We start from the raw sequence: 55,780 nt of genomic DNA on the forward strand, positions 1-55,780 counted from the left end.
GCGGCGTATTTCATTAAAATCGGGGTCCCCTCAGGGGGTTGATCGATCGCCGCGGGCCGTCATTCCTCGTGATGCTTCGGAATTGCGGTTTGATGCAGCGCAAAAATCAATCCTGGCCGGGCTTGTGACACAATTCACCAGCTCGACCGCAACTGATGCGGCGCGAAGTTTATTCGTTTTTTCAGTTGCTTAGCAAAGTTTCCCTGTGTGCAATTTGCAACAGGAAGTAGGTCTGCAGGCGGACGCTTGATTTGTAAGGAAAAAGGGAGTTGAGGGAAAATAATTTGCGTCAATACGATCGAAGCCGTATTTCTCTGGCCGCCGCGAGCGCTGTGCTTCTCGCGGCAGTGCTCGGTGTGCGGTACGGATTGCTCGAAGCGGGTGCGTTCCCGCTCGACTGCGGCGGGTCGCTCGCCGAAGGGCTCGGCGCGTGGTGCGCGGCAAAGTGGCTGCTGGTGCAGTCCTTCGTTCATCAGCGCCTGGGCTGGCTGAGCCTTGCGTGCGGCGTTGCGGCCTTCGTGCTGCGCCATCGCCCGCTCGCGTGGGGGGGGTGGCTCAGCGGCCTGGCGGGGCTGGTGCTGTACAGCTTCGACCCGTCCGCGGTCGGCGCGCTGCTGTCGCTACTGGTCCTCGCACGCGGCCCGCAGCGTCGGCGCGGCGAGGAGGAGGCCGGTGACGAGCCAGGCGACGGCCTGCGGGTTCAGCGGCTCGGATAGCCAGCGGCCGACGACGGACACCACGATCACCGCTGCGCACAGCCGCTCTTCGGTCGCGTGGCGGCTGTTCGTGAACCACCCGACGACGCCGAGAGTCAGCGCCGGCACGATGAACAGCAGCGACGGGAAGTCCCGGTAGCGCGGATCGACGAACAGCAGCAATGCGCCGACCGCCGCGGCGAACAGCAGCACGATGCGCAGCAGTCCGAGGCGCGTCGACGCATCGAGCAACGCAAGGCGAGCTCGCTGCCACGCCGTCCATGCTGACGCGCCCGAACGTATCCCGCCATCCGGAGACCAGCGGGCGAGGGTCAGAGGCACCAGCATGCCGACGGCGAAGACGAGGCCGAGCAGCATCCATTCGAGTCCGTCCCGATACGCGAGCCGCGCGTGTTCCCAGTGCAGAACGGCGACTGCGCCTGCCACCGCCCCCATCGCGGCGACGGCGGCGAGTTGCAGCGGCGTGCGCCTCTTCGAGCGCCCCCCCGCGGCGAGAGCGAGGCACAGCAGCACGCCGAGTCCGGCGCCGAGCGCCGGCGTGACGAAGGTGTCGCGTTCGGCTACCGGTCCGGCGAGCGGAAACTTCGGTGCCAGGTTGACATCGAGCACACCCCAGTAGCCGCCGACGGTGCCTTCGAGGCGGCGCTTCCACGGCTGGTCGATGGCCTCGATGAGGTTGTAGTCCCAGCCCTCGTCATGCGCGCGGTGGATGAATTCGCGGATGTAGCGGGCCTGATTGACCGGTGACGGCAGCGACGCTTCGCGCTGGCGCCCGGCGCTCGGCCAGCCGGTTTCGCCGATCATCACCGGCTTGTCGAAGTGTCCGCGGACCTCTTCGAAAACCGTGCCGACATGCGCGACGGCATGCTCGATCGCCACCGGGTCGTCTTCCCAGAATGGCAGGATGTGCACCGTCACGCGGTCGACGGCGCCGGCGAGGCTCGGATGCCTGAGCCAGAATTCCCACACGTCCGCATACGTCACCGGCACTTCGGTGCGGGCGGCGGCGTACGCGATCAGCTCCCGCAGCTCGTCCTCGGTGCGCTCGCGGCGCAGCAGCACCTCGTTGCCGACGATCAGCATGCGCACGACGTCGGCATTGTCATTGGCGATGCGGATCGCGCGGTCGAGCTCGATCGCGCTGCGCTTGCGGTCGGCGCTGATCCACGCGCCGAGCAGCACCCCGAGGCCGAGTTCGCGCGCGACGTCCGGCACCTGCTCCAGCCCCTGGGCGACCGAATAGAGGCGCACGCATTCGGTCAGGCGCGACAGCGCGGTGAGATCGGCGACGATCTGCACGCGCGAAATCATCAGCGTCTCGTCGTACGGCGTCTGGCCGGGAAGGTGGTAAGGCGCATAGGACACGCACTTCAGCCGTTCGCCGTCTGCCAGTTGCAGGTCATGCATCGGGACGGGCTGCATCTGGCGCGCGATCAGCACGCCGAGGCCCGCCAGCGCCGCGATGTGAACGAGCAGCAGGGCGAGCCAGGGAACGGTGGACCAGCGTGGTGGGCGAAAGTCGGGCATGGCTATGGTGAAACGTCGGGTCGATGCACGCAAAAAAGCCACGCCTGGATTGGCGTGGCTTCCCGGCGAAGCGGGGCGATTCTAGCTCGCGTAGTCCTCTACCGGCACGCAGGCGCAGAAAAGATTGCGGTCGCCATAGACATCGTCGATGCGGTTGACGCTCGGCCAGAACTTGTTTTCGGCGACCCACGGCAGCGGGAAAACAGCCTGTTCGCGGCTGTACGGGCGGCTCCATTGCGCGCCGTCGGCTGCGATGAAATCCGCCTGCGTGTGCGGCGCGTTCTTCAGCGGGTTGTCGTCCGCCGGCCACGCGCCGTTCTCGACTTCGCGGATCTCGTTGCGGATCGCGATCATCGCCGCGATGAAGCGATCGAGCTCGCCGAGATCCTCGGATTCGGTCGGTTCGATCATGATCGTGCCGGCCACCGGGAACGACATTGTCGGCGCGTGGAAGCCGTAATCCATCAGCCGCTTGGCGATGTCGACCTCGCTGATGCCGGTATTCGCCTTGATCGGGCGGATGTCGAGGATGCACTCGTGCGCGACGCGGCCCTGCGAACCGGTGTAGAGCACCGGGTAATGCTCGGCGAGGCGGTTCGCGACGTAGTTCGCGTTGAGGATCGCGACCTCGGTGGCGCGCTTGAGTCCGGTGCCGCCCATCATCGCGATGTACATCCACGAGATCGGCAGGATGCTCGCCGAGCCGAATGGCGCCGCGCTCACCGCACCCTGGCCCGGGTTCGGGCGCGTCTCGTCGCCGGTCGCCGCGACGACGTGGTCGGCCATGAACGGGGCAAGGTGCGCGGCGAGCCCGATCGGCCCCATGCCCGGTCCGCCGCCGCCGTGCGGGATGCAGAAGGTCTTGTGCAGGTTCATGTGGCTGACGTCGGCGCCGATCGTCGCGGGCGAAGTCAGGCCCACCTGCGCGTTGAGGTTCGCGCCGTCCATGTACACCTGGCCGCCGTGGCGATGCACTGTGGCACAAATCTCGCGGATCGATTCCTCGAACGCGCCGTGGGTCGACGGGTACGTGATCATCAGCGCGGCGAGCCGGTCGGCATGCTGGGCGACCTTCGCTTCGAGATCGGCGAGGTCCACGTTGCCGCGTTCGTCGCACGCGACGACGACCACTTCCATGCCACACATCTGCGCAGTCGCCGGGTTCGTGCCGTGCGCCGACTTCGGGATCAGGCACACGCGGCGATGCGCGTCGCCGCGGCTGTCGTGGTAGCGGCGGATCGCGACGAGGCCGGCATATTCGCCCTGCGCACCGGAGTTCGGCTGCATCGAGATCGCGGTGAAACCGGTGATCGCTTTCAGGTAGCCGGCGAGGCCGTCGATCATCTCGAGATAGCCGCGGGCCTGTTCGCGCGGTGCGAACGGATGCAGGTTCGCGAACTCCGGCCACGTGACCGGGATCATTTCGCTCGTTGCGTTGAGCTTCATCGTGCACGAGCCGAGCGAGATCATCGAATGGTCGAGCGCGAGATCGCGGTTCTGCAGCTTCTTGAGATAGCGCAGCATCTCGTGCTCGGTGTGATGCGTGTTGAACACCGCGTGCGTGAGGATTGCGTCGTCGCGCAGCAGCACCGCGGGAATGGCGCCGCCCGCGGCACTAACTTTCGCATCGAGGGCGCCAAGCTCGGCCGTCGTACCGAAGAGGCGCAGCAGCGTCGCAACGTCGTCGCCCGTCGTCGTCTCATCGACCGACAGCCCCAGCACCATGTCCGACACCGGCCGCAGGTTGAAACCGGCAGCGTCGCAGGCGGCGAGGAGGGCGGCCGTGCGTGCGCCGGTCTCGACCTGCAGCGTGTCGAAGAACGCGCCGGCCGGCACGTTGAAGCCGGCTTCGCGCAGCCCTTGCGCAAGAATCGCGGCGAGCCGGTGGATGCGTGCCGCGATCGTGCGCAAGCCCCGCGGGCCGTGATAGACGGCGTAGAAGCCCGACATGTTCGCGAGCAGCACCTGCGACGTGCAGATGTTGGAATTCGCCTTCTCGCGGCGGATGTGCTGTTCGCGCGTCTGCAGCGCCATGCGCAGCGCCGTCTTGCCGCGCGTGTCCTTCGACACGCCGATGATGCGCCCCGGCATCGCGCGCACGTTCGCTTCGCGCGTCGCGAAGAACGCCGCGTGCGGACCACCGAAGCCCATCGGCACGCCGAAGCGCTGCGCCGAACCGAGCGCGATGTCGGCGCCCATCGCGCCGGGCGACTTCAGCAGCACCAGCGCCATCAGGTCGGAGGCGACCGCGACGACAGCGCCCTTCGCCTTCAGTGCAGCGATCGTGCCGCTGAGGTCGACGACCTCGCCGCGCTCGTTCGGATACTGCAGCAGCGCGCCGAAGGCGTCCGCGTTCGCGGCGTCCTGCGCCGGGCCGAACTTCAGCTCGAAGCCGAAGAACCCGGCTCGCGTGCGCACCACGTCGATCGTCTGCGGGAAGCAGCCTTCATCGACGTAGAAGACGTTCGACTTCGACTTGGCTACGCGCCGCGCCATCGTCATCGCCTCGGCCGCCGCCGTCGCCTCGTCGAGCAGCGACGCATTCGCGAGCTCCAGACCGGTCAGGTCGATGACCATCTGCTGGTAGTTCAGCAGCGCTTCGAGCCGGCCCTGCGCGATCTCGGCCTGGTACGGTGTGTAGGCGGTGTACCAGCCTGGGTTTTCCATGACGTTGCGCAGGATCACCGCCGGCGTATGGGTGCCGTAGTAGCCCATGCCGATCAGCGATTTCCTCGCGACGTTCTTCGCCGCGATCGCGCGCAGGTCCGCGAGGGCCTCGTGCTCGGGCTTCGGCCCCTCGAGTGGCAGCGGCGCGGCGAGCCGGATCGCCGGCGGCACGGTCTGGTCGATCAGCGTATCGAGGTCGGGCGCCCCCACGGCGGCAAGCATCGTGGCGATTTCGGTCGCGTTGGGACCGATGTGGCGGCCGATGAACGCGTCGCGTTGCTCGAGCTGGGCGAGCGGCGCGTTCAGGGGCGAAGCAGGGGAAGCATTCGGCATGGCAGTGACTCGGCAGGATTTCCGGGCCGGCGAACCGGTCCGGGGAAGATGTGGCGGGTGGGGTCAGGCGTTCGCGATCTCGGCCTGGTAGCCCTGGGTGTCGAGCAGCGCCGCGACGTCGCCGGCGTTGGCCGGCTTGAGCTTGAACAGCCACGCCGCGTAGGCGTCCGCATTGACCGACTCCGGCGCGTCGACGGCGTCCTGGTTCGATGCGATGACTTCGCCATCGACCGGCGCGTAGATGTCGGAAGCCGCCTTGACCGATTCGATGACGGCGCAGGCCTCGCCGGCTGCCACTTGCCGACCGGCTTCCGGCAGTTCGAGGAAAACCACGTCGCCGAGCGCTTCCTGCGCGTGGTCGGTGACGCCGATCGTCAGTGAGCCGTCGGCTTCGACGCGGATCCATTCGTGGGACTTGGTGTATTTCAGCTCGGCGGGAACGTTGCTCATGGTGGGCTCCGGAGGAAAAACGTGACAACCGGACGATGCCGTCCGGTTTCGGGTTTGGGAGGTGGCGAAAGTGCCGTTACGAAAAAAGTCAGTTGGACGACGCGTCGGTCGATCGGCGCAATCAGACCAGCGCCTTGCCGTTGCGCACGAACGGCAGCTTGACCGTGCGGGCCTTCAGGCGACGACCGCGGATGTCGACTTCGACCACCCCGCCCGGCTCGACGCCGAGCGGCAGGCGGGCGAAGGCGATCGATTTTTCGAGCGACGGCGAGAAACTGCCGCTGGTGGTCTCGCCTTCGCCGGCGGCGGTGAATACCGTCATGTGCGCGCGCAACACGCCCTTGTCCTCGAGGATCAGGCCGAGCACCTTGCGGCGGGCAGGGTTCGCGACGAGCGCGGCGCGACCGACGAAATCGCGCGATTCATCTTTCAGGTCGACGGTCCAGGCGAGGCCGGCGTCGAGCGGCGAGACCGTCTCGTCCATGTCCTGCCCGTACAGGTTCATGCCGGCTTCGAGGCGCAACGTGTCGCGTGCGCCGAGCCCGCAGGGCTTGACGCCCGCCGCGGCAAGCGCGTTCCAGACTGCTTCGGCGCGCGCGGCCGGCAGCGTGATTTCGAAACCGTCCTCGCCGGTATAGCCGGTGCGCGCGATCAGCACGTCGCCGATGCGGGCGGCCGAAAACGGCTTCAGGCCTTCGCTTGCGGCGCGCATGTCGGGCAGCGCCGCCCAGGTCTTGTCGCGCGCGTTCGGCCCCTGCACTGCGATCATCGCCAGGTCGCGGCGGCTCTCGAGCGTGACGTTCGCGCCGCTTGCCGCGATGCGCTGGCGCATCCAGGCGACGTCCTTGTCGGCAGTGCCGGCATTGACGACGATGCGGTATGAAGTCGGGGAGAAGTAATAGACGATCAGGTCGTCGATGACGCCGCCGTCGGGATTGAGCATGCAGCTGTACAGCGCCTTGCCCGGCTCGTGCAGCTTGGTCACGTCGTTCGCGAGCAGGCCGCGCAGCCACGTCGTCGCGTCCGGGCCGTCGAGGTCGAGGCCGAGCATGTGCGAGACATCGAACATTCCCGCGTCGCGGCGCACGACATGGTGTTCCTCGATCTGCGAGCCGTAGTTCACCGGCATGTCCCAGGCGGCGAAATCGACCATGCGGGCGCCGGCGGCGACATGAACGGCGTGAAGAGGGGTGTGTTTTGCCACGGGAGGCTCCTTGGGTGACACCGGTTCGGTTACGAAGGTCGAAATGCAAAACGGGGCGAGGCCCGTCCAGGCGAGCGTCGCCCCATCTGTCCTTTGTACCTGAGAGATTCCGGCCGACGCCGGGTGCCCCTTCGGTGGATGCGCCGGTCGGGAACGTTTCGACGTTTCCCGGGCCCGCATCGCTCTCCAGAGTTGTGTTCTGTCGGCGGTCCTTTTGCCTGAGCGATTCCTGGGGGGTTACGCCTTCGGCGACTCTCGGGGAGAGTGCTCTCCCGCGCGACCGGCGGACGATAGCATTCAGGGACCGGAACTGGCAACGGGCAGCAGGGCCTGTTTGCTATCATCGCGGATCCTCGCGGACTTGCCGCTGTCCGATGACCAGAACCTGCCCGAGAAGGATAGCGATGAACGCCGATCTGCACTGCCACTCCACGATGTCCGACGGCTGGCTCACGCCCGCGGAGGTCGTGCGGCGCGCGTCGGCCAATGGGGTGACGCTGTTGGCGCTGACCGATCACGACGAGGTCGGCGGTCTCGACGAGGCCATCGCGACCGCGGCCGAAGTCGGGATAAGGCTGGTGCCGGGTGTCGAGATATCAGTTTCCTTCAGCGGCGAGACGGTGCACGTGGTCGGCCTGGGGGTTGATCATCGTCATCCCCGACTGCTTGCCGGACTCGCCGAAGTGCGGGCCGGCCGGGACGGGCGGGCGGTGCGCATCGGCGCGGCGCTGGAAGCGGCAGGGATCCACGGGGCGCTCGGAGGCGCGCGAAAATTCGCCCGTAACCCGGCGCTCGTGAGCCGCGCGCATTTCGCGCGCCACCTCGTCGCGAGCGGCCTGATGCCCGACGTCAGCACGGTGTTCCGCCACTATCTCGCGCGCGGTAAGCCGGGGTACGTCGAGCACGAATGGGCAACGCTCGAAGACGCGGTGGACTGGATCCACGCCGCGGGCGGCATCGCGGTCATCGCCCACCCGGCGCGCTACCGCTTTGCCGAGGCCGAACTCGAGGCCCTGTTCGACCGCTTCGCGGCATGCGGTGGCGAAGCGGTCGAAGTGGTGTCCGGAGCGCATAGCGACGCGGAAGTGCTCAGGTTCGCGAGTGTTGCCCGTCGCCGCAAGCTGCTCGCGTCGCGCGCTTCCGATTTCCACGGCGAAAAGGAAAGCCCGGTCGATCTCGGGCGCTGTTCGCCGCTGCCGCCGGATCTCGTGCCGGTATGGTCGCGACTGGAATGAAGGTGGGGATGAAATCCGGCCGGGTCAGTCCCGCGCGCTCCCCGGCAATCAAAATCGAAAAAATCAAGATCAAGAAAAAACAGAATGGCTCAATATTTCGTACTTCATCCCGAGCAGCCTCAACCCCGGCTGATTCGCCAGGCGGCCGAAATCATGCGATCCGGCGGCCTGGTGGCGTTTCCGACCGATTCCGCATATGCGCTGGGTGGCCTGACCGGTGACGCGAGCGTGCTGCTGCGCATCCGCAAGATCCGCGGGGTGGATGAACGGCACCATTTCACGCTGATGTGCCGCGACCTCTCGGAAATCGCCACTTATGCGCGGGTCGATAACATGCAGTACCGCTTGCTGAAGGCAACGACTCCCGGCCCCTACACGTTCATCCTCGAGGGCACGAAGGAGCTGCCGCGGCGGGTTCTGCACCCGAAGCGCAAGACGATCGGTCTGAGAGTCCCCGACCATCCGGTGGTCGCCGCGCTGCTCGCCGAACTGGACGAGCCGATCCTGACTTCGACGCTGCTGCTGCCGGGCGAGGATCTGCCGTTGACCGACGCGGAGGAAATCCGCGACCGCATGGAAAAACAGGTGGAACTCGTCATCGAAGCCGGCTTCTGCGGGCCGGAGGTAACGACCATCATCGACCTGACCTCAGGCGTTCCGGTGCTCGTCCGGGCGGGGAAGGGCGATCCGTCACCGTTCGGTCTCGAAGCATAGTGCCCGATCACGCCCACCCACCCCTTTACCCGCCACACCCTCCGGAATCCCGGACTTCGCCTGTCGTCGGGCACGGCGATGAAGGGGGCGCGGTCGCGCTCTGCTAGAATGCGCCGTTTTACACCGTGACGTCATGGATTCGCTGATCTCCACCATTGCCATCTGGGCGCTGCCGGTGCTGCTTGCGATCACCCTCCACGAGGCGGCGCACGGATACGTGGCGAGGCATTTCGGCGATCCGACCGCGGATCTGGCCGGTCGCATCACGCTGAACCCGTTCAAGCATATCGATCCGATCGGCACGATCCTCGTCCCCGGGGCGATCCTGACGCTCAGCAGCCTGTTCGGCGGCGGAGGCGTGCTGTTCGGCTGGGCCAAGCCGGTGCCGGTGGATTTCAGCCGCCTGCGCCAGCCCAAGGCGGACATGCTGTGGGTCGCGGCGGCGGGACCGTTCGTGAATTTCATGATGGCGATCGGTTGGGCAGTGCTGTTCAAGGTCGCCCTGAGCATGCCGCACAGTGTCTACACGATACCGATGATGAAGATGGCCGACGCGGGCATGCAGATCAACGCGGTGCTGATGCTGCTGAACCTGCTGCCCATTCCGCCGCTGGACGGGGGCCGGATCGCGGTGAGCCTGCTGCCGCACCGGCTGGCGTGGAAATATTCGCGGATCGAGCCGTACGGCTTTCCGATCCTTCTCGTGCTGCTGTTCACCGGGGTGCTCGGACAGTTGCTGTGGCCGATGATGGCCGCCTTCCGGCTCCTTCTTGCGACGCTTTTTGGATTTTAATTACCGATCATGTACGCAGAACGTGTTCTTTCAGGCATGCGCCCGACCGGGCGACTCCATCTCGGCCATTACCACGGCGTGCTCAAGAACTGGGTCAAGCTGCAGGCGGAATACCCGTGCCTGTTCTTCGTCGCCGACTGGCATGCGCTGACGACCGCCTATGACAGCCCGCAGATTATCGCGGACAGCGTCTGGGACATGCTGGTCGACTGGCTCGCGGCCGGTGTCGATCCGCAGAAGGCGACGTTCTTCATCCAGTCCAAAGTGCCCGCGCACGCGGAACTCCACCTGCTGATGTCGATGTTCTGCCCGCTCGGCTGGCTCGAGCGCGTGCCGACATACAAGGATCAGCAGGAAAAACTCGAGCACAAGGACTTGTCGACTTACGGCTTCCTCGGCTATCCGCTGCTGATGTCGGCTGACATCCTGCTCTACCGCGCCGACAAGGTGCCGGTCGGCGAAGACCAGCTGCCGCACGTCGAGTTCACGCGCGAGATCGCGCGGCGCTTCAATCATCTGTATGGGCGCGAGCCGGGGTTCGAGGACAACGCGAAGGAGGCGATGAAGAAGCTCGGTGCGAAGGGCGCGCGGCTGTTCGACGAGTTGCGCACGCGCTTCCAGCAGGACGGGGACGCGGCCGCGCGCGATCAGGGCAGGCTGCTGATCGAGGACGCGAAGAGCCTCGGCCACGTCGATCGCGAACGGCTGCACGGTTATCTCGAGGGGACCGGCAAGATGGTGCTCGTCGAACCCGGCGCACTGCTGACCGAAGCCGCACGCATGCCCGGCCTTGACGGCCAGAAAATGTCGAAGAGCTACGGCAACACGATTTTCCTGCGCGAGGAGGCCGACTCGATCTCGAAGAAGATCCGCACGATGCAGACCGATCCGGCGCGTGTGCGCCGAACCGACCCGGGCGACCCTGACAAGTGCCCGGTGTGGCAGTTCCACCTGATCTATTCGGACGACGGCGTGCGGGCGTGGGTGCAGGACGGCTGTCGCAGCGCGGGCATCGGCTGCCTCGAGTGCAAGCAGCCGGTCATCGACGCGATCCTGAAGGAGCAGGCCGAGATGCGCGAGCGCGCCCAGCCCTACGTCGAGGATCCGGCCCTGCTGCGCCGGATCATGGCCGAGGGCTGCGAGCGTGCGAGCGAGCTTGCCGAGGAGACGATGCGCGACGTCCGCGCGGCAATGGGGCTTTCGTACTCCTGAGTCGCCCCGCCAGCGGCGCGGCCCTGCTGCCGCCGCGCGACGGTCAACCGCCCCGGCTTCGGACGTCTTCCGCAATGAATCTTCCTCTCGAGCTTGTTCCCGCGGAGACGGTCGCTCAGGTCGAGGCCGTCGCGCGCCTTTACGGCGAGCCGCTGCTCGAACTGCCGAAGGACCTGTACATTCCTCCGGACGCGCTGGAGGTGATCCTCGAGGCGTTCGAGGGCCCGCTCGATCTATTGCTGTACCTGATCCGCAAATCGAATCTGAACGTCCTCGACATCCCGATGGCAGCGCTGACCGCGCAATATCTCGTTTACGTCGAGGCGATGCGCAGACACAATCTCGAACTCGCCGCGGACTACCTGTTGATGGCCGCGACGCTGCTCGAGATCAAGTCGCGCATGCTGTTGCCGCGCCCGCAGCGCGAAGGCGCCGAGGACGACAGCGACCCGCGGGCGGAACTCGTCCGCCGGCTGCTCGATTACGAACAGATGAAGTTGGCGGGGGCACGGCTGGAGCTGCTGCCGCGCGCCGAGCGCGACTACGAGAGGGTGAGCATATTCGTCGCCGAGAAGGTCGTCGAGCGCCTGCCCGAAGTGAGCCTGCACGACCTTCAGCTCGCGTGGCTGAAGATCATGAAGAAGGCGCGCCTGATGCAGCATCACCAGGTGAGACGGGACGAGCTGTCGGTGCGCGAGCATATGAGCGCGATCCTGCGCAAGCTCGGCGGTGGTGCTTTCGTCGTATTCGACACGCTGTTCGAACCCGCGCGCGGGCCCGCGGGACTCGTGGTGAGTTTTCTCGCGGTGCTCGAACTCGTCAAGGAAAGGCTGGTGCAGGTGGCGCAGAACGAACCCTTCGCGCCGATATACGTGAAGCTCGCCGATGCAGCCGACGACGCCTGAAGACTACAAACGGGTCGTCGAGGCGGCCCTGCTCGCGGCATCGGCACCTCTTCCGGTCGCCGATCTGCGGCAGTTGTTCGACGCAGACCCGGGGGCGGACTTCGTCCGGCGCGTGCTCGAGGACCTGCGCGCCGACTGGTCGGATCGCGGCGCGGAACTGGTGCAGGTGGCCTCCGGCTGGCGATTCCAGACGCGGCCGGAATACCAGGTCTTCCTCGACCGGCTGAAGCAGGAAAAGCCGCCGCGATATTCGCGTGCAGTGCTGGAGACGCTGGCGATCATCGCCTACCGTCAACCGGTGACGCGTGGCGACATCGAGGACATCCGCGGCGTCGCCGTTTCGCCGAACGTGCTCAAGACGCTGGAATCGCGCGGCTGGATCGACATCGTCGGTCACCGCGACACCCCCGGCCGGCCCGCGCTGTTCGCGACCACCCGGCGCTTTCTCGACGACCTCGGGCTGCGCAGCCTGAGCGAATTGCCCGCGCTAACCGAAATTGAAAGGATCATGGACCTTGTCGACACCAAAGAAATCGAAGCGGCCGCTGCGGCCCCCCACGAAGAAGAACGCTGAGACGGCGGGGGCGGGCAGGCATCCGCCGGGGCCTCCGCCGCGTGCCGGCGGGCGCCCGTCGACGCCCGGCGCGGGGGAAGGTGCGCGGCTCGCACGTCCGCCGCGCGCCGCCGCGCCCGGGGGCGGGGGGCGCGGCGAACAGGAAAACACGGCATTTGCCGAACCCGAGCGGCTGCAGAAAGTGCTGGCGCAGATCGGCATCGGCTCGCGTCGCGAAATCGAGGAATGGGTGGTTGCCGGGAGAATCTCGGTCAATGGCCTGCCGGCCGAACTCGGCCAGAAAATCGGCCCGGGTGATCGCGTCAAATACAACGGCAAGCTGATTCCGTTGCGTTTCACGGTGCGCACGCCGCGCGTGCTGATCTATCACAAGCCCGAAGGCGAAATCGTCTCGCGCGAGGACCCGGAGGGTCGCCCGACGGTGTTCGAGCGGCTGCCGATCCTGCGCAAGGGGCGCTGGATCGCGGTCGGGCGGCTCGACTTCAATACCTCGGGCCTGCTCCTGTTCACGAACGACGGCACGCTGGCCAACCGCCTGATGCATCCGCGCTACGAACTCGAGCGTGAATACGCGGTGCGCCTGCTCGGGCAGCTCAACGACGAACAGATCGAATCGCTGAAGACCGGCATCCAGCTCGAGGACGGTCTCGCGCGATTCACGTCGATCTCCGACGAGGGCGGCGAGGGAGCCAACCACTGGTACCGGGTGACCCTTTCCGAAGGCCGGAACCGGGAAGTCCGGCGCATGTTCGAGGCGGTAGGTCTCACCGTCAGCCGGCTGATGCGGGTGCGCTACGGTCCGGTGGCGTTATCGTCGCGGCTCAAGCGCGGCATGTGGATGGAGATGCCGGAAGCCGAGGTGTGCGTGCTGGCCGGCTTGCCGAAGCCGCAGGGCCAGGCCGCGCGCCCCGGCGAGCAGGTGCGCAAGACGCGCCTGCACCGCACCACTCCGAGATGATGCTGAACGGATAGCCGGCGTGGCAGATCAATGACGCGCTGGCGGATGGCTGGCGAGGGCTGGCGGAGGGCTGGCGGAGGGCTTTTCCACCTCCGGCCTTGGCTGCGGACCGGCGGGGAGCGGGCGGGAGGTCCGGCAGGTGTTGCCTTTCCGCCGCGCTTTGGTGCTAGACTCCGAAAACTTTGTTTCGGCGATAAGAGTTTGCGCAAATGCAAAACGCCGGGACTCGTTTTTCAGCCCGTCCGCGACGCGGTGCGAACAGCGCCCGCGACCGGACAGAACAGGAGGACAAGGATGGCTTTTGTCATTCTTTCCGCCGGGACGCTGACACAATCGCGAATGCATACGATCAGCGCCCGGGTTTTTGCCGGCGTCATCATCGCGATCGTGCTCGCGGCGCTTGCCGGCGGTTTCGCGCTTGGTTACATGGTTGACGGCAAGGTCCGGAATCCTCCCCAAGCCGCGCCGGTGCTGCCTGTTGAGTCGCAAAGCGACCTGCTGATCGGCCGTTTCGGCGAGCTGGCCGGGCGCATGGTCCAGTTGCAGGCCGAGGCGGCCGCGCTGACGGAGCGGATCGGCGCAATCAAGGATTTCGAAGCGCGGATCAACGAAAACGTCGCCGCCGCCGCGCCACCGGGCCGTATCGCAAAAACGCCGCTCGGTTCCCCGGCCGGCGGGCCGCTGTTGCGGCCGGTTCCCGCGCGCCCGCCAGAGCTGCCGCAGGTCGGCCTGATGCCGCCACAGTTGCCGCCTGCTGTGGCACTCGACGGCAAGCCGGAAGGACTGCTGGCCGGAGAGCTCGCAGAAATGGAGCGCGACATCGAGCGCCTCGCGCAGACGCTCGCCGGACTGGATCGGCTCGCCACCGGCTACAGCCTCGCTCACATGTCTTTCCCCGGCCGCTCCCCGGTCGCCGGCTTCGGGATCTCGTCCGGGTTCGGCAACCGCAGCGATCCGTTCCGGCGTCGTCTCGCCTTCCACAGTGGGGTCGATTTTCCGGCGCCGGCGGGCACGCAGATTTCCGCCAGCGCAGGCGGGCGCGTGATCTTCGCCGGGCGCCGCCCGGACTACGGCCTGACCGTCGAGATCGACCACGGCGCCGGTCTCGCGACGCGCTACGCGCACGCGTCGAAGCTCCACGTGAAAGTCGGCCAGGTCGTGCTGCCGGGGGACAGGATCGCATCGATCGGTTCCACCGGGCGATCGACAGGCGCACACCTGCATTTCGAAGTCATGAAGGACGGTCTGATCGTCGATCCGGCGTCGTACCTCGCGCAGTTCTGAGCGGTCCGGGCGATGCCGTCGCGCCGTCGTTACAGCAATCGCAACCTGACGCAGGACTCGTACGTCCTGACGTCGGATCCGACCTACGGGCTCAAGCGCATCATGTTCCTGGGCGGGCTCGTCATCGTCGTCCTGGTGATGCTCGGGCTCGGTGCCCGGTATTTCGAGGACCAGCTGGTATCGGAGTCGTCGGTGTCCGCGATGCGGCAGCAGAACCGCGAGCTGCAGGAAGCGCTGAGCAAGGCACGCTTCGATCTCGAGGTGGAACTGGCGACGCGGGGCGAACTCGAACGCCAGGTGGTCAGTCTGAACGACGAGCTCAAGCAGATCAGGGAAGAGCTGGCATTCATCAAGTCGGCGACGCCGGGCGCGCCACCTGCCCGTTGAGCTCCTGTGCGCCCGGTGCGGACGCCATTCGAGGGACGAAAGCGATGTTCGGACGCAAGCGCAACAAGGCAATCCAGGTCACCAAGCTGTCCAGCCTGGTCGCCGACAATCTCGAAATCGTCGGCGACGTGGTGTTTTCCGGGGGCTTGCGGGTCGACGGAAAGATCGAAGGCAACGTCCTCGGCAAGGAGGGTGAACGCAGTCTCCTCGTTGTCAGCAACAGGGGGTCGATCACCGGGCGGGTTCGCGTTCATGACGCGGTCGTCAATGGCCGGATTGATGGCGACCTGGAAGTCGAACATTTTCTCGAACTGCAGGCGGGTGCCCGCATTTCGGGAAACATCATCTACCGGCAGTTGCAGATGGACTGTGGCGCCGTTGTCGACGGGCAACTCGAGAAGGCGGAGGAGACCACCGCAGACAAGAAGGTCGTCGACATCTCGGTCGCAGCCTCGCACCCGGCACGCGCGACCGAACAATAACCGGCGCCGCGATCGCTGGTCGGTCTCCGGAATGTCAGCGGCCGGCGTGGTGCGAAAAACGGATTACCGGGCCGGCAGTGTCGTCCCGGGCACCGCACCTGGTTGCCGGGCCGGGCGCGGGAACGCGCAGCGGGCGAACCCGCGGGCGTCGGGTATAATTTCGCCCTTCCGACTGGCGAACCCTGTTCGCGTCCCCTTTCCCCTTCGCAACGATAGAAATGGCCGAAATCCTCAAGCTGCGCGGCGCTGCGGCGCTTTCTTCCTCCCGCCTCGCGCGCCTTTCCCGTTCCGCAGCCGAAGCGCTGCCGAAGCTCAAGGAGCTGGCCGCGGAGTACTGGTATTTCGTCGAACTCGCCGCGCCGCTGGCGACGGACGAGCGCGACCGCCTCGTCGACCTGCTCGCGGCCGTCCCCGCGTCGCCACAGGTGCCCCCGGGCACGCAGTTGCTCGTCGTACCGCGGCTCGGGACGATCTCGCCGTGGTCGTCGAAGGCGACGGACATCGCGCGCCAGTGCGGCTTCGCCAAGGTGATCCGCATCGAACGCGGCGTGTCGTACTCGCTCGACATGCGCAACGGGCTCGACGACCGCCAATACGCGGCGGTGCTGCCGCTGCTGCACGACCGCATGACCGAGTCGGTGCTGGCGAACCTCGACGCGGCCGAAGCGCTGTTCCATCACTACGAGCCGAAGCCGCTGATGTCGGTGGATGTGCTCGCCGGCGGGCGTGACGCGCTCGTCGCGGCGAACGCCGAACTCGGCCTCGCGCTGTCCGACGACGAGATCGACTATCTCGTCGACAACTTCACGCGCATCGGGCGCAATCCGACCGACGTCGAGCTGATGATGTTCGCGCAGGCCAACTCCGAACATTGCCGCCACAAGATCTTCAACGCCGACTGGGTCATCGACGCGCGGCCGATGGAGAAAACGCTGTTCGGCATGATTCGCGACACGCACAAGGCGCACCCTGAAGGCACCGTCGTCGCGTATTCGGACAACGCGTCGGTGATCGAGGGCGCGACCATCGACCGCTTCTACGCGGACGCCGACGGCCAGTGGCGCTTCCGCGCCGAAGCGACGCACATCCTGGCGAAAGTGGAAACGCACAACCACCCGACCGCGATCTCACCGTTCCCCGGCGCCGCGACCGGGGCCGGCGGCGAGATTCGCGACGAAGGGGCGACCGGCCGCGGTTCCAAGCCGAAAGCCGGCCTGACCGGTTTCTCGGTGTCGAATCTGAACATTCCGGAATTCGGGCAGCCGTGGGAAAAGCCCTATGGCAAGCCGGACCGCATCGCCTCGGCGCTCGACATCATGATCGAAGGCCCGATCGGCGGCGCCGCGTTCAACAACGAATTCGGCCGGCCGAACCTCACCGGTTACTTCCGCACCTTCGAGCAGGAAGTGCAGGGCGAGGTGCGCGGCTATCACAAGCCGATCATGATCGCGGGCGGCCTCGGCAGCATCCAGGCGCAGCAGTCGCACAAGGTGAAGTTCGCGCCCGGCACGCTGCTGATCCAGCTCGGCGGCCCGGGCATGCTGATCGGGCTGGGCGGCGGCGCGGCTTCGAGCATGACGACCGGGACGAACACGGCCGACCTTGACTTTGCGTCGGTGCAGCGCGGCAACCCCGAGATCGAACGCCGCTGCCAGGAAGTCATCGACTGCTGCTGGCAGCGCGGCGACGCGAACCCGATCCTCGCGATCCACGACGTCGGCGCCGGCGGGCTGTCGAATGCGATGCCGGAACTGGCGGAATCGGCCGGGCTGGGCGCGCATTTCGAGCTGCGCGAAGTGCATATCGAGGAGCCGGGCATGAGCCCGCGCGAGATCTGGAGCAACGAGTCGCAGGAGCGCTATGTGCTCGCGATTGCGCCCGAGAGCCTCGCCGAGTTTCGCGCCATCTGCGAGCGCGAGCGCTGCCCGTTCGCGGTGCTGGGTGAAGCGACCGCGGACGGCCACCTGACCGTGGCCGACCGTCGCTTCGGCAACAAGCCCGTCGACATGGAAATGCAGGTGCTGCTCGGCAAGCCGCCGAAGATGACGCGCAACGTGTCGCGCCGCGCGGTGCATGTGCCGCCGTTCGACGTCACCGACATCGACCTGAAGGACGCCTGCCTGCGCGTGCTGCGCCTGCCGGCGGTCGCGAGCAAGAACTTCCTCATCACGATCGGCGACCGCTCGGTCGGCGGCCTGACAGCGCGCGACCAGATGGTCGGTCCCTGGCAGGTGCCGGTCGCCGACGTCGCGGTCACCGCGATGAGCTTCCATGGTTACCAGGGCGAAGCGTTCGCGATGGGCGAACGCACCACGGTCGCCTGCCTCGACGCACCGGCTTCCGGGCGCATGGCGATCGGCGAGGCGGTGACGAACATCGCCGCCGCGGACATCGCCGATATCGGCCAGGTCAAGCTGTCGGCGAACTGGATGGCCGCGGCCGGGCATCGCGGCGAGGACGCGAAGCTGTTCGACACGGTCAGCGCGGTGTCGCAGTTCTGCCAGCAGGCTGGCCTCGCGATCCCGGTCGGCAAGGATTCGCTGTCGATGAAGACCACGTGGCAGGACGACGGCGAGAGCCGCCAGGTCGTCTCGCCGCTGTCGCTCGTCGTCACGGCGTTCGCGCCGGTCGCGGATATCCGCCGCACGCTCACTCCACAGTTGCAGTTCCCCGAAGGTGTCGACACCGAGCTGCTGCTGATCGACCTCGGCAACGACCGCAATCGCCTCGGCGGCTCGGCGCTCGCCCAAGTCTTCGGCTCGGTCGCGGAACACGCTCCCGACATCGATGCCGCGCAGCTTGCAAGGTTCTTCGGCCTGATCCAGCAGTTCCGCCGCGACGGTCTGCTGCTCGCGTATCACGACCGTGGTGACGGCGGCCTGTTCGCAACGCTGTGCGAGATGGCGTTCGCGTCGAAATGCGGCCTGTCGGTCGTGCTCGACACCGTCTGCTACGACCAGTACATGAACGACGTCGACGGCCTCGACAAGAAGCCGGACACGATCAAGGGCCGCCTCAACGACCGCCTGTTCGCCGGCCTGTTCGCTGAAGAGCTGGGCGCGGTGGTGCAGATCCGGCGCGACGACCGCGCCCGCGTCACCGCGCCGCTGCGCGAAGCCGGCCTCACCTACCACTTCCTCGGCGAGCCGAACGGCAAGGACGAGCTCCGCTTCTGGCGCAACGCGAAACTCGTGTTCAACGCGCCGCGCGCCGAACTGCTGCAGGCGTGGTCCGAGACCGGTTACCGCATCGCGCGCCTGCGCGACGATGCCGATTGCGCGCGCGAGGAATTCGACGCGCTCGCCGACGCGACGAACCCGGGCCTGAGCGTGTCGCTGACCTTCGATCCGGCCGACGATGTCGCCGCGCCGCTGATCGCCACGGCCGCGCGGCCGAAGATCGCGATCCTGCGCGAGCAGGGCGTCAATTCGCAGGCCGAGATGGCGGCGGCGTTCGAGCGCGCCGGTTTCGCGCCGTACGACGTGCATATGTCGGATCTGCAGGCCGGACGCCACCAGCTGAGTGATTTCCACGGCTTCGCGGCATGCGGCGGTTTCTCGTACGGCGACGTGCTCGGCGCCGGCCAGGGGTGGGCGAAGTCGATCCTGTTCAACCCGGCGCTGCGCGCACAATTCGAAGCGTTCTTCGCCCGTCCCGACACGTTCGCGCTCGGCGTGTGCAACGGCTGCCAGATGATGGCGCACCTCGCGTCGATCATCCCGGGCGCCGAGCACTGGCCGACTTTCCACCGCAATCGCAGCGAGCAGTTCGAGGCGCGCTTCGTGATGGCCGAAGTACTCGACAGCCCGTCGATCCTGTTTGCCGGCATGGCCGGCAGCCGCATGCCGATCGTCGTCAGCCACGGCGAAGGGCGCGCAGTGTTCCGCGACGCCGCCGACCCCGAACGCGTCCTGACGGCGCTGCGCCATGTCGACAACCACGGTGCGCCGGCCACGATCTATCCGTTCAACCCGAACGGTTCGCCGCAAGGATCGACCGGTTTCACGACCGCGGACGGCCGCTTCACGATCATGATGCCGCACCCGGAACGCACCGCCCGCAGCGTGCAGATGAGCTGGTACCCGGCCGGACTCGGCGAGGATTCGCCGTGGCAGCGGATGTTCCGCAACGCGCGGCGCTGGCTGGGGTGAACACGCCCGGCGGCCGGTCGCGGCCGGCCGCCGGGCTTGACTGCAGTCAATGGCGCGTGCGGTTCAGCTGTTAGAATCGCCGCACCGTTTTGGTCAACCTGGGTCGCTCCGGTTTTTGCCGATGTATTTCAAGCGTACGGCTCGCAGTTTCACCGCCTGGATCGCGCTGTTCGCGGTCCTGCTGGGTGCGCTTGCGCCGGCGTTGAGCCACGCGCTGTCGCGCGCCGACGGCGAGAAGCGCCTGATCCAGGTGTGCACGGTCGCCGGCATGAAGATGGTCGCGGTCGATGATTCGCGCGACAAGGGCGACGCTCACGTGTTTCCCGCCGAACGTTGTGCTTTCTGCGCGACACACTGCGACGTGCCGGCGCTTCCCGCGATGCCGTCCGCACCTTTTGCGCTGAAAGCCCGTTCCGACCACCTCCCCCCGCTTTACCTCCACTCGCCGCGCCCGCTCTTCGCATGGGCAGCGGCGCAGCCGCGCGCTCCACCGCTCCCGCGCGCCTGAGTGCCGTCCCGACCGGCCCCGTCTCCTCGCTTGCAGGAGACGGGGCACGGCCGGATGACGCATTCCTGCAGGAACCCTTCCGCGGCATCCGGTATCAAGGCATTCGCTCGCCCCGATCGCGTCGTCTCGCGTCGGTCGCGGGAGCCTCGGCATGCCGGCTCGCGGGCCGATTTGCGAATCGATGGAGTGAACACCATGAAGAAGACCCTTGTAGTCAGCCTGTTTTCTGCCGTGCTGTCGGGCCCCGTGCTCGCCCAGGTGCAGGTCGACGACCCCTGGGTGCGGGCGACGGTCGCGCAGCAGAAAGTCACTGGCGCGTTCATGCGCCTCACCGCGGCACAGGACGCGCGGCTCGTCTCGGCGGACTCGCCCGTCGCGGGAAAAGTCGAGATACACGAGATGGTGATGGAGAAGGACGTCATGAAGATGCGCGCCGTCGCTGCGGTCGAGCTGCCGGCCGGCAAGGCCGTCGAGCTCAAGCCCGGCGGCCACCACGTGATGCTGTTCGACCTGAAGCAACCCGCCCGCGTGGGCGACACGGTGCCGCTGACGCTGGTCGTCGAGAGCCGGGACGGCAAGCGCGAGTCGATCGAGGTGGCGGCACCCGTGCGGCCGTTGAACCAGGCGGGCCGGGGGGATCATGGGCATTGATACTTGGCGCAATGTGCTGGTGCTGGTGCTGTCGTGCCTCGGCGCGGCGAGTGGCGCCGCCGTGTCCGGTGACGCCGCCACCGTTCTCGAACAGGTGACGGTCACCGCGACGCGCGAAGAGGCGCGGCTCGTCGAAACCCCGGCTTCGGTCGGCGTCGTCAAGGGGGAGGACATCGCGCTGGACAAGCCCGCCCACCCGGCGCAAGTGATGAGCCAGACGCCGGGTGTCGCGGTCGGGGTGACGAACGGCGAAGGCCACACGACGGCGATCCGTCAGCCGTTCACGACGAGCCCGGTCTATCTGTTCCTCGAGGACGGCATTCCGTCGCGCTCGACCGGCTTCTTCAACCACAACGGCCTGTACGAAATCAACATCCCGCAGGCCGGTGGCATCGAAGTCAATCGCGGCCCGTCGTCGGCGCTGTACGGGTCGGACGCGATCGGCGGCGTCGTCAACGTGCTGACGCGCACGCCGCCGACGAAGGCGGAAGCGAACGGCTCGATCGAGGCGGGGGAGCATGGCTGGCGGCGGGCGCTTGTCGGCGGCGGCAGCGGCTATGCCGACGGCGGCTGGCGGGCCGACCTGAACCTGACCCGGACGGAGGGCTGGCGCGACGACACGGGCTACGACCGCAACAGCGGCACGCTGCGCTGGGATCACTTCATCGGCGACAGCACGTCGCTGAAGACCGTGCTTGGTTTTTCGGAGATCGACCAGGAAACCGGCGCGAACTCGCCGCTCGTGCGTGACGACTACCGGCACGATCCGACGAAGAACTATCTGCCGATCGCATTCCGCAAGGTCAGCGCGCTGCGCCTGTCGACGAACTACGAACACGAGACGGCCGACTCGCTGCTGTCGGTCACGCCGTACGTGCGCGACAACAACATGGATCTGCTCGCGAGCTTCGCGCTGCGCTTCGACCCGACGATCGCCGAAACCGGCAACCGTTCATACGGGCTGATGGCGAAGTGGCGCCGGGACTTTGCACCGCTGCGCGCGCGCATGATCGTCGGCGTCGATTTCGACTTGAGTCCGGGCGAGCGGCGCGAGAACCGCATCGACGCGACGACGCGCGGCAGCGGCGCGAGCCGCGAGTTCATCGCCTACACCGTCGGGCCGCGCATCTATGATTACGACGTCGAATATCGCGGCATTTCGCCGTACGTCCATGGCGAAATCTCGCCGACCGACAAGCTGCGGCTGACCGCCGGCCTGCGCTACGACGACATGCGCTACGAGTTCGACAACAAGCTCGGCGCCGGCGAGGTCGTGCAGGTCGGGAGCAACTTCTACGGCCAAGCGGCGAACACCCGGGTCAGCTATCGCCGCGCGACGCCGAAACTCGGCGCGACGTACGCGCTCGGCGAGAACACGCATCTTTTCGCCTCGTACAACCAGGCTTTCCGCGCCCCGTCCGAATCGCAGATCTTCCGCCCGTCGCGTGCCGGCAGTCTCGACGCCGCCCGTGCATTGACGCAGTCGGCGCTCGAGCTCGACGCGATCAAGGCCGAGCAGTACGAGCTCGGCGTGCGCGGCGTCGTGGCGGGCCTGTCGTACGACCTCGTCGCGTACGAGCTGACCAAGCGCGACGACATCGTCAGCCAGCGCGACCCGGTCACGACGCAGACGATCACGACGAACGCCGGCGAGACCCGCCACCGCGGCATCGAGCTCGGGCTCGGTGCGCCGCTCGCGAGGCAGCTGCGGCTGGATCTCGCGTTGTCGTACGCGCGGCACGAGTTCGTCGACTGGGTGACCGCGCAGGGGGATTTCGGCGGCAAGGAACAGCAAAGCGCGCCGCGGCTGATGTCGAACGCGCGGCTGACCTGGACGCCGACCGACGCGTTCCGTGCGCAGCTCGAGTGGACGAGGATCGGCTCGTACTGGCTCGACGACAGCAACACCGTGAAGTACGGCGGACACGATCTCTTCAACCTGCGCGGCAACCTGGCGCTGACGCCGGCCGTTTCGCTGTTCGGCAGCGTGAACAACCTCACCGACCGGCGTTATGCGGACAGCGCGCAGCTGTCGACGGGCAGCACGCCGGCGTACTCGCCGGGCTTGCCGCGTACCGTGATCGCGGGGGTCGAGGCGAAATGGTAATGGTGATGATGATGATGGCAGAGCGTGCCACTGCGGGCGCCGGCAGCGAGGACGGCTCGGCAATGACAATGAAGCGAAAGGGCAGCGCGGGCCGGTTGGCCGCTGCGGTCCTGCTCGCGCTGGGATGCGCAGCGGGTGCTTTCGCGCAGCACGCCGACCACGCGGCCGGGAAAACCGCTGCGGCCCGGCCGGCGAGGCCGGAGCTCGGCACGAGCGCGGCATTCGGCCCCGACGGCGTGCTGTACGCGGTTTCGAAGGACGGGCAGCACGTCGTCCTCCACCGCAGCGCTGACGGCGGGGCGAGCTGGGATGCGCCGGTAACCGTCAACGCCAAACCGGAAGCGATTTCCGCCGACGGCGAGAACCGGCCGAAGATCGCGTTCGCCCCGGACGGCAGCGCTCTGGTTTCGTGGACGCGACCGCTGGCGAAACCTTTCACCGGCGAGATCCGTTTTGCGCGTGCGGACACCGGGCAAGGTTTCGGCGCTCCCATCACCGTTCACCGCGACCGCCAGGAGATCACCCACCGCTTCGAGACGATGACGGTCAGCGGGAGCGGGCAGGTCGTGCTCGCGTGGATCGACAAGCGTGATCTGGAAGCCGCGCAGGGCGCGAAGCGGGATTACCGCGGCGCGGCGATCTATGCGGCGGTGTCCGACGACGGCGGGCGGACGTTCCGGCCCGAAGTGAAGGTCGGCGACCATTCCTGCGAGTGCTGCCGCATCGCGATCGCCAACGATGTCGACGGCTTGCCGCTGATGCTGTGGAGGCACGTGTTCGAGCCGAACGAGCGCGACCATGCGCTGGCGAAGCTCGGCCCCGACGGCACGCCCGGGCCGGTGGCGCGCGCGACGTTCGACCGCTGGCGCGTCGACGCCTGCCCGCACCACGGTCCGTCGCTCGCGGTTTCCGGCGACGGCACGCGTCACGCGGTGTGGTTCAACGAGAAGGACGGCGAGGGGCGGGTATTCTATGGCCGCCTGAATGACGGGCGTGTCGAGGGACAGCGCAGCGTCGGCGGCGAACGCGCCGCCCACGCCGACATTGCCGTCGGCGGGGAGCGCGTCGCGATCGTCTGGAAGGAGTTCGATGGCGAACGGACGCGGCTGCGCGCGGAGCTGTCCGACGACAACGGCAGGCGGTTCCGCAGCCTGTCGCTCGCTGCGACCGAGGGCGCGTCCGACCAGCCGCGGGTGATCCGGCGCGGCACCGAGCTGCTGGCGTTCTGGCGCACCCGGAATGAAGGCATGAAGGGGTACTGGCTGCGATGAAACGACTGAAAAACCTGCTCGCAGCAATCGTCTGGATCAGCGCCGCGACGTGTTCGGCGAACGACTTCGTGCCGCTCGACCAGGCGGCTGCGACTGCGATCGCCGATCCGGCCAGCCATGCCCGGCCGACGATCGTCGCGCTGTGGTCGTCCGAGTGTGTGCACTGCAAGAAAAACCTGAAGCTTTTCGCGGAGATGGCGAAAGCGCATCCGCGCCTCCAACTGATCACGGTCGCGGTAGAGCCGGCCGGCGACGGGCTCGCCGGGCCGCTCGACCGCGCCGGGGTCACGGGGAAGCGTTTTGCCTACGCAGACGAGTCGCCCGAAGCGCTCGCCTATGCGCTTGACGCGAAATGGCGGGGCGAGCTGCCGCGAACGCTTCTGTTCGACGGACGCGGCGGCAAGGTTGCGCTGTCCGGTGTCGTCAGCGAGGCAGCTGTACGTGGCTCGCTCGGGCTCGTCGCTCGTCAGTGAAGGCTTCTTCCCGTCTTTGCCCGGTTGAGATCTCCGGGCCAGGGCAAAGTGAAAAACAACATCAAGACAAAGCGGAAAACAACATGAAACGCATGATTACCGTGAAACCCTGTCTGCGCGAACTCCCGCTGGCAATCGCAATCTCGCTCGCGCTGCCCGCCGTCGCAGCCGAAAGTGAAACCACGCTCCGGACGGTCGTCGTCACCGCGCCGGCCGTCGAAGCGCCGCTCACCGTCACCACCGACCCCAAGGCTCCGCGGCAGCCCTTGCCGGCGCACGATGGGGCTGATCTGCTGAAAAGCATTCCCGGTTTTGCGGTGATTCGCAAGGGCGGCACCGACGGCGACCCGGTTTTCCGCGGCATGTCGGGCTCGCGCCTCGGCATCCTGCTGGACGGCCAGGAGATTCTCGGCGGCTGCGGGGGGCGCATGGACCCGCCGACCGCTTATGTGTACCCCGAATCCTATGACCGCGTGACGGTGCTCAAGGGGCCTCAGAGCGTGCTCTACATGGCGGGCAGCTCGGCCGGCGTCGTGCTGTTCGAGCGTGACATCAGGCGCATGACGGAGGCGGGCGGGCGGGTCAACGGCAGTCTCACCTTCGGCAGTTGGGGGCGCAACGACCAGCTGCTCGACGTGCACGGCGGCAATCCTGCCTTCTATGCCCAGGCTGTTGCCACCCGCTCGGACAGCGACAATTACGAAGACGGCGACGGCAAGGAAGTGCATTCCTTCTACACCCGCTGGAGCACCAGCGCCGCGCTCGGCTGGACGCCGGACGACGACACGCGGCTCGAGCTGAGCCTGGGCCGCAGCGACGGCGAAGCCGCCTATGCCGATCGCACTATGGACGGCACCCGCTTCGAGCGTGAAAACGCCGGCTTGAAGTTCGAGAGGAAGAACCTGTCGCCGCTGCTGCGCAAGGTCGAGGCGCAGGCCTATTACAGCTACATCGACCATGTCATGGACAACTTCAGCCTGCGCAGGCTCGCGCCCGGCAGCATGAAGATGCTGAGCAACCCCGACCGCACCACGCGAGGCGGGCGCTTCAGCGCCACGCTGGCGCCCGCCGATCAACTGCAGTTCATCGTCGGCGTCGATGCGAAGGACGACGAGCACACCGCTCGCGGCACTCCGGCTTATCGCAGCCGGCCGCGCGACGAGGATTTGAGCTTCGAGCGCCGCGGTGCGTTCGCGGAGGGGACTTACCTCTTGAACGACGCGCAACGCGTGATTGCCGGCTTGCGCGTCGATGACCATGAATCGAAGGACCACCGCCGTACCAGTGCGACCCGCGGGAGGACGGCGAGCGACACGCTGACCAGCGGCTTCGCGCGTTACGAGTCGGAATATGCCGACGGTGCGGGGACGTGGTATGCGGGCCTCGGCCATGCCGAACGCTTTCCGGATTTCTGGGAGTTTCTGCGTGCCAATGGCGCTGCCGGGCAAAGTTTCGTGTCGCTCCAGCCGGAGAAGACGACTCAGCTCGATCTCGGCACGCTGTGGTCGTCGGGCGAATGGTCGGCGTCCGTCTCGGGTTTTTACGGCAAGGTTGACGACTTCATCCTGCTGAAATGGACTGCGCCGGCCGGGGTGCGCAACATCGACGCCACGACCTACGGTCTCGAGAGCGATGTCGCGTGGCGCTTCGCGCGGAACTGGATGGTGACCGGATCGCTCGCCTGGGTGCGCGGCAACAACGATACGGATCACAAGGCGCTCGCGCAGCAGCCTCCGCTGGAGGCGCGTCTCGCCGTCGAGTACAACGACAACGTGTTCTCCTACGGCGCCTTGCTCCGTCTGGTCGCCGAGCAGGACCGCTTCGACGTGGGCTCGGGAGGCATCGTCGCGAACGGCATGGACCTCGGCCCGACGTCCGGTTTCGCGCTGTTGTCGCTCAACGCCGGCTGGCGTCCGTCCAAGAGCGTCCTGCTGACGGCGGGGGTCGACAACGTGTTCGACCGTACCTATCGCGAGCACCTGTCGAAGTCCGGCGCGCCGATCGTCGGCTATGAAACGTTGACCGGCGAACGGATCAACGAACCCGGCCGGACCTTCTGGGTGAAGGGACAACTGGCGCTCGACATCTGAAGGAAAAAGCCCTGCCGGAAGGTAGGGCTTTGGTCAGGCAGGGGCCGGCACGCAATGTGTGCCCTTACATCCCCTGGTAGATCGGCCCTTCACCGCCCTGCGGCACGACCCAGTTGATGTTCTGCGTCGGGTCCTTGATGTCGCAGGTCTTGCAGTGCACGCAGTTCTGCGCGTTGATCTGCAGTCGCGGGTGGGTGCCGTCCGGGTCGCGCACGATCTCGTACACGCCGGCCGGGCAATAGCGCTGTTCGGGGGCGTCGTACTTCGCGAGGTTGATCGCGATCGGCACTGACGCATCCTTCAGCTGGAGGTGGCAGGGCTGGTCTTCCTCGTGGTTCGTGTTCGACAGGAACACGGACGACAGCTTGTCGAACGTCAGCACGCCGTCGGGCTTCGGATAGGCGATCTTGTAGCACTCCGACGCGGGCTTGAGCGCAGTGTGGTCGGCCGTGTTGTGCAGCGTCCACGGCGCCTTGCCGCGGAACACCTGCTGGTCGATGCCGAACAGGAGCGACCCCATCCACAGGCCTTTTTTCATGTAGGGCTTGAAGTTGCGCGTCTGGTGCAGCTCATCAAACAGCCAGCTCGCGCGGAACGCTTCGGGGAACGCGGTCAGTTCGTCGCGGCTCCGATTGGCGGCGAGAGCGCCGAAGGCCGCTTCGGCGGCGAGCGAGCCGGACTTTATCGCGGCGTGGCTGCCCTTGATGCGCGCGGCGTTGAGGAAACCCGCGTCGTCGCCGACGAGCGCGCCGCCCGGGAACACCAGCTTCGGCTGGCTCTGCAGGCCGCCCGCTGCGAGCGCCCGCGCGCCGTACGCGAGGCGCTTGCCGCCTTCGAGGAACTTGCGGATCTCGGGGTGCGTCTTGTAGCGCTGGAACTCCTCGAACGGCGCCAGATGCGGGTTCGAGTAGTTGAGCCCCACGATATAGCCGACGGCGACGAGGTTGTCCTCGAGGTGATAGGCGAAGCCGCCGCCGTAAGTGGCGCTGTCCATCGGCCAGCCGGCGGTGTGCACGACCAGGCCGGGCACGTGCCGCTCGGCCGGCACTTCCCACAGTTCTTTCAGGCCGATGCCGTAGGTCTGCGGGTCGATGCCGTCGCGCAGGCGGTACTTTTCCTCGAGCTGCTTGCCGAGATGGCCGCGACAGCCTTCGGCGAACAGCGTGTATTTGGCGTGCAGCTCCATGCCGGGCTGGTAGGCCGGGCCGGGCTGGCCATCGCGCGTGACGCCCATGTCGCCGGTCGCCACGCCCTTGACCGCGCCGCGCTCGTCGTAAAGGATTTCCGCGCCGGCAAAGCCCGGATAGACTTCGACGCCCATCGCCTCGGCCTGTTCACCGAGCCACTTGACGACGTTGCCCAGCCGCACGATGTAATTGCCCTGGTTCAGGAAACAGGCCGGCAGCAGGTTGTTGGGCACCCTGCGCCCGCCGGTCTCGCTCAGGAAGATCACGCGGTCTTCGGATACCTGGGTATTGACCGGCGCGCCCTGCGCTTTCCAGTCGGGAATCAGTTCGGTGAGCGCGCGCGGGTCCATCACTGCGCCCGACAGGATATGGGCGCCGATCTCGGAAGCCTTCTCGATCAGGCATACCGCCAGCTCCGTGCCTTTCTCGCTGGCGAGCTGCTTGAGCCGGATCGCCGCCGCCAGCCCTGCCGGGCCGCCGCCTACGATCAGGACATCGAATTCCATTGATTCGCGTTCCATCCTATTCTCCATTTGTGTCCGCGATTGTTGGTCTGTAGTCGAGCGAACGGCAGTGTAATACACGTGCGGGACACGACGCAGACGCGGGACCGCTTCGCAGCCGTCAAGAACATACGGAACCGTATGTTACATTAGCTGCCGGTTCCAACCAACAGGACGTTCTTTTCATGGAAGATATCCGCAAACTTCAGCTCACGACGAAGATTCCCGTACGCTGGGGCGACCTCGATCGATACGGGCACCTGAACAACACGCTGTATTTCCGCTACTTCGAACAGGCGCGGATCGAATGGATCGAGCAAAAGGACTTTCGAGTCGATCCGGACGAAGCCGAAGGCGCGGTCATCGTTCATGCCGACTGCACGTTCCTGATCCCGGTGAATTATCCGGCGACAGCCATCGTCAAGGTCTTCGCGGGGCAGCCCGGACGCAGCAGCGTGATGAACTGGTACGAACTCTACGTCGAAGGCGACGAACGGCTTTTCGCGACCGGCTCGGCGAAAATCGTGTGGATCGACAACCGTACCGGGAAATCCCTGCCGCTGCCGTCCAAGCTGCGCGAAGGATTGTGAGGCCGGCTGCCGTACGGCATTTCGTGCGCCCGCACCGACCCATTTGAGGAACAACGAATGCTCATCAATCCCGCCACCTCCGCGCTCCTCGTCATCGACGTCCAGGAACGCCTCGCTCCGGCGATTCACGATGGGCAGCACGTCGCGCACAACTGCGCGTGGCTCGCCGGCCTCGCGGCGCGCATCGGCGTGCCGGTCGTGGTGACCGAGCATTTCCCGGCGAAAATCGGTGCCACGCTGCCGGCGATCGCAGCCGCTGCGGCGGGCGCCGAGTTCGTCACCAAGGAATGCTTCTCGGCGCAAGCGGACGGCTGCCTCGACAGGACCGCAGTGGACGCCCGGCGGCAGATCATCGTCTGCGGCACCGAGGCGCACGTGTGCGTGCAGCAGACGGCGCTCGGATTGCGCTGGGCGGGCAAGCAGGTGTTCGTTGTCGCGGATGCGTGCGGTTCGCGTAATCCCGCCGACCACGAGCTCGCTTTTGCACGCATGCGCAGCCACGGCATCGAGATCGTCTCGCGCGAGATGGTCGCGTTCGAGTGGCTGCAGCGCGGGGGCACGGAACTGTTCCGCGAGATCAACCGGGACTTCATCCGCTGACGACAACGCGACGGCGGGACGCTGCGGCGGTGCCGGAGACGGAATGCGCCGGTCAGGTCCGCTTCCGGACCGGCGGCCTCTTCGGTTATCATCGCGCTTTCCCGCAGCAGCGTTCCCATGACCAAATACGTCTTCGTAACCGGCGGTGTCGTGTCCTCACTGGGCAAAGGCATCGCAGCGGCCTCGCTCGGGGCCATTCTCGAATCCCGCAGCATCAAGGTCACCCACCTCAAGCTCGATCCGTACATCAACGTCGATCCGGGCACGATGAGCCCGTTCCAGCACGGCGAAGTTTTCGTCACTGAAGACGGGGCGGAGACCGACCTCGATCTCGGCCACTACGAGCGCTTCACGAGCGCCCGGATGGGCAAGCGCAACAACTTCACGACCGGGCAGATCTACGAGTCGGTGATCAAGAAGGAACGGCGCGGCGAGTATCTCGGCAAGACGGTGCAGGTGATCCCGCACATCACCGACGAGATCAAGCAGTACATCAAGCGCGGCGCGGAAGGCGCCGAGGTCGCGATCGTCGAGATCGGCGGCACGGTCGGCGACATCGAATCGCTGCCCTTCCTCGAAGCGATCCGCCAGATGGGCATCGAGGAAGGCCGCAACAGCACCTGTTTCATCCATCTGACGCTGATCCCCTACATCCCGACCGCCGGCGAGCTGAAGACCAAGCCGACGCAGCACTCGGTGAAGGAACTGCGCGAGATCGGCATCCAGCCCGACATCCTGCTGTGCCGCGCGGACCGCCCGGTGCCCGCCGACGAACGGCGCAAGATCGCACTGTTTTGCAATGTCATGCCCGAAGCGGTCATCGAGTGCCTCGATGCGAACTCGATCTACAAGATCCCGGGCCAGCTACACGACCAGATGCTCGACGAGATCGTCTGCCACAAGCTGAACATCCTCGCGCGCGCGGCCGACCTGTCGGTGTGGGAAAACCTCATCCGTGCGCTCGAAAACCCGAAGCACACGGTCGATATCGCCTTCGTCGGCAAGTACGTCGACCTCACCGAGTCCTACAAGTCGCTGATCGAAGCCGTGTCCCACGCCGGCATGCACACCGAGAGCAAGGTCAACATCCACTACATCGACTCCGAGGACATCGGGCGCGACGGCTGCGCGGTGCTCGAGAAGATGGACGCGATCCTCGTGCCGGGCGGCTTCGGCAAGCGCGGCACCGAAGGCAAGATCGCCGCGATCCGCTTTGCGCGCGAGAACAAGGTGCCGTATCTGGGCATCTGCCTCGGCATGCAGCTCGCAGTGATCGAATTCGCCCGCGACGTCGCCGGCATGGCCGGCGCGCATTCGACCGAATTCGAGCGCGACACGCCGTACCCGGTGATCGGCCTCATCACCGAATGGCAGGATCGCAGCGGCAAGGTCGAAAAGCGCAGCGAAGCGTCCGACCTCGGCGGCACGATGCGCCTCGGCGCGCAGGTCTGCCATCTCGTCGAAGGCTCGCTCGCCCGCGAAGTGTATGGCGCGGCCGATATCGTCGAACGTCATCGCCACCGCTATGAAGTGAATAACACGCTGCTCGCCCGGCTCGAAGAGAAGGGCCTGCGGGTGTCGGGCCGCGCGCCGGGCACCGACCTGTGCGAAATGATCGAGCTGCCGGACCATCCGTGGTTCGTCGGTTGCCAGTTCCATCCGGAATTCACGTCGAACCCGCGCAAGGGGCATCCGCTGTTCACGGCCTACGTGAAGGCGGCGCTCGCGCGCAAGGCGGCCGCGACGTCGGCCTGAAGGAGTGGCAATGAAACTTTGCGGATTCGAGGCCGGCCTCGACAAGCCGTTCTTCCTGATCGCGGGGCCGTGCGTCATAGAATCGCGCGACATGGCCTTCGAGACCGCCGGCGCGCTGAAGGAAATCTGCGCCGAACTCGGCATTCCGTTCATCTACAAGTCGTCGTACGACAAGGCCAACCGCAGCTCGGGCAAGTCGTATCGCGGCATGGGGATGGAAAAAGGCCTGGAGATTCTCGCCGACGTGAAGAAGCAGCTCGGCGTTCCCGTGCTCACCGACGTGCACGCGATCGACGAGATCCCGGCGGTCGCGGCGGCCGTTGACGTGCTGCAGACGCCGGCGTTCCTGTGCCGGCAGACCGATTTCATTCACGCGGTCGCGGCTTCTGGCCGTCCGGTGAACATCAAGAAGGGCCAGTTCCTCGCGCCCGGTGACATGAAGAACGTCGTCGACAAGGCGCGCGAAGCCAACGGCGGCGCCGACACGATCATGGTGTGCGAACGCGGCGCGTCGTTCGGCTACAACAACCTTGTGTCCGACATGCGCAGCCTCGCGATCATGCGCGAGACCGGCTGCCCGGTCGTGTTCGACGCGACGCATTCGGTGCAATTGCCCGGCGGGCAGGGCACGGCTTCCGGCGGCCAGCGCGAATTCGTGCCGGTGCTGGCGCGGGCCGCGGTCGCGGTCGGCATCGCCGGCCTCTTCATGGAAAGCCACCCCGATCCGGCGAAGGCGCTGTCGGACGGCCCGAACGCATGGCCGCTGCCGAAGATGAGGGCGTTGCTCGCGACGCTCAAGGAAATCGACGCACTGGTGAAAGCGCACGGTTTCCTGGAGATGGCAGGCTGAACTTCGCCGCGCACCGCAGAACGCGGTTCCAAAGTTTTCGATTCCCAAGAACGAGAGGAAAAACCATGAGTGCAATTGTCGATATCATTGCCCGCGAAATTCTTGATTCCCGCGGCAACCCCACGGTGGAAGCCGATGTCCTGCTCGAATCGGGCGTCATGGGCCGGGCCGCGGTGCCGTCCGGCGCCTCGACCGGATCGCGCGAGGCGATCGAGCTGCGCGACGGCGATGCCGCACGCTATCTCGGCAAGGGCGTATTGCAGGCGGTCGAGAACGTCAACACCGAGATTTCCGAAACGCTGATCGGCCTCGACGCCGAAGAGCAGGCCTTCATCGACCGCACGCTGATCGAACTCGACGGCACCGAGAACAAGTCGCGGCTCGGCGCGAACGCGACGCTCGCGGTGTCGATGGCTGTCGCGAAGGCCGCCGCCGAAGAAGCCGGCTTGCCGCTGTACCGCTACTTCGGCGGTTCCGGCCCGATGGCGATGCCGGTGCCGATGATGAACGTCATCAACGGCGGTGCGCACGCGAACAACAGCCTCGACATCCAGGAATGCATGATCATGCCGGTGTCGATGACGAGCTTCCGCGAAGCGCTACGTTGCGGTGCCGAGATCTTCCATCACCTGAAGAAGCTCACCGACAAGAAGGGCTACCCGACGACGGTCGGCGATGAGGGCGGTTTCGCGCCGAACGTCGGCGGCACCGAGGAGGCGCTGAACATGATCCAGGACGCGATCGCCGCCGCCGGCTACGAGCCGGGCCGCGACGTACTGCTGGCGCTCGACTGCGCCGCGTCCGAGTTCTACAAGGACGGCAAGTACGTGCTCGCCGGCGAAGGGCTGACGCTGAGCTCCGAAGGCTTTGCCGACTACCTCGCGACGCTTGCCGACCGCTTCCCGATCGTCTCGATCGAGGACGGCATGGCCGAGAACGACTGGGCCGGCTGGAAGACGCTCACAGACAAGCTCGGCCGCCGCCTGCAGTTGGTCGGCGACGATCTCTTCGTGACGAACACCAGGATCCTCGAGCAGGGCATCGACCAGGGCGTCGCGAACTCGATCCTCATCAAGATCAACCAGATCGGCACGCTGTCGGAAACCTTCGCCGCCGTTGAGATGGCCAAGCGCGCCGGCTACACCGCGGTGATCTCGCACCGCTCGGGTGAAACCGAGGATTCGACGATCGCCGACATCGCCGTCGGCCTGAACGCGATGCAGATCAAAACTGGCTCGCTGTCGCGCTCGGATCGCATTTCGAAGTACAACCAGCTGCTGCGCATCGAGGAAGATCTCGGCGATACCGTCAGCTACCCCGGGCGCCGCGCGTTCTACAACTTGCGGGTGCGCTGAGCGCAAGCCCGGGCGGCTGGCGTTTCGGCGGCCGCTGCATCATGACATGACCGGGGCCGGCGCTCATCCGCCGGCCCCGTTTTTTCAACTCCGATGAATAACGCTGCTCTGCCTGCACGGACCCGTGGGCGAGCTTTTCGGCAAGACCTTCGAATATGCGTTGGCCCGTGATCGTTCTCGCCGTGCTGGTGATCGTCCTGCAGTATCCGCTTTGGCTCGGTAAAGGCGGCTGGCTGCGCGTGTGGGACGTGGATCGCCAGTTGCAGGCGCAGCGCGAAACGAACCAGCGCCTCGAGCAGCGCAACGCGGGACTCGAGGCGGAGGTGCACGACCTGAAGTCGGGCAACGAAGCGATCGAGGAGCGCGCGCGCTTCGAGCTCGGCCTGACGAAACCGGACGAGATCTTCGTCCACATCCCGCGCAAGCCGTGATGCCCGCCACACACCCGGAGCGAAGAGCTTAGAGCAGGTCGGTGATCGCGTCGCGCCGCTCAAGCTCGACTTCGAACGCGACCAACTCTTGGCCGAGCGCGTCGCGCGCGGAAACCATGCCGATCGGCCGTCCGTTGTCAACGATCGGGATGTGGCGGAAGCCGCCGTCGTACATCATGTGCAAGGCGTGCCCCAGCGGAATGTCGGGCATGGCCGTTTGCGGACTGGCTGTCATCACCTGGTCGAGCCGCACCGACTCAGCGTCCAGGCCCGCTGCGAGCACGCGAACGAGGGCGTCGCGCTCGGTGAAGATGCCGACCAGCCGTTCCGCGTCGGTGATCATGATGGCGCCGACCCCGGCTTGCGCCATCCGGCGCGTCGCTTCCCGCACCGATATGTCGCGTGGTGCGGTGAGTATGCTCTGGTGTTCGATTACGTCGCGAATCCTGCGTCTCGGCATGGCGTCCTCCGTGTGAATGTGGACCATCACGTTCTTGTGCCGGGCTCGCGGCCCGATCTGTGTAATGCCCGTCCGCCGTCGCGTCCGGGGAGCTCAGTTTGCCGCAAGGAGACTGCGGGCGCCATCGATCCGGCTTTTGAAATAAGGATTCTCCAGCAATTCGATACGGATACGCCCGCGGCTCGACGGGGCATGAACGAATCGGCCGTCGCCAAGATAGATTCCCATGTGGGAATGCCGCTGGTTGCGCGTGTTGAAGAACACGAGATCCCCGGCTTGCAACGCGGGAATGGGGATCGGGCGGGTCAGTTGTGCGATCTGCGCCGCGTTGTGGGGCAGGCGGCGGCCGCTGATCTGCTCGACGATGTAGCTCACCATGCCGCTGCAATCGAGCCCGGCTTCCGGGTTGCGGCCGCCGAAGCGGTAGGCGGTGTCGAGCAGGCCGAGGGCGAAGATCACCATTTCCTGCGAATGGAGGGGATCGTTAAGCGAGAAATAGCTGCCGTCTTCGCGGCCGGATGCAGGACCGGGTGGCGTGGCGGTGGGAAGGCTGCTGCAGGCGGCGAGCAGTGCGGTCGCGATCGCGGCGACGAGTCCGACCGGAGCCGGTAGGCGAGCTGGCATGATGGGAACCCGTGATCGGTCTGGCGAAAGATATTCCAATCGCGGCCTGTTCGCACCGAAAAAAAACGGCCCTGCAGGCCGCCGGTTCCGAAGGTCAGTCGCTTGAGCGCCGCACCGAGGTGGAGCGGCGCTCGCAACGCGCTCCTCAAGAAAACGCCGGGCAGCCCCAAGTTTTCTTGTCCCCCTCGGGGGGCGGAAACGGCAAAGCCGTTTCCTGGGGGCGCTCAGAGGCGCTGATCCTGTGCCCTGCAATCGGCGCTGGTCGCCAGGCCCGGGCGTTCGAGCCGCGCTTCAGATCCCTGCAGGCGAAATACTGTGTGGCCGTCGGAATATTTTTCACCCGACCCCGCCGGCTGAACGGCCAGCGCGAAGATGCCCGCCCCCGTGCGCAGGCGGATGTGGTCGCGCAGGTATTCGACGGAGAAGCGCTCGCCGCCGGGACAGGCGTAGCCGACGACGCGCGAGGCGTCGCGGGTGTAGGCGGTGCTCGCGAGCATGCCGGTAGCACCACTCAATGCGACCAGCAATGCGACGCGGATTTTCAGGTTTGCTGTGCCGGGGCGCGGGTCATTCGTCATGGGGTTCGGCTTACTCGCTCAGTTCTATCGTGCCGCTGACCGTCACGGCAATTTCGCTTTCACCCGCTTCGATCGCAGCGGGTGCTGCCTCCGCGGCGAAGGTGGTGGTTTTCATCATCGGCCGGATCGGCGGCGACTCGCCGCCATAGCCGATCGACAGGTGGCGGATGCGATACGGCTTGCCGAGCGTCGCGGCGACCGCGTCGGCACGTGCCTGGAAAGCCCGGATCGCGTCGCCTGCCGCGAGGTCCGCGACGCTCCTGCGTGTTTCGGGCGCCGGTTGCATCAGGAGACCGGACAGGGCGAGCTTCCCCTGGAGTTTGCCGAGCAGCTCGGACAGCGCCGGCAGGTCGCGGCTCTCGAGCTGGATTTCGGAGCGCATCCTCCAGCCTTCGATCTTCCGGCCCTCCTTGCCATAGACCGGAAAAGTGCTCGTACCGGAACTCCTGGCCTTCACCGCGGGGTAAAGGCGCGCCTGTTCGAGAGCCGAGGCGATCACCGCATTGACCTGCCTTGCCAGCGGTGCGGGATCCGCGCCATCCGCTTCGAAATACAGGCTCGCAATCGCCATGTCGTTCGGCGCCGCCCGGCTGGCGTCGGCCGAGAGGTCAACCGTCGGGACGACTCGTTCGGCATGGGCGGTTGCGGAGGGTGAAGCGGCGAGCATGACGAGCGCGAGCGGCAGGGCGAGGAAGTGTCGGGTTGCGCGATGTGCCATGGGCGTAGCCGCAATCGGATGGAATGGAGGTGGCGTCGATTTCGCGCCAGGGGCGGAAGCGCTCAGGCGCGCAGTGTATAGACCATTTTCTATCCCCGGAGCCCGGACGTGTAATGTCTTGTAAGTATCCGCGCGATACGGGAGGACAGGATGCTTTCCTGCCCAGCCGGAAACCCGGCGGCGCGACGGCGCCCGGACTGGCGGTCCGGCTCGCGTGCGGGTATCGGCGGACCGGCGCACGTGGCGCGTGTTGCAATGAGGACGTTACTTCACCGATTTCAACGGATTGATGTGGCGCGACTCCGCCGCATACATCCGCGCATTCGCAACGTAGTTCGCCGCATTCGTGCGCAGCCCGGCGATGTCCTCGTCCGACAGTTCGCGGATGATGCGTCCCGGCGAGCCGACGACGAGCGAGCGGTCGGGAATCACCTTGCCTTCCGGGATCAGCGCATTCGCGCCGACGATGCAGTTCTTGCCGATCACGGCATGGTTGAGCACGACCGCATTGATGCCGATCAGCGAGCCGTCGCCGACCGTGCAACCGTGCAGCATCGCCATGTGGCCGACGGTTACGTTCGAGCCGATCGTCAGCGGCACGCCGTCGTCGTTGTGCAGAATCGAACCGTCCTGGATGTTCGTGTTGTCGCCGATCACGATCGGGTCGTTGTCGCCGCGGATCACGACGTTGTACCAGATGCTCACATTGCGACCGGCGTGCACCTGGCCGATTACCGTTGCGTTGTCTGCAACCCAGCAGCCTTCTCCAAAATCGGGAACGCGTTCGCCGAGGGCGTATATCGCCATTCTTCATTCTCCATCGGAGCCGGTCGTCCGAGCGCCGGCAGGGCGCAATGATAACAGGTGGTGTTAGCATTCGCCGCTCAGTCAGATAGCGCCGTCTTCATGCTCAGTTACCGCCACGCCTTTCATGCCGGCAATCACGCCGACGTTCTCAAGCACTTCGTGCTGATCGAACTCCTGCGCTACTTCAACCGCAAGGAGAAACCCTGGTGGTACGTCGATACGCACGCGGGCGCCGGCTGCTATGCGCTCGACAGCGAGCAGGCGGGGAAGAACGCCGAATTCGCGGGCGGAATCGGCCGGCTGTGGCAGCGGGACGACCTGCCGGACGCAATGCGCCCGTATCTCGATGCGCTGGCCCAGTTCAACCCCCACGGCCGGCTGACCTTCTATCCCGGTTCGCCGGCGCTGGCGATGACGCAGTTGCGCGAACAGGACCGCATGCGGCTGTTCGAATTGCATCCGGCCGATGTCGCGCTGCTTGGGCAGACGTTCGCGCGCGACGTCCAGCGCGTCCAGGTCCGTAAGGCGGATGGTTTCACGGCGCTGCGCGGCCTGCTGCCGCCGCCGTCGCGCCGCGTCGTCGTGTTGATCGACCCGCCGTACGAGGTCAAGGAGGATTACCGCCGCGTCGTCGATACCCTTGCCGACGCGATCAAGCGGTTCCCCGCCGGAACCTACGCCGTCTGGTATCCGCTGCTGGCGCGTACCGAGGCACGCCAGCTGCCCGAGCGCCTCGCGGCCCTCGGCGCTGAAAACTGGCTCGACGTGCGCCTCGCGGTGAAAAAACCGCCGCGCGACGGCTTCGGCATGTTTGGCAGCGGGCTGTACGTCGTCAATCCCCCATGGGTGCTGCCGCAGACGCTGGAGGCAGTGATGCCGTGGCTCGCGGGCGTGCTGGGGGAGGACGGCGAGGGGAGATTCGATCTGGAGCACCACATCGAATGAGCGAACGCGACCAGCTGCTTGTGCTGCGCGACGCGCTGCGGGCCTTTGCAGCCGAGCGCGACTGGGAGCGCTTCCATACGCCGAAAAACCTCGCGATGGCGCTGGCGGGGGAGGCCGGGGAGGTGATCGAGCATTTCCAGTGGCTTAGCGCCGATGAATCGGCGAATCTGTCCGAAGCGCGGCGTGCCGAAGTGGCGCTCGAACTGGCGGACGTGCTGCTGTATCTGGTCCGGCTCGCGGACGTCCTCGATATCGACCTCGGCGAGGCGGCACAGCGCAAGCTGGCGCTCAACGCGGGGCGTTATCCCGCCGACAAGGCGCGCGGACGTTCGGATAAATACGACAAACTGTGACCTTTGCGACGCAAATCCTGTGCGTCGTGATTGGGGCATGGAACCATTTCTGAAACAATACCGGTCCTTTTGATTACGGAATTCAGCACGTGGAGCTTCAGCACATCAGCGAGATCGAGCGGGCGACCCGGAAAGGCCGGGCGGAACTCTTTCGTCTCGGAACAGGCCTGATTTTCATCGTCGGCGCAATGCTGTACGCCGCGATGATCGGACAGGGCGAGGGCAGCGTCATGTTGGTCGCGGCAGCGGCGGTCGGCTGCTACATGGCGATGAACATCGGCGCCAACGACGTGGCGAACAACGTCGGGCCGGCAGTCGGATCGAAGGCGCTGACGCTGGGCGGCGCGCTCGTGATTGCGGCGATCTTCGAGGCGGCCGGCGCGCTGATTGCCGGTGGCGAGGTGGTCAATACGATACGCAGCGGAATCATCGACCCGGCCAGGATTCCGGATCCGGACACTTTTGTCTGGGTCATGATGTCGGCGCTGCTCGCCGGCGCGTTGTGGCTCAACATTGCGACCGCGGTCGGCGCGCCGGTGTCGACGACCCACTCGATCGTCGGCGCCGTGCTCGGCGCCGGCATCGCGGCGAGCGGGATGGGGATCGCCAACTGGGAGGAGGTGGGCCGGATCGTCGCCAGCTGGGTGATCTCGCCGCTGATGGGCGGCATCGTCGCGGCGGCGTTTCTCTACCTGATCAAGCGCAGCATCACGTACCAGCACGACATGGTTGCGGCCGCCACCCGCATGGTGCCGTACCTGGTCGCCTTGATGGCCTGGGCGTTCGGAACCTATTTGCTGCTGAAAGGATTGAAGCAGGTCTGGAAGGTCGATTTCCTGACCGCCGTGCTGACCGGCTTCGGCTTTGCCGTTGCAGTGCTGTTCCTGGTCCGGCCGATCGTCGCCCGCCGCGCGCAGTCGATCGCGAACTCGAAGCAGAGTGTGAACCGGCTCTTCACTGCGCCGCTGATCTTTGCCGCTGCGCTGTTGAGCTTCGCCCATGGCTCGAACGACGTCGCGAACGCGGTCGGTCCGCTCGCGGCGATCGTCGATGTCCTCGCCTCCGGCGCAACCGAGATTTCGCGCGCGGCGCCGATTCCACTCTGGGTGATGTTGATGGGGGCGCTGGGGATCTCGATCGGCCTCGCGCTGTTCGGTCCGAAAGTAATCAAGACCGTGGGCTCGGAAATCACCGAGCTCGACCAGATGCGCGCGTACTGCATCGCGATGTCGGCGACGATCACGGTGATCATCGCGAGCCAGCTCGGGCTGCCGGTGAGCTCGACACACATCGCCGTCGGCGGCGTGTTCGGCGTGGGATTCCTGCGCGAGTACCTGAAGAGCAACTACGCGCGCATGGTTGCCGACATCAAGGCGCATCACCCGGAAGGCGACCAGGCCGCCATCGATGCGTTCCTTGCCAAATTCGAAGCCGCGCCGATCGACGAGAAGGGCCAGATGTTGCGCGAACTGAAGGCCAAGGCCAAGCAGCAGCTCGATCCGGCTCACTTCTCGAAGATGGAGCGCAAGGGCCTGCGCAAGGTGTATCGCAAGGAGCTTGTCAAGCGCTCGCAGCTGATGCGCATCGCCGCCGCCTGGGTGATCACCGTTCCCGCGTCGGCGGTGATGGCGGCGATCCTGTTCTTCATGATGCGGGGCATGATGCTCGACTGAGCGGCGGGTCGCGCTGCTGCCGTCGTCACTATCCCGCCATGTCCTCCTTCGAACTCGCCGCCCTGATTCTGCTGTGCCTGCTCGGCTGGTTCTGGCTCGACAGCATCAAGGTACGCGAGCTGGGCGTACAGGCGGCGCGTAGCGCATGCCGGCGCGAAGGGGTGCAGTTCCTTGACGAGACGGTGTCGATCCGCTCGCTCCGGCTGGCCCGCGATGCGGACGGCCGCCTGCGGCTGCGGCGCGTCTATGACTTCGAGTTTTCCGCTTCCGGCGACGACCGGCAACGCGGTTCGGTGATGCTGCTCGGCAGCGAAGTCACGATGCTTGATGTCGGCCCCCGTCGCACGCCGGGTTTCACCGTGCACTGACCCGCCCGGGCATCGCCTCGCCGCTTCAGCGACCGGGGGCGCGGCCCGAGATCGCGTGCAGGAATTCGCCGCGCAGGTGCTCGCGCGTCTCGAATTCGCCGGCGAACGCCTGCGTCACGACCCGTTCGTCGCCGCGGCGGTCCTCGCCGAGCAGCAGGCACAGCTGCTCGGCCTCGACGATGCAGGCTGCTCCCCGCGCATGGCCGTGCTGCAGTAGCGCATCGGCGATGTCCCGCGTCATCCATTCCTGATAAGTGAAGCGATGCCCGATCGCGTCGACGAGGCGGGCAATACGCCCGAAACCGTGCAACCGACCGCCGGGCAGGTAGGCAACGTGCGCGACGCCGCGGAACGGCACGAGGTGGTGCGGGCACACGCCATGCACGGCGATGCCGCGTATCACCACCATGTCGGTCCGATCGTCGGCGAAACCGTCGCCGAGCGCCTCGGCGGGGTCCATGTCGTAGCCGCCGAGCAGCCGGCGCTGCCAGAGTTCGCGTACGCGGGTGGAGGTTTTTCCGGTATGTATCGCGTCCGGGGCGACGCCGCACGCGCGCAGCAGGTCATTGACGGCCCGTTCGAACGCGGCCGGATCGAAGCTCCCGCTACGGGGGATGCCGATCCCGGCGGCGGAGGGCGGCTGAGGATGCTGGTGCTGGTCGTGAATGTCCGACATGTGGGATGTACCCCGGCGGCTGGGCTAGACATGATACGCCCGTCGACGATCGCAGCGCCAAACCCGCTCGGGCGACGAATACCGGATCGGAGAACATCTGCAGGTGCCGCGGAAAACCGGATCTGTCATGTCGACCAGAGCGGTCGCTCATCCATCAGCGGGATCTGCTCGCGCAGTTCCAGGATGCGGTCCTGCCAGTAGCGCTGCGTGTTGAACCACGGGAAAGCCGCGGGAAACGCGGGATCGTCCCAGCGGCGGGCGATCCAGGCTGAATAGTGGATCAGCCGCAGCGTGCGCAGCGCCTCGATCAGATGCAGTTCGCGCAGCGAAAAATCGTGAAAGTCTTCGTAGCCGGCGAGCACGTCGCCGAGCTGGCGGCTCATGTCCTCGCGTGTGCCCGACAGCAGCATCCACAGGTCCTGTACCGCCGGGCCCATGCGGCTGTCGTCGAAGTCGACGAACTGCGGGCCGGGTGTCGATGGCGACTCGCTCCACAGCACGTTGCCGCCATGGCAGTCGCCGTGCAGCCGGATCGGGGTGAACGCCCCTGCGCGGTCGAAGCAGCGTCGCACGCCGTCGAGCGCCTGCTCGACGGTGCTGCGCCACGCCGGCAGCAGATCGTCCGGAATGAAGCCGTTGGCGAGCAGCCAGTCGCGCGGTTCTTCGCCGAAACTTGCGATGTCGAGCGTCGGCCGCGCGTGGTACGGCGCCAATGCGCCCACGGCGTGGATGCGGCCGAGAAAGCGGCCCATCCATTCGAGGGTTGCTGCATCGGACAGCTCCGGTGCGCGCCCCCCCACCCGCGGAAACACGGCGAAGCGCAGGTCCGCGTGATGATGCAGCGTGGCATTGCGCAGCACGAGGGGGGCGACGACGGGGATCTCGCGCTCGGCCAGTTCGGCGACGAAACGGTGTTCCTCGCCGATCGCCTCGTCCGGCCAGCGCCGCGGCCGGTAGAACTTGACGACCACCATCGGGCCGTCTTCGATGCCGGCCTGATAGACACGATTCTCGTAGCTGTTGAGCGTGAGCAGACGCCCGTCGGGGATCAGCCCGACGCTGTCGAGCGCGTCGAGGATCCGGTCCGGAGTGAGATTTTCGAACGGCGGTGTGGCCATGGGGTCGGCAAGCCTTCGGGCGAGGGGCGGCCGTCCATTTTCGCAGGAAACGGGCAGGGCACAAGGGCGAAGGCGTTTCCCGGTGTCCGCCCGCGCCGCATCCTTGCCCCGTGGCATTTGCCGGACGCAGTCGCGGGCCTCACAATGGCGCCCTTTTCCCGGACCTCGCGCATGCATCCCGACCCATCCGCTTCTCCCTCGCCCATTCCGCCCGACGCGCTCGCGGCGCTCGCCCGGCCGGAAGTGCAAAAACTGGCCGCGCGGATGGCGCAGGACGGATTCTCGCAGGCTTTCCGGCTGACGCTCGACGAAGATGACGAGGGGCGCGTGCGGGGCGTCGAAGCGCTCGCGTCGGCGTTGCGCAACTGGGGCGCCGCGGGTGAGAGCACGGACGCCTGCGGCCTGCGCCTCGCGCTGGTCGTCGCGGGTCTCGACCAGTGGGGTGTGGCATACAGCCAGGCTTTCGGGCTGGCGGCGATCCCCGGCCTGTCCGAACTCCTCGGGGCGCTGCGCACCGGCCTCGATCCGCAGCAGGAGGCGCGTTTTCACCAGCAGTTCGCCGCGATCGACGCGACTGAAGGCAACGCGATCGACTTCAAGATCGAATTGCGCCGCGGCATCCATCTCGCGCTGTGGCACGCGATGATCGCCGGCGACGAGCGCGAACAGGCGAAAGCGATCCTCGCCCACCTCGCAGGCATGATGTTCGCGTTGATCCGGGCGATGCCGGAGCTCGGCTGGCGGCTCGTCGCGGATGCGCTCGCGCATATCCAGATCCGCTGTCTCGCCGAGGGCCTCGCCGCGGACGGGCTGGCGCGGGAAATGAACGAGGCGCTGTTCGCGGCGCTTTCCGCCGGACTGCCGGCGCCGCAGCGCGACCGCATCATGGCCCACTCGGCGCAGGCCGTGCTCGCCTGGCAACAGGCGCGGCGTACCCCGCCCGCCGGCCCCGTGCACTGACCGGGGTCCAGACGATGGCGCTGAAGGCAACGATTTTCAAAGTCGAATTGACGATTGCGGACATGGACCGCAATTACTACGCCGATCACAGTTTCACGATCGCCCGCCACCCGTCGGAAACCGACGAGCGAATGATGGTGCGCATCCTCGCATTCGCGCTGTATGCCGATCCGGCGCTCGCGTTCGGCAAGGGCTTGTGCGTCGATGACGAGCCGGACCTGTGGCAGCGGGATCTGACCGGCGCGATCGAGCGCTGGATCGACGTCGGCCAGCCCGACGAAAAATGGATCCGGAAAGCCTGCGGACGGGCGCGCGAAACGGTCGTCGTCAGCTACGGCCGGGCGGCGGACATCTGGTGGAACGGCGTGCGCGACAAGCTCGCGCGGCAGTCGAACCTGGCGGTATGGAACCTCCCCCCCGACGTCGCGCCCGCGCTTGCCGCGCTGACCGCCCGCAGCATGCGGCTGCAATGCACGCTGCAGGACGGCCAGGTGTGGATCACCGACGGCCGGCAGACGGTGCTCGTCGAGCCGGAGCGCAGGATGGGCGCGTGAAGATGGCTGCTGTGCACGGATCGCGACGGCCCCTGTACGGCTGAACCGAAAGGTTTACGCCTGCCCGGATTCACCGGATCTCCACCTTCGGCCTTCCTTCGTGGTATTTTGGATGCATGCGAAGGAGAACCGTCATGAGGCGATGCTTCCTGCTGTTCCCGCTCATCGGATATGTCGCGGTGGTGTCTGCCGCCGGCCCCGGCGATCTTGCCCTGTCTCCCGATGCCGCCGCGCCGCCCTTGGCTGTCGATACGCAGGACGCCAGCACCCTCGCGGCCAGAACGCCTGCCGAGGAGGAGAGCATGATGGAGCAGGGTCGGCAGGGTGTGCGCGCGATTACGGAGGGCGTCGCGCGCACCGTCGATGGCTGGTTCGGCGACGTCCCGTTCGAGGAGGGCGGCAAGGTGTCCGGCAGCGTCCGCTTCGATTTTCTGGCGCGACAGGACGAAGGACTGCGCAACAACTTCCGTTTTCGTGTCCGCATGGACCTGCCGAACGTCAAGCGGCTCGGCTATCTCTTCATCGGCCAGGACAACGAGCAGGAGGAGGTCACCGACCAGCCGGAAGCGTTCACGCGCCAGCACCAGTTGCTGGCCGAAAGCCGCCGCGACGACCAGTCGTTCTTTGCGGGTGTGGGCTATGCGCTGCGCGAGTTCCTCGAGTTCCGTGTGGGTTTTCGCGGCGGCGTCGATGACGTGTATGCGCAGGCGCGCTACAAGAAGTTGTGGCGTTTTTCCGATCGGGACGTGTTCGGCTTGCGCGAGACGATCTTCTGGCGATCGGACGACGGCTTCGGTTCGACGCTCGCGCTCAATTATGACCATGCCTATTCACCCTCGTGGTCTTTCCGCTGGCAGGCCGTCGGCACGATCTCGGAGGAGACGTCCGGGCTGAGGTGGGGGAACAGCTTCGGGATGTTCAAGGCCTACCCGAATCTGCGCGAATCCGGGCTCGAGGCGCTCGTCAGCGGCGAAACGGATCGGCGCGTGGGTGTCGGCGAATACGGCATCCGCGCGACCTGGCGGCAGCCGGTCTACCGCGAATGGACGTTCATCGAACTGAGCGCCGGCCACTTCTGGCCGCAGGACGACGACGATCCCGAGCGCAGGCGCAGCTGGGCAGCGGGAGTTATGGTCGAAGCGTTGTTCTGAGCGCCCCCGGAAACGGCAAAGCCGTTTCCGCCCCCGAGGGGGACAAGAAAACTTGGGGCGGCCCGGCGTTTTCTCAAAAGGCCGCATTTTCGCGACGCTTCCCAGGCCGGATCGGGCCGCAGCGGCGCCGTGGAACGGGGCGGCGACGGGCGGCCTGCGAGGGGGCAGTACGTGAGTGTCACGAACCAGATCCTTGTCATTGCGCTGCTGATCGGAATCAGCGCGTTCTTTTCGATCGCGGAGATTTCGCTCGCGGCCTCGCGCAAGATCAAGTTGCGCCTTATGGTGCAACAGGGCAATTCGGTCGCCGAGCGCGTGCTCGCGCTGCAGGAGAACCCGGGCCATTTTTTCACGGTGGTGCAGATCGGGCAGAACGCGGTGGCGATCCTCGGCGGCATCGTCGGCGAATCGACGCTGTCGCCGGCGGTCGCGCAACTGATCGGCGTGGTCTACGATGGGCCGATGCTCGAATCGATGAGCTTCGTGCTGTCGTTCGTCATCGTCACCTCGCTCTTCGTGCTGTTCTCCGACCTCGTGCCGAAGCGCCTCGGCATGACTTCGCCGGAGCGCGTCGCGATCGCGGTCGTCGCGCCGATGCGTTTCTGCGTGCTCGCGTTCGCACCGCTGGTGTGGCTCTTCGACGGCCTCGCGAATGCGCTGTTTCGTTTGTTCAAGCTGCCGAACGTGCGCACCGAGAACATCACCTCCGCCGAGATCGTCGCGATGGTCGACGTCGGTGCGCAGACCGGGGCGCTGCTCAAGCAGGAGCGCCAGCTGATCGTGAACGTCTTCGAGCTCGATTCGCGCACCGTGCCGTCGGCGATGACGAACCGTGAAAGCATCGTCTATTTCACGCTCAACGAGACCGAGGACAGCATCCGCGGCAAGCTCGTCGCGCAGACGCATGCGAAGTTCCCGGTGTGCGAGAGCACGATCGACACGGTGGTCGGCTACGTCGACTCGAAGGATATTTTCGCCCGCATCCTGTCCGGCCAGAAGCTGTCGCTGCGCGCCGACCCGGTCGTGCGCAATGCGCTGGTGATCCCCGATACGCTGACGCTGTTCGAGGCGCTGGAGCGTTTTCGCGCCGCGCGCGAGGACTTCGCCATGATCGTCAACGAATATGCGCTGATCGTCGGCCTGCTGACGCTGCAGGACATCATGAACACGGTCATGGGCGAACTCGGCAGTGCGTTCCAGGAGGAGCTGATCGTCAAGCGCGACGAGGGCTCGTGGCTGATCGATGGCATCACGCCGATCGAGGACGTGATGCAGGCGCTCGACATCAATGAATTCGTCGGCCACGAGAATTACGAGACGATCGCCGGTTTCATGATGTACATGCTGCGCAAGGTGCCGAAGCGGACCGATTCGGTGAGCTATCGCGACTACAAGTTCGAGGTCGTCGACATCGACAATTACCGCATCGACCAGTTGCTGGTCACGCGCGCGCCCACGAGGGAATGACTGCTGCCCGGACGCGCATCCGCGACCCGTCAGCCGTCGGCAAGGCCGAAGCGTATTCCCTGTGCGAGCGGCAGCGCGCCCGAGTAGTTGATCGTGCAGGTCGCCCGCCGCATGTAGGCTTTCCATGCATCCGAGCCGGATTCCCGGCCGCCGCCGGTGTCCTTCTCGCCGCCGAACGCGCCGCCGATCTCGGCGCCGGACGGCCCGATATTCACGTTCGCGATGCCGCAGTCGCTGCCGGTCGCGGACAGGAAGCGTTCGGATTCCGTCAGGTCCCGCGTGAAGATCGATGACGCAAGGCCTTGCGGCACGTCGTTGTGCAGCGCGATCGCCTCGTCCAGGGTGCGATAGCGCAGGACATAGAGGATCGGCGCGAAAGTCTCCTCTTTCACGAGCGCCGTCTGTTCGGGCATCTCGACCAGCGCCGGGCGGCGATAGCACGCGCCCTCGCATCCGGGCACGCCGACCGCCTCGCCCCCCTGCACCGTGCCGCCCGATGCCCGCGCTTGGGCCAGCGTCCGGTCCATCTTCGCACCGGCCGCGGCATCGATCAGCGGCCCGACGAGCGTGGCCGGATCGAGCGGATTGCCGACCGTGACCCGTCCCCAAACGGTGCGCAGGCGCTCCAGCAGCGCGTCGGCGATCGATTCATGCACGATCAGCCGGCGCAGGCTGGTGCAGCGCTGGCCCGCGGTGCCGGCCGCGGCGAACAGAATCGCGCGTTCGGCGAGCGTCAGGTCGGCGCTCGGGCAGACGATCGCAGCGTTGTTGCCGCCCAGTTCGAGGATCGAGCGGCCGAGCCGGGCCGCGACGCGCGGCGCGAGCGCCTTGCCCATCGCGGTCGAACCGGTCGCCGAGAGGACCGTGACGCGCCGGTCGTCGGCAAGCAGGGTCGCGAGTTCATTGCCCCCGACCAGCACTTCGAGCAGGCCTTGCGGCAGCTCGTCGAATTCGCTGCGCAGCGAATCGAACAGCGCTGCGCACGCCAGCGCCGTGAGCGGGGTTCGTGGCGACGGTTTCCACACCACACTGTCGCCGCACACCCACGCCAGCGCGGCGTTCCACGCCCACACCGCAGCGGGGAAGTTGAACGCCGAGACGACGCCGACGACGCCTGCCGGGTGCCACTGCTCCATCATGCGGTGGCCGGGGCGTTCGCTCGCGATCGTCAATCCGTGGAGCTGTCGCGACAGGCCGACGGCGAAGTCGCAGATGTCGATCATCTCCTGCACTTCGCCGAGACCTTCCTGGCGGATTTTGCCCGCTTCGATCGACACGAGTTCGCCGAGATCGGCCTTGTGCCGGCGCAGCAGGTTGCCATACTGCCGCACCACTTCGCCGCGCCGCGGCGGCGGAACGTCGCGCCAGGTGAAAAAGGCCTGCTGCGCGCGATCGAGCGCGACTGCGGCGTGCGCTGGCGTATGCGGCGCGAGCCGCGCGATGATTTCTGCATCGATCGGGCTGCGTACCGGCAGCCCGCCGCATTCGAGCTCGCCACTCGCGACGCCGAGTCGCGCGAGCAAGGGGATGACGTCCATGGCCGAGGCCTCCACGCTGGATATGTGGGGTGGACCGCCCGGCCGAGCGGAATGTTCTATCCGTTCGGGATTCTACGCAGCCGCCGTGCGCCGGTAGCGGTACATCAGCTGGTCGCACTTCTTGCAGGCGACGATGCGCTGCACGTCCTCGCCTTCGTGGAGCCCGAATTCGCGCGTGTCGGTCGATGCGCAGCGCAGGCAGGCGGGGGTCTGCTGGCAGTGTGCGGCAAGGTACTCGTCGCGCTGCGGCAAGTCGCGCTGGGCTTCCTGCTGGCGCCGGTGGATGTGCAGGACCGCAAGGCAGCCGAACAGGAAAATCGCGGCGACGAGGATCGGAAACGGAAAGTTGGACATGTGGGGCGGCCGGTGGGGGAGCTGCAGATTAACGCATTGCGGGGCTGCGGTACTTCGCCCAGATCAAGCGAGCCGGCGCAATCGGGTGCGCCGCCGCCCGGCCTTGCTGCCGCTCTTCAATACGCAAAACGGTCGCGAAGCTCTTCCAGGTTGAGTTCGGCGAGGATCTGCGCCAGCCGCTCCTGCGCGTTGCCCCGCGGCTGGTCCGTCGCCCGCGCGATGATCAGCTCGTTCTTCATCGAATGCTCCCAGCCGACAAGTTCGGTCACCGTGAGCTGGTAGCCGTGCGATTCGAGCAGCAGGCAGCGCAGCACGTTCGTCAGCTGGCTGCCGAATTCGCGCGTGTGGATCGGGTGGCGCCAGATCTCGGACAGCGGCGTCTTGCCGAACGATTCGTTCTTGTGCCGGCGCAGCGCGGCGGCGACCTCGGCCTGGCAGCACGGCACGAGCACGATGAAGCGGGCGCGCTTGTGCAACGCGAAGCGGATCGCGTCGTCGGTCGCGGTGTTGCAGGCGTGCAGTGCGGTGACGATGTCGATATGTTCGGGCAGTTCGGGCGACTCGATCGAGTCCTCGACCGACAGGTTCAGGAAACTCATGCGGACGAAGCCGAGTCGCGCCGCGAGTTCGCGCGACTTCGCGACCAGTTCATCGCGCGTCTCGATGCCGTAGATGTGGCCGCCGGTCTGCCCCCCTTCGCGCGCCTTCAGGAACAGGTCGTAGAGGATGAAGCCGAGATACGACTTGCCCGCGCCGTGGTCGGCGAGCGTCAGGTCGCCGCGCGCGTTCATTACTTCTTCGAGCAGCGGCTCGATAAAGTTGTACAGGTGATAGACCTGCTTGAGCTTGCGCCGGCTGTCCTGGTTGAGCTTGCCGTCGCGCGTCAGGATGTGGAGTTCCTTCAGCAATTCAATCGACTGGCCCGGCCGGATATCGGGAAGCTGCGCGGGGGGCGGTGAAGGCGCAGCGGCCGGTGCCGGGGAGGGCTGCGGTTTACCGGTGCGCCCGCGACTCGCCGGACGCCGGCCTTTTGCGTGGGCCTCGCTCACGGCGTGTCGTCCTCGCCGCCGTCGGGAATGCCGAGCGCTTTCCAGCCGTCGTGGCCGAGGCGGTTCATCGTCTCGATGTTGCGCTCGGGGATCGTCTCGGCATCCGGATACGCGGCGACCGCGCGCTCGATGCTGTCCTCGCGCAGCAGGTGCAGGGTCGGATAGGGCGAACGGTTGGTGTAGTTCTCGATATCGTCCTCGCCGGTGCCTTCGAAGCGGAAGCGCGGATGGAAGCTCGCGACCTGCAGGACGCCTTCGAGCTCGTGCTCGGCGACGGCTTCCTCGGCGATGCCGACGATCTCGTTGAAATCGAGGAAATCGGGGAACAGGGCCGGATGCACGAGCAGCGTCGTATCGACCTCCGCAGGATCGGCGGCGGCGAGGAAATCGAGTTCGCGGTCGAGCTCCTCGAGGAACGCGTCGACGTGCCGCGCGTCGCTGACAACGATGCGCACCTGGTTCTTCACGTATACCGATTTCGCGAACGGACACAGGTTGAGTCCGATCACCGCCTTCTCCAGCCACTGTCGCGTCGCCGCGAGCACCTTGTCACGATTCATCCGCATTCCCTCGAAAGTTCGCCATTTTGCCCCAAGCCGCGGACGAAGGAGGCGATAATGCGCCCCTTCTCCAAGGCTTTGATTCCAGATGTCGATCCAGTGGTTTCCCGGTCACATGACCTCGGCGCGCAAGAAAGCGGCCGAAACGATGGCGCTGACCGACGTCGTCATCGAGGTGCTCGATGCCCGCATCCCCGAGGCGAGCAGCAATCCGATGATCCACGAGTTGCGCCGGCACCGTCAGCGGGTATGTCTCAAGGTGCTCAACAAGGCCGATCTCGCCGATCCCGTCGCGACGCGCGCCTGGCTCGATTTCTTCAACAGCCAGGAAGGTGTCAAGGCGGTCGCGCTGTCGTGCAAAAAGCCGGGGGACGTCGCGCGCGTGCCCGGCCTGTGCCAGGCGCTCGCGCCGCACCGCAACGACGGCACCAAGCTGCTGCGCATCATGATCATGGGCATCCCGAACGTCGGCAAATCGACGCTGATGAACGCGCTGCTGAAGCGCCGCGTCGCGAAGGTCGGCGACGAGCCGGCGGTGACGAAGTCGCAGCAGACTTTCGACCTCGGTTCGCACATGACGATCACCGACACGCCCGGCCTGATGTGGCCGAAGATCGCCCACGACTCCGACGGGTTCATGCTCGCCGCGAGTCACGCGATCGGGCGCAACGCCGTCATCGACGAGGAGGTCGCGACTTTCCTCGGCGACCTGCTGCTGGAACGTTACCCGGCGCTGCTCGCGGCGCGCTACGGCATCGCGCCGGAACGCCTCGAGGCGCTGGACGGTGTCGGCCTCATCGAGACGATCGCGGCGCGGCGCGGCTGCCGGCTCAAGGGCGGCGCGCCGGATCTCGAGAAAGCCTCGCAAATCTTCCTCAACGATTACCGCAGCGGCGTGCTGGGACGGATCAGCCTGGAAACGCCCGAAAGCCGCCGGGAGATGCTGTCCGCGGCGGCATCCGGTGCCCCTCGGGCCGATGAGACGGTCGGGCCGGATGCCTAGGGCAAGCCGCTAGCCCTTGCGTTCCTTGACCGGACTGGCTTCCGCTTCGCCGGATTCCACTCTCGACGACTGTGCCTGCGCTTGCTTCAGTTCGTCGGCGTCGAGGCTGCGCGCAATCTCGTCGCGGTCGCGCACGGCATCAATATTCAGCGCTGCGGCGGCGCGGTTGAACCACACGTAGGCGCGCACCGGGTCGCGCGGGAAACCGATGCCGTCGCGGTACAGGCGGCCCAGTTCGAGCATCCCTTCGGCGTCGCCGCGCGCCGCTGCGGTGCGGATCCATTTGGCTGCCTGATCGTAGTCCTGCAGCACGCCGAAGCCGCTGCGGTAGAGCTTTCCGAGTTCCACCATCGCTCCCGGATGTTCACTGCCTGCCGCTGCCTGCAGCCAGCGAACGGCCTCCAGCGACTGCGCGCGGTCGTTCGCGGAGTCGAGCAACAGCGTCTTCGCAATCCGGAGCTGTGCCGCCGCATCCCCTTCATTGGCTGCACGTAGCGTGTAGGGATCGATCGGAATCGGCACGCCCGGAAGGTTCTGCGCCGGTATTTCGTCGCTGGTCCTCGAGCCGACGACGATCACTGCGGCCATCACGGCCACCACTACCAGCACCGGTCCGATGAAGGATGCGCCGTTCCGCCAGCGGGACCGCTTGCGCTCGGGCGCATGGAAACGATGCGTGCAGGCGCGGCACCGATACGGGCGCTTGCCCGTCTGCACCTGCCTTTCGCCTTCGGACTGCCATTTCGACTTGCGACAATCGGCGCTCCCGCAAGTCGGACAGGTAACAGTGGCATGAAGTGACATCGTGACTTCCCAACCTAGAAATGGGGTTCAGGCACTCGCCGGATCGTCATTCTTCCATTTCAATGAATTATGCGTTACTCGCCCCCGACATTCCTGCCGGGCATGCTCTTTCCGGAAAAAACTCCTTGTAACGACAGGTAACTGAAGCACGACCGGAATATTCACGCGCCCAGCGCGCCGCGCGGGTGACGCGTTTCTCTATAGTTCCATCCCTAATAAAGAAAGGGGATCTCATGCATGACATGGTCGGCTGGCTTCGGCTATCGTTCATGCCGCTGACCTTATCGGCTCGCACCTGGAGCTTCCATGAACAAATTTTCCACTCTGCTGCTCGCGACGGTGCTCGCGCTGCTCGGCCTCGTCACGTTCGTCGCGAAGACCATCGTCGAATGGCGCATGCGCAAGGAAACCGAGATGCTGACCGCCGAACTGCCGCCGGAAAAAACTGAACTGCACCAGACCGTGGCTACGGAGCGCGCCGCGAATCTCGACCTGTCGCCTGGCCGCATGGTGTGGTTCAAGCCGCGGCAGGCGAAAGTTTTTGCCGCCGGTGTCGCGCTCGCGCCTGCGACGAAGCAGCCATTCATGCTCTGATCCCGTTGGGTGCCTGAGCCGGAGTGGCGCGCCGGCGGAGACGCTCCTCGGCGCGCGACAGCCTTTCAGCGCGCGTGCCGGTAGATGTGCCAGGTCGCGCCGCGAAACGGCATTTCCTTTTCGAACGTTGCCCCGACGGCGAGGGCCAGGGCGATCGATGCCGCGTTCTCGGCGTGGATGAAGCTGATCAGCGAGACGTCCGGAAGGTGCTCTTTGGCCATCGCCTGCACGGTGCGCGCCGCTTCGCTGGCGTAACCCTTGCCCCAGTAGCGGCGGGTCAGCGCCCATTTGATTTCGGGTTCGGGCCAGTCCTTCGGGTACCAGAGCCCGACCGTTCCCAGCACGTTTCCGGTCGCTTTTTCCTCGACCGCGTAGGGGCCGTAACCTCGCAGGTGCCAGTGCCCGACCATGTTCGCCATCGCATACCAGCTGTCGCCTTCGGAAAGCGCGCGACGAAAAGTGAAGCGGGTGCTTTCGGGGTCCGAGTAGTGCTCGTGGAGGAAGGGCCAGTCATCCGGGCGGAACGTGCGCAGAACGAGACGCGGGGACTCGATTCGGTCGGGTACCAGGAACGGCGAAGTGTTCGGCATATATCTATTGGCCTTCAAACAGATTGGCTTGCAAATAAGTCGAAGTTCAAGGTGTGGACGGCTGCGATGGACAGGGCTCGAGGCAAAACCTTTGCAGATTATCGGCCTGGAGGTGTCCTCTCCAGGACTGCGATGCGGAGGTCGAATTCGCAGCACAGCTCCCGGATGAGCCAGCTCGCGTAGATGTTAGCAAGAATCGCCGCGTCGTCGTTCATCCGGGAGGTCTTGTGCGCGCCGATGCAGGCATCCCCTGAGCGCTGACGGCGCACGCGTGCGGTGTTCGCTCGTGGTGCCTCCCGGAATGTGTATCTCGCCCCCTCGGAATGCCGATTGCTGTGCGCTGCTCGGCGTGGCCGGCCTGCATAAAGGATTCGCCTGCCGTCTGCCCGTTCGTATTCCCCAGGGCCGGCTCGAGGAACGCAAGCCTCGACGTGCCTTCGACCAGGATCAGCAAAAGGAGAACCCATGGGAAACGCCTTACGAAAACCCGGCTCTGACGTCGGGATTCTGGCTGATGAAGGTCGCGAGGCCGCGCCCGGCAGCCGCCAACTGTTTCATGTGCTCGATTTTCGCTGGCGTGATGTTGCGAGCCGAGTAGACGTAGACCCTGGGATTGCCGTGGAACACCACCTTCACGAAATCGACACCGATTTCGAAGGCGGCTACTCCGGATTGTCCACTCAGATTTTTGTAGAGTTGCATCTCGACCTCTCTCGTTCCGGCATCCTGCGCCGCCCTGTTGCAAAGCGGTACGGGCAACCCAGCCAAGCCAACCCAGTTGAACGCTGATCGGATTGACCAACCTTTACCTGGCGAGGCGAACCCTGATGAGTTGATGGGCGGAATCCGCCTGCTGCGCCCGAAAACGGGCGATCGTGGCCGAAAGGGCTTCCGATTTCAGCAGCAGGGGCGGGAAAAGCGTTCATCGAAGTCAGTTCAACTGGCTGGCTTGGGTGGGTGTGCTTGACACGTCAATTGATCAGGAATTCCCCATGGACGTGCCATGGCATCGCTATGACAGAGGAGAATGCGTTATTGCAAGACCTGACCCCGATCCTTCATGACCCCGATCCTTCACGATCCTTATCTGACCCCGATCCTTATCCTGTGCAATCCTGTGACCCCCGATCCTGGTACGATCCTGTGTAATTCGTTAGGCGTTGTTGCTTGGCACCCTAGGCAGGCTGGGGCATGCTGTGCCACCAGATGCGAGCCTCCGAGCACAGATTGCCGCTGAATGAAGCCTGGAGGACACCATCGAGCACCATTCTTGGTAGAGGATCGCCAGGCTTGCGCGCAACGAGGCCAGTGCCGGTGGATTTGGCCCAGATTTGGAACAGTTCTTCCGATGCGACTTGATAGGTGACGTGCCAGTGGGCGATGCCCGATGTGGCGGTGCTGGCCAAGACCTCGAAGGTGACCTGAACGTCCTCTTGGAGTTTCACCCGTTCCCAGTACTTGGCCAACTGCTCGGTGCCGCACTGAACCTGAAACGGTGTGTTGTGGTACTGCCCGTCGGGGAGAAACAGTGCCGCGAACATTGCCGGGTTGCGCTGCTCCCAGGCGGCCTTGTAGCCGAGCATGAAGTCTTCGATGTTCACGGGGGACTCGCTGTGAGGGGGTACGACGCCTATGAGTGGACCGCCTAAATGACGGATCGCAACCCGTCGGTGTGAATGTATGCACTCTACATCAAGTCAACTTCACACAACAATACAGTTCCTTACAAATTTTTAGGGGCTCCTATTCATGAACGCAAGCCCGTTAGTGCCGGCATCGCCGCACTCATCACGCCGCTGCCGATTTCAGGTGATAGACAGTGACGACGCGGTCCACCGGATGCACCAGCCAGTATTCGCGCACGCCGACGTGCTCATAGAGAGAGGCGGCGTTTTACGATGAGGTCGTGGCCGGCGGTGGCCGGGGAGAGGATCTCCACCACCCAAGGTGCGAGTGAAATCGGCGATCATTCGGCGGTGAGCCGCCCCAGCCAATCGAAAATTCGTGGCCAGATCAGGCGGTGCGCGTTTTCGCCGACCAGCGCGCCGACGTGCTGCAACGCGACGCCGGTGTCTCCGAGGTAGGGCATCGCCTCCTTGTCCTGGCTGCCGACCTGCTCGTAGAACGCGAGGAGCGAGGCGGGCGGAATGATGTGGCTGTTCGGGTCGAAAACCGCAAACACGGGCGACGTCACGTCACGAGGGCGAATGTGCCTGTTTCCGATCGTCAGTTCGCCGCGCATGAACCGGTCTTTACGGTAGAGCTGCTCGACGACATCGTCGAACAGCCTGCGCGGCATCGGGAGTTCGTCCAGCGTCCACCGTTCGACGCGCACGTGGGTTTCGAGGTCCGCGCGCGAACCCAGGCTCGCGACGAAGTCGAGATACCGCTCGTGCTGAAACGTCTTCGGCGACGCCCACAGGCTCATCAGGTTGATCAGCGAACCCGGAACAGGGCGCGATGACTGAAGCACGGCTTGCGCGGGGACCCCGGCGTCGAGCATGCGCTTGAACGCCCCGGACGCCTCGGCAAAATGGAGCGGCGCCTCGATCAGCACGAGGCCCCTGACGTGTTCGGGATGGCAAGCGCTGTAGATGCCCGCGAAAGTGCCGCCGAGCGAATGCCCCGCAAGGAAGATCCGGCCGGACTGCGCCCGAGACCGGATCGCCTCGATGCACTCCCCGAGTGCGATCAGCGCATATTCTTCGAGGCCGAAGCGAGCCTCGTCGTCCTGCGCTTCGGTCCATTCGACCAGATAGACGTCGAAGCCGCGGTCCACCGCCTTGCGCACGACGCTTCTTTCCGGCGAGAGATCCCAGATATACGGACGCTTGATCGGCGCCGGCACGATAAGCAGGACAGGTGACCCTTTC

Annotated in this window: 56 protein-coding genes and 1 riboswitch (2 of these 57 only partly in view); of the genes, 35 read left to right on the plus strand and 21 right to left on the minus strand. The window is 66.0% G+C overall.

All coding sequences use genetic code 11. The features are described 5' to 3' along the window. Positions 1-14, minus strand: partial view of a glycosyltransferase gene (locus pbN1_RS18200; RefSeq protein WP_169203378.1) — the beginning only. The gene continues 2,698 nt to the left of window position 1, outside the view; the window shows 14 of its 2,712 coding nt (coding positions 1-14); the start codon lies at positions 12-14; its stop codon lies beyond the left edge, outside the window. A gap of 318 nt (positions 15-332) precedes the next feature. On the opposite strand from pbN1_RS18200, the gene pbN1_RS18205 reads away from it, so the two are divergent. After that, positions 333-716: a hypothetical protein gene (locus tag pbN1_RS18205; RefSeq protein WP_169203388.1), complete on the plus strand. Its 384-nt coding sequence runs from the start codon at positions 333-335 to the stop codon at positions 714-716. Here the strand turns inward: pbN1_RS18205 and pbN1_RS18210 are convergent. From pbN1_RS18210 to gcvT, 4 genes are all read right to left on the minus strand, one after another. After that, a complete protein-coding gene (locus tag pbN1_RS18210; protein WP_169203377.1) occupies positions 621-2,243 on the minus strand; it encodes a glycoside hydrolase family 17 protein in 1,623 nt (540 codons plus the stop codon). The genes pbN1_RS18205 and pbN1_RS18210 overlap by 96 nt on opposite strands. A gap of 81 nt (positions 2,244-2,324) precedes the next feature. Next, a complete protein-coding gene (gene gcvP / locus pbN1_RS18215; protein WP_169203376.1) occupies positions 2,325-5,243 on the minus strand; it encodes an aminomethyl-transferring glycine dehydrogenase in 2,919 nt (972 codons plus the stop codon). A 63-nt stretch (positions 5,244-5,306) separates the two neighbouring features. Further along, positions 5,307-5,693 (minus strand): glycine cleavage system protein GcvH, encoded by a 387-nt coding sequence (gene gcvH / locus pbN1_RS18220; RefSeq protein WP_169120572.1) that lies wholly within the window; start codon positions 5,691-5,693, stop codon positions 5,307-5,309. Between the two features lie 121 nt (positions 5,694-5,814). Continuing rightward, positions 5,815-6,897 (minus strand): glycine cleavage system aminomethyltransferase GcvT, encoded by a 1,083-nt coding sequence (gcvT, locus tag pbN1_RS18225; RefSeq protein WP_169203375.1) that lies wholly within the window; start codon positions 6,895-6,897, stop codon positions 5,815-5,817. A 197-nt stretch (positions 6,898-7,094) separates the two neighbouring features. Beyond that, a riboswitch (glycine riboswitch) is annotated at positions 7,095-7,182 on the minus strand. 119 nt (positions 7,183-7,301) lie between these two features. Here gcvT and pbN1_RS18230 point away from each other — a divergent pair. From pbN1_RS18230 to pbN1_RS18310, 17 genes are all read left to right on the plus strand, one after another. Next, on the plus strand, positions 7,302-8,132 hold the full coding sequence (locus tag pbN1_RS18230; protein WP_210147577.1) for a 3',5'-nucleoside bisphosphate phosphatase: 831 nt from the start codon (positions 7,302-7,304) through the stop codon (positions 8,130-8,132). 84 nt (positions 8,133-8,216) lie between these two features. Beyond that, positions 8,217-8,846, plus strand: a complete 630-nt coding sequence (locus pbN1_RS18235; protein WP_169120566.1) for an L-threonylcarbamoyladenylate synthase — start codon at positions 8,217-8,219, stop codon at positions 8,844-8,846. 133 nt (positions 8,847-8,979) lie between these two features. Next, positions 8,980-9,639 carry a site-2 protease family protein gene (locus pbN1_RS18240; RefSeq protein ID WP_169119303.1) on the plus strand — a complete coding sequence of 220 codons (660 nt, stop codon included), beginning with the start codon at positions 8,980-8,982 and terminating at the stop codon, positions 9,637-9,639. A 9-nt stretch (positions 9,640-9,648) separates the two neighbouring features. Continuing rightward, on the plus strand, positions 9,649-10,851 hold the full coding sequence (locus tag pbN1_RS18245; RefSeq protein ID WP_169119304.1) for a tryptophan--tRNA ligase: 1,203 nt from the start codon (positions 9,649-9,651) through the stop codon (positions 10,849-10,851). A gap of 74 nt (positions 10,852-10,925) precedes the next feature. Further along, positions 10,926-11,756, plus strand: a complete 831-nt coding sequence (locus tag pbN1_RS18250) for a segregation and condensation protein A (protein WP_169202558.1) — start codon at positions 10,926-10,928, stop codon at positions 11,754-11,756. After that, a complete protein-coding gene (gene scpB, locus pbN1_RS18255; RefSeq protein ID WP_169202559.1) occupies positions 11,737-12,330 on the plus strand; it encodes an SMC-Scp complex subunit ScpB in 594 nt (197 codons plus the stop codon). Before pbN1_RS18250 ends, scpB begins: the two co-directional genes overlap by 20 nt. Then, positions 12,272-13,288: a 23S rRNA pseudouridine(2605) synthase RluB gene (rluB, locus tag pbN1_RS18260; protein ID WP_169119307.1), complete on the plus strand. Its 1,017-nt coding sequence runs from the start codon at positions 12,272-12,274 to the stop codon at positions 13,286-13,288. The genes scpB and rluB overlap by 59 nt, the downstream gene beginning before the upstream one ends. Before the next feature lie 294 nt (positions 13,289-13,582). Then, entirely contained in the window at positions 13,583-14,572 is a 990-nt protein-coding gene (locus pbN1_RS18265; RefSeq protein WP_169202560.1) for a peptidoglycan DD-metalloendopeptidase family protein, read from the plus strand. Positions 14,573-14,584: 12 nt separating this feature from the next. Next, positions 14,585-14,959 (plus strand): hypothetical protein, encoded by a 375-nt coding sequence (locus tag pbN1_RS18270; RefSeq protein WP_169202561.1) that lies wholly within the window; start codon positions 14,585-14,587, stop codon positions 14,957-14,959. A 44-nt stretch (positions 14,960-15,003) separates the two neighbouring features. Continuing rightward, complete coding sequence (locus pbN1_RS18275; protein WP_169202562.1) at positions 15,004-15,441, plus strand: bactofilin family protein; 438 nt, start codon at positions 15,004-15,006, stop codon at positions 15,439-15,441. A gap of 218 nt (positions 15,442-15,659) precedes the next feature. Beyond that, complete coding sequence (purL, locus tag pbN1_RS18280) at positions 15,660-19,592, plus strand: phosphoribosylformylglycinamidine synthase (protein ID WP_169202563.1); 3,933 nt, start codon at positions 15,660-15,662, stop codon at positions 19,590-19,592. A gap of 121 nt (positions 19,593-19,713) precedes the next feature. After that, positions 19,714-20,100 (plus strand): DUF2946 domain-containing protein, encoded by a 387-nt coding sequence (locus pbN1_RS18285; protein ID WP_169119313.1) that lies wholly within the window; start codon positions 19,714-19,716, stop codon positions 20,098-20,100. A gap of 195 nt (positions 20,101-20,295) precedes the next feature. Then, a complete protein-coding gene (locus tag pbN1_RS18290; protein WP_169202564.1) occupies positions 20,296-20,751 on the plus strand; it encodes a copper chaperone PCu(A)C in 456 nt (151 codons plus the stop codon). Then, positions 20,741-22,858: a TonB-dependent receptor gene (locus tag pbN1_RS18295; protein ID WP_169202565.1), complete on the plus strand. Its 2,118-nt coding sequence runs from the start codon at positions 20,741-20,743 to the stop codon at positions 22,856-22,858. Before pbN1_RS18290 ends, pbN1_RS18295 begins: the two co-directional genes overlap by 11 nt. A gap of 62 nt (positions 22,859-22,920) precedes the next feature. Further along, positions 22,921-24,129 (plus strand): sialidase family protein, encoded by a 1,209-nt coding sequence (locus tag pbN1_RS18300; RefSeq protein WP_244857015.1) that lies wholly within the window; start codon positions 22,921-22,923, stop codon positions 24,127-24,129. Further along, a complete protein-coding gene (locus pbN1_RS18305; RefSeq protein WP_169202566.1) occupies positions 24,126-24,602 on the plus strand; it encodes a TlpA family protein disulfide reductase in 477 nt (158 codons plus the stop codon). The genes pbN1_RS18300 and pbN1_RS18305 overlap by 4 nt, the downstream gene beginning before the upstream one ends. 83 nt (positions 24,603-24,685) lie before the next feature. Then, positions 24,686-26,692: a TonB-dependent copper receptor gene (locus tag pbN1_RS18310; RefSeq protein ID WP_244857016.1), complete on the plus strand. Its 2,007-nt coding sequence runs from the start codon at positions 24,686-24,688 to the stop codon at positions 26,690-26,692. Between the two features lie 64 nt (positions 26,693-26,756). On the opposite strand, the gene pbN1_RS18315 is transcribed toward pbN1_RS18310, so the two are convergent. Beyond that, a complete protein-coding gene (locus tag pbN1_RS18315) occupies positions 26,757-28,400 on the minus strand; it encodes an electron transfer flavoprotein-ubiquinone oxidoreductase (RefSeq protein ID WP_169202567.1) in 1,644 nt (547 codons plus the stop codon). Between the two features lie 167 nt (positions 28,401-28,567). Between pbN1_RS18315 and pbN1_RS18320 the strand changes: the two genes are divergently transcribed. The 6 genes from pbN1_RS18320 (at position 28,568) to ftsB (ending at position 33,963) form a co-directional block, all read left to right on the plus strand. Further along, the gene (locus pbN1_RS18320; RefSeq protein WP_169202568.1) at positions 28,568-28,972 is read left to right on the plus strand and encodes an acyl-CoA thioesterase; all 405 of its coding nucleotides are present in this window, start codon (positions 28,568-28,570) and stop codon (positions 28,970-28,972) included. Positions 28,973-29,029: 57 nt separating this feature from the next. Then, complete coding sequence (locus pbN1_RS18325; protein WP_169202569.1) at positions 29,030-29,572, plus strand: isochorismatase family protein; 543 nt, start codon at positions 29,030-29,032, stop codon at positions 29,570-29,572. 117 nt (positions 29,573-29,689) lie between these two features. Next, a complete protein-coding gene (locus pbN1_RS18330; RefSeq protein ID WP_169202570.1) occupies positions 29,690-31,327 on the plus strand; it encodes a CTP synthase in 1,638 nt (545 codons plus the stop codon). 10 nt (positions 31,328-31,337) lie between these two features. Then, a complete protein-coding gene (gene kdsA, locus pbN1_RS18335) occupies positions 31,338-32,177 on the plus strand; it encodes a 3-deoxy-8-phosphooctulonate synthase (RefSeq protein ID WP_169202571.1) in 840 nt (279 codons plus the stop codon). Between the two features lie 65 nt (positions 32,178-32,242). Beyond that, entirely contained in the window at positions 32,243-33,532 is a 1,290-nt protein-coding gene (gene eno / locus pbN1_RS18340) for a phosphopyruvate hydratase (RefSeq protein WP_169202572.1), read from the plus strand. A gap of 155 nt (positions 33,533-33,687) precedes the next feature. Further along, entirely contained in the window at positions 33,688-33,963 is a 276-nt protein-coding gene (ftsB, locus tag pbN1_RS18345) for a cell division protein FtsB (RefSeq protein ID WP_169119323.1), read from the plus strand. Between the two features lie 28 nt (positions 33,964-33,991). Here the strand turns inward: ftsB and pbN1_RS18350 are convergent, their stop codons facing one another. The 5 genes from pbN1_RS18350 to pbN1_RS18370 all read right to left on the minus strand — a co-directional run bounded on the left by pbN1_RS18350 (position 33,992) and on the right by pbN1_RS18370 (position 37,150). Then, positions 33,992-34,423, minus strand: coding sequence for a CBS domain-containing protein (locus tag pbN1_RS18350; RefSeq protein ID WP_169119324.1), 432 nt, complete (start codon positions 34,421-34,423; stop codon positions 33,992-33,994). A gap of 93 nt (positions 34,424-34,516) precedes the next feature. Further along, a complete protein-coding gene (locus tag pbN1_RS18355) occupies positions 34,517-35,047 on the minus strand; it encodes a C40 family peptidase (RefSeq protein WP_169202605.1) in 531 nt (176 codons plus the stop codon). 224 nt (positions 35,048-35,271) lie between these two features. Beyond that, positions 35,272-35,625 carry an MliC family protein gene (locus pbN1_RS18360; protein WP_169202573.1) on the minus strand — a complete coding sequence of 118 codons (354 nt, stop codon included), beginning with the start codon at positions 35,623-35,625 and terminating at the stop codon, positions 35,272-35,274. 10 nt (positions 35,626-35,635) lie between these two features. After that, positions 35,636-36,343 carry an SIMPL domain-containing protein gene (locus pbN1_RS18365; RefSeq protein ID WP_169202574.1) on the minus strand — a complete coding sequence of 236 codons (708 nt, stop codon included), beginning with the start codon at positions 36,341-36,343 and terminating at the stop codon, positions 35,636-35,638. A 264-nt stretch (positions 36,344-36,607) separates the two neighbouring features. Next, the gene (locus tag pbN1_RS18370; protein WP_169202575.1) at positions 36,608-37,150 is read right to left on the minus strand and encodes a gamma carbonic anhydrase family protein; all 543 of its coding nucleotides are present in this window, start codon (positions 37,148-37,150) and stop codon (positions 36,608-36,610) included. A gap of 99 nt (positions 37,151-37,249) precedes the next feature. On the opposite strand from pbN1_RS18370, the gene pbN1_RS18375 reads away from it, so the two are divergent. The 4 genes from pbN1_RS18375 to pbN1_RS18390 all read left to right on the plus strand — a co-directional run bounded on the left by pbN1_RS18375 (position 37,250) and on the right by pbN1_RS18390 (position 40,489). After that, positions 37,250-38,095 (plus strand): 23S rRNA (adenine(2030)-N(6))-methyltransferase RlmJ, encoded by an 846-nt coding sequence (locus tag pbN1_RS18375; protein WP_169202576.1) that lies wholly within the window; start codon positions 37,250-37,252, stop codon positions 38,093-38,095. Further along, positions 38,092-38,448, plus strand: coding sequence for a nucleotide pyrophosphohydrolase (locus pbN1_RS18380; RefSeq protein WP_169202577.1), 357 nt, complete (start codon positions 38,092-38,094; stop codon positions 38,446-38,448). The genes pbN1_RS18375 and pbN1_RS18380 overlap by 4 nt, the downstream gene beginning before the upstream one ends. A gap of 89 nt (positions 38,449-38,537) precedes the next feature. Beyond that, complete coding sequence (locus pbN1_RS18385) at positions 38,538-40,121, plus strand: inorganic phosphate transporter (RefSeq protein WP_169202578.1); 1,584 nt, start codon at positions 38,538-38,540, stop codon at positions 40,119-40,121. Positions 40,122-40,159: 38 nt separating this feature from the next. Further along, positions 40,160-40,489 carry a DUF3301 domain-containing protein gene (locus tag pbN1_RS18390; RefSeq protein WP_169202579.1) on the plus strand — a complete coding sequence of 110 codons (330 nt, stop codon included), beginning with the start codon at positions 40,160-40,162 and terminating at the stop codon, positions 40,487-40,489. Between the two features lie 25 nt (positions 40,490-40,514). Here the strand turns inward: pbN1_RS18390 and folE are convergent, their stop codons facing one another. Continuing rightward, positions 40,515-41,165 carry a GTP cyclohydrolase I FolE gene (gene folE, locus pbN1_RS18395; RefSeq protein ID WP_169202580.1) on the minus strand — a complete coding sequence of 217 codons (651 nt, stop codon included), beginning with the start codon at positions 41,163-41,165 and terminating at the stop codon, positions 40,515-40,517. Between the two features lie 125 nt (positions 41,166-41,290). Beyond that, positions 41,291-42,283, minus strand: a complete 993-nt coding sequence (locus tag pbN1_RS18400; RefSeq protein WP_169202581.1) for a serine/threonine protein kinase — start codon at positions 42,281-42,283, stop codon at positions 41,291-41,293. A 171-nt stretch (positions 42,284-42,454) separates the two neighbouring features. Between pbN1_RS18400 and pbN1_RS18405 the strand changes: the two genes are divergently transcribed. The 4 genes from pbN1_RS18405 (at position 42,455) to paeA (ending at position 46,415) form a co-directional block, all read left to right on the plus strand. Further along, positions 42,455-43,243 (plus strand): hypothetical protein, encoded by a 789-nt coding sequence (locus pbN1_RS18405; RefSeq protein ID WP_169202582.1) that lies wholly within the window; start codon positions 42,455-42,457, stop codon positions 43,241-43,243. Between the two features lie 14 nt (positions 43,244-43,257). Then, positions 43,258-43,797 carry a YaeQ family protein gene (locus pbN1_RS18410; protein WP_169202583.1) on the plus strand — a complete coding sequence of 180 codons (540 nt, stop codon included), beginning with the start codon at positions 43,258-43,260 and terminating at the stop codon, positions 43,795-43,797. A gap of 134 nt (positions 43,798-43,931) precedes the next feature. Next, entirely contained in the window at positions 43,932-44,948 is a 1,017-nt protein-coding gene (locus pbN1_RS18415; protein ID WP_169202584.1) for a hypothetical protein, read from the plus strand. A 171-nt stretch (positions 44,949-45,119) separates the two neighbouring features. Beyond that, positions 45,120-46,415 (plus strand): polyamine export protein PaeA, encoded by a 1,296-nt coding sequence (paeA, locus tag pbN1_RS18420; RefSeq protein ID WP_169202585.1) that lies wholly within the window; start codon positions 45,120-45,122, stop codon positions 46,413-46,415. A 29-nt stretch (positions 46,416-46,444) separates the two neighbouring features. Here paeA and amaB read toward each other — a convergent pair whose 3' ends face one another. The 4 genes from amaB to pbN1_RS18440 all read right to left on the minus strand — a co-directional run bounded on the left by amaB (position 46,445) and on the right by pbN1_RS18440 (position 49,916). Further along, on the minus strand, positions 46,445-47,953 hold the full coding sequence (gene amaB / locus pbN1_RS18425; protein WP_169202586.1) for an L-piperidine-6-carboxylate dehydrogenase: 1,509 nt from the start codon (positions 47,951-47,953) through the stop codon (positions 46,445-46,447). 72 nt (positions 47,954-48,025) lie between these two features. Next, positions 48,026-48,307 (minus strand): hypothetical protein, encoded by a 282-nt coding sequence (locus pbN1_RS18430; protein ID WP_169202587.1) that lies wholly within the window; start codon positions 48,305-48,307, stop codon positions 48,026-48,028. A gap of 116 nt (positions 48,308-48,423) precedes the next feature. Beyond that, positions 48,424-49,239 (minus strand): class I SAM-dependent methyltransferase, encoded by an 816-nt coding sequence (locus pbN1_RS18435; RefSeq protein WP_210147771.1) that lies wholly within the window; start codon positions 49,237-49,239, stop codon positions 48,424-48,426. A gap of 113 nt (positions 49,240-49,352) precedes the next feature. Continuing rightward, on the minus strand, positions 49,353-49,916 hold the full coding sequence (locus tag pbN1_RS18440; protein WP_169202589.1) for a DUF1415 domain-containing protein: 564 nt from the start codon (positions 49,914-49,916) through the stop codon (positions 49,353-49,355). Positions 49,917-50,004: 88 nt separating this feature from the next. Here pbN1_RS18440 and ylqF point away from each other — a divergent pair, with 88 nt between their 5' ends. After that, positions 50,005-50,919 (plus strand): ribosome biogenesis GTPase YlqF, encoded by a 915-nt coding sequence (gene ylqF, locus pbN1_RS18445; RefSeq protein ID WP_169202590.1) that lies wholly within the window; start codon positions 50,005-50,007, stop codon positions 50,917-50,919. 9 nt (positions 50,920-50,928) lie between these two features. Here the strand turns inward: ylqF and pbN1_RS18450 are convergent, their stop codons facing one another. Beyond that, positions 50,929-51,636: a tetratricopeptide repeat protein gene (locus tag pbN1_RS18450; RefSeq protein WP_244857017.1), complete on the minus strand. Its 708-nt coding sequence runs from the start codon at positions 51,634-51,636 to the stop codon at positions 50,929-50,931. Positions 51,637-52,029: 393 nt separating this feature from the next. Here pbN1_RS18450 and pbN1_RS18455 point away from each other — a divergent pair, with 393 nt between their 5' ends. Then, entirely contained in the window at positions 52,030-52,317 is a 288-nt protein-coding gene (locus pbN1_RS18455) for a TOBE domain-containing protein (RefSeq protein ID WP_210147579.1), read from the plus strand. A 65-nt stretch (positions 52,318-52,382) separates the two neighbouring features. Here the strand turns inward: pbN1_RS18455 and pbN1_RS18460 are convergent, their stop codons facing one another. Next, positions 52,383-52,907 (minus strand): GNAT family N-acetyltransferase, encoded by a 525-nt coding sequence (locus tag pbN1_RS18460; protein WP_244857018.1) that lies wholly within the window; start codon positions 52,905-52,907, stop codon positions 52,383-52,385. Between the two features lie 465 nt (positions 52,908-53,372). Here pbN1_RS18460 and pbN1_RS18465 point away from each other — a divergent pair, with 465 nt between their 5' ends. Next, positions 53,373-53,696 (plus strand): hypothetical protein, encoded by a 324-nt coding sequence (locus tag pbN1_RS18465; RefSeq protein ID WP_169202593.1) that lies wholly within the window; start codon positions 53,373-53,375, stop codon positions 53,694-53,696. 386 nt (positions 53,697-54,082) lie between these two features. Here pbN1_RS18465 and pbN1_RS18470 read toward each other — a convergent pair whose 3' ends face one another. Continuing rightward, positions 54,083-54,508 (minus strand): nuclear transport factor 2 family protein, encoded by a 426-nt coding sequence (locus tag pbN1_RS18470; RefSeq protein WP_169202594.1) that lies wholly within the window; start codon positions 54,506-54,508, stop codon positions 54,083-54,085. 365 nt (positions 54,509-54,873) lie between these two features. After that, positions 54,874-55,780, minus strand: the 3' portion of a protein-coding gene (locus pbN1_RS18480) for an alpha/beta fold hydrolase (protein WP_169202595.1). The gene runs 206 nt beyond the window's last position; 907 of the gene's 1,113 nt are visible here — the last part of the coding sequence; its start codon lies off the right edge, out of view; it ends in the stop codon at positions 54,874-54,876.

This window comes from Aromatoleum bremense, from assembly GCF_017894365.1.
Taxonomy (GTDB): Bacteria; Pseudomonadota; Gammaproteobacteria; order Burkholderiales; family Rhodocyclaceae; genus Aromatoleum; species Aromatoleum bremense.

What these genes read in the sequence shown, in the direction of transcription:
- pbN1_RS18210 (WP_169203377.1), bottom strand. Translation starts at nt 2,243, where the DNA reads ATGCCCGACTTTCGCCCACCACGCTGGTCCACCGTTCCCTGGCTCGCC.
- gcvP (WP_169203376.1), bottom strand. Translation starts at nt 5,243, where the DNA reads ATGCCGAATGCTTCCCCTGCTTCGCCCCTGAACGCGCCGCTCGCCCAG.
- gcvH (WP_169120572.1), bottom strand. Translation starts at nt 5,693, where the DNA reads ATGAGCAACGTTCCCGCCGAGCTGAAATACACCAAGTCCCACGAATGG.
- pbN1_RS18230 (WP_210147577.1), top strand. Translation starts at nt 7,302, where the DNA reads ATGAACGCCGATCTGCACTGCCACTCCACGATGTCCGACGGCTGGCTC.
- pbN1_RS18235 (WP_169120566.1), top strand. Translation starts at nt 8,217, where the DNA reads ATGGCTCAATATTTCGTACTTCATCCCGAGCAGCCTCAACCCCGGCTG.
- pbN1_RS18240 (WP_169119303.1), top strand. Translation starts at nt 8,980, where the DNA reads ATGGATTCGCTGATCTCCACCATTGCCATCTGGGCGCTGCCGGTGCTG.
- pbN1_RS18245 (WP_169119304.1), top strand. Translation starts at nt 9,649, where the DNA reads ATGTACGCAGAACGTGTTCTTTCAGGCATGCGCCCGACCGGGCGACTC.
- pbN1_RS18250 (WP_169202558.1), top strand. Translation starts at nt 10,926, where the DNA reads ATGAATCTTCCTCTCGAGCTTGTTCCCGCGGAGACGGTCGCTCAGGTC.
- scpB (WP_169202559.1), top strand. Translation starts at nt 11,737, where the DNA reads ATGCAGCCGACGACGCCTGAAGACTACAAACGGGTCGTCGAGGCGGCC.
- pbN1_RS18265 (WP_169202560.1), top strand. Translation starts at nt 13,583, where the DNA reads ATGGCTTTTGTCATTCTTTCCGCCGGGACGCTGACACAATCGCGAATG.
- pbN1_RS18270 (WP_169202561.1), top strand. Translation starts at nt 14,585, where the DNA reads ATGCCGTCGCGCCGTCGTTACAGCAATCGCAACCTGACGCAGGACTCG.
- pbN1_RS18275 (WP_169202562.1), top strand. Translation starts at nt 15,004, where the DNA reads ATGTTCGGACGCAAGCGCAACAAGGCAATCCAGGTCACCAAGCTGTCC.
- purL (WP_169202563.1), top strand. Translation starts at nt 15,660, where the DNA reads ATGGCCGAAATCCTCAAGCTGCGCGGCGCTGCGGCGCTTTCTTCCTCC.
- pbN1_RS18285 (WP_169119313.1), top strand. Translation starts at nt 19,714, where the DNA reads ATGTATTTCAAGCGTACGGCTCGCAGTTTCACCGCCTGGATCGCGCTG.
- pbN1_RS18290 (WP_169202564.1), top strand. Translation starts at nt 20,296, where the DNA reads ATGAAGAAGACCCTTGTAGTCAGCCTGTTTTCTGCCGTGCTGTCGGGC.
- pbN1_RS18295 (WP_169202565.1), top strand. Translation starts at nt 20,741, where the DNA reads ATGGGCATTGATACTTGGCGCAATGTGCTGGTGCTGGTGCTGTCGTGC.
- pbN1_RS18300 (WP_244857015.1), top strand. Translation starts at nt 22,921, where the DNA reads ATGACAATGAAGCGAAAGGGCAGCGCGGGCCGGTTGGCCGCTGCGGTC.
- pbN1_RS18305 (WP_169202566.1), top strand. Translation starts at nt 24,126, where the DNA reads ATGAAACGACTGAAAAACCTGCTCGCAGCAATCGTCTGGATCAGCGCC.
- pbN1_RS18310 (WP_244857016.1), top strand. Translation starts at nt 24,686, where the DNA reads ATGAAACGCATGATTACCGTGAAACCCTGTCTGCGCGAACTCCCGCTG.
- pbN1_RS18315 (WP_169202567.1), bottom strand. Translation starts at nt 28,400, where the DNA reads ATGGAACGCGAATCAATGGAATTCGATGTCCTGATCGTAGGCGGCGGC.
- pbN1_RS18320 (WP_169202568.1), top strand. Translation starts at nt 28,568, where the DNA reads ATGGAAGATATCCGCAAACTTCAGCTCACGACGAAGATTCCCGTACGC.
- pbN1_RS18325 (WP_169202569.1), top strand. Translation starts at nt 29,030, where the DNA reads ATGCTCATCAATCCCGCCACCTCCGCGCTCCTCGTCATCGACGTCCAG.
- pbN1_RS18330 (WP_169202570.1), top strand. Translation starts at nt 29,690, where the DNA reads ATGACCAAATACGTCTTCGTAACCGGCGGTGTCGTGTCCTCACTGGGC.
- kdsA (WP_169202571.1), top strand. Translation starts at nt 31,338, where the DNA reads ATGAAACTTTGCGGATTCGAGGCCGGCCTCGACAAGCCGTTCTTCCTG.
- eno (WP_169202572.1), top strand. Translation starts at nt 32,243, where the DNA reads ATGAGTGCAATTGTCGATATCATTGCCCGCGAAATTCTTGATTCCCGC.
- ftsB (WP_169119323.1), top strand. Translation starts at nt 33,688, where the DNA reads ATGCGTTGGCCCGTGATCGTTCTCGCCGTGCTGGTGATCGTCCTGCAG.
- pbN1_RS18350 (WP_169119324.1), bottom strand. Translation starts at nt 34,423, where the DNA reads ATGCCGAGACGCAGGATTCGCGACGTAATCGAACACCAGAGCATACTC.
- pbN1_RS18355 (WP_169202605.1), bottom strand. Translation starts at nt 35,047, where the DNA reads ATGCCAGCTCGCCTACCGGCTCCGGTCGGACTCGTCGCCGCGATCGCG.
- pbN1_RS18360 (WP_169202573.1), bottom strand. Translation starts at nt 35,625, where the DNA reads ATGACGAATGACCCGCGCCCCGGCACAGCAAACCTGAAAATCCGCGTC.
- pbN1_RS18365 (WP_169202574.1), bottom strand. Translation starts at nt 36,343, where the DNA reads ATGGCACATCGCGCAACCCGACACTTCCTCGCCCTGCCGCTCGCGCTC.
- pbN1_RS18370 (WP_169202575.1), bottom strand. Translation starts at nt 37,150, where the DNA reads ATGGCGATATACGCCCTCGGCGAACGCGTTCCCGATTTTGGAGAAGGC.
- pbN1_RS18375 (WP_169202576.1), top strand. Translation starts at nt 37,250, where the DNA reads ATGCTCAGTTACCGCCACGCCTTTCATGCCGGCAATCACGCCGACGTT.
- pbN1_RS18380 (WP_169202577.1), top strand. Translation starts at nt 38,092, where the DNA reads ATGAGCGAACGCGACCAGCTGCTTGTGCTGCGCGACGCGCTGCGGGCC.
- pbN1_RS18390 (WP_169202579.1), top strand. Translation starts at nt 40,160, where the DNA reads ATGTCCTCCTTCGAACTCGCCGCCCTGATTCTGCTGTGCCTGCTCGGC.
- folE (WP_169202580.1), bottom strand. Translation starts at nt 41,165, where the DNA reads ATGTCGGACATTCACGACCAGCACCAGCATCCTCAGCCGCCCTCCGCC.
- pbN1_RS18400 (WP_169202581.1), bottom strand. Translation starts at nt 42,283, where the DNA reads ATGGCCACACCGCCGTTCGAAAATCTCACTCCGGACCGGATCCTCGAC.
- pbN1_RS18405 (WP_169202582.1), top strand. Translation starts at nt 42,455, where the DNA reads ATGCATCCCGACCCATCCGCTTCTCCCTCGCCCATTCCGCCCGACGCG.
- pbN1_RS18410 (WP_169202583.1), top strand. Translation starts at nt 43,258, where the DNA reads ATGGCGCTGAAGGCAACGATTTTCAAAGTCGAATTGACGATTGCGGAC.
- pbN1_RS18415 (WP_169202584.1), top strand. Translation starts at nt 43,932, where the DNA reads ATGAGGCGATGCTTCCTGCTGTTCCCGCTCATCGGATATGTCGCGGTG.
- amaB (WP_169202586.1), bottom strand. Translation starts at nt 47,953, where the DNA reads ATGGACGTCATCCCCTTGCTCGCGCGACTCGGCGTCGCGAGTGGCGAG.
- pbN1_RS18430 (WP_169202587.1), bottom strand. Translation starts at nt 48,307, where the DNA reads ATGTCCAACTTTCCGTTTCCGATCCTCGTCGCCGCGATTTTCCTGTTC.
- pbN1_RS18440 (WP_169202589.1), bottom strand. Translation starts at nt 49,916, where the DNA reads ATGAATCGTGACAAGGTGCTCGCGGCGACGCGACAGTGGCTGGAGAAG.
- ylqF (WP_169202590.1), top strand. Translation starts at nt 50,005, where the DNA reads ATGTCGATCCAGTGGTTTCCCGGTCACATGACCTCGGCGCGCAAGAAA.
- pbN1_RS18455 (WP_210147579.1), top strand. Translation starts at nt 52,030, where the DNA reads ATGAACAAATTTTCCACTCTGCTGCTCGCGACGGTGCTCGCGCTGCTC.
- pbN1_RS18460 (WP_244857018.1), bottom strand. Translation starts at nt 52,907, where the DNA reads ATGCCGAACACTTCGCCGTTCCTGGTACCCGACCGAATCGAGTCCCCG.
- pbN1_RS18465 (WP_169202593.1), top strand. Translation starts at nt 53,373, where the DNA reads ATGGGAAACGCCTTACGAAAACCCGGCTCTGACGTCGGGATTCTGGCT.